We start from the raw sequence: 56,561 nt of genomic DNA, 5'->3' as shown, positions 1-56,561 counted from the left end.
CTGTCGGTCGCTGCCGCCGCGCTCGGCAACGCCCGCGGAGCCATCGACGACCTGACTGCACTGGCAGGGGACAAGAACGCCCGTGGATCGAGCCGCGGCCTGGCCGAGCGGTCCGCCGCACAGATCGCCGTGGCCCAGGCGGAAGCATCCCTGCGGGCCGCCCGCCTGCTGTACTACCAAGCGGTCGAGGACGCCTGGCAGGCTGCGCAGTCGCGCGAACCGGTGCCGCAGCACCTGCGGGTCGGACTGCGTCTGGCCGGGACGCACGCGGCACGCGTCGCCACGGAGGTGACCGACGCGATGTACGAACTTGGCGGCGGCGCGGCCGTCTACGAGACCTCCCCCCTCCAACGCCGGTTCCGAGACGCACACACCATGACGGCACACATCCAGCTGAAGCCGAGCATGTACAAGGCCGCGGGGGCCTACCTGCTCGGGCAGCCGGTACCGGACCAGGACCTGTGACGCGCCCAGCGGTGCACCGCACCGGAGGCCGGCTCCTCACCGCCCTTGCACGGCCCACAGCGACGAGGTGACCGCTCCCCGGAGGGTCTTGGCGTGGAGGGATTCCATGCCGAGGTGGAGGGCGGTGGCGCAGTGGGCGTAGGCGGCCTCGATGGGGAGGTAGTAGACGAGGTTGAAGTACTCGTGCGCGGCGCGCAGGCGTGCGTAGTCGTAGCCGGTGGCGCGAAGCCAGACGGTCCCCGCGTGGTGGTAGTAGAGGCTGAAGGCGACCATGCGGTCGTCCGCGTACGCGGCGAGGACGGTGCCGGTGTCGGCCATGCCGGCGGCCTGGTCGCGCAGCAGGCCGGCCATGGCGGCCGGGTCCGCCGAGTGGCCGTGGCGTTCCTGGAGTTGGGCGAGCAGCGCCCCGGCGGTGCCGGCGCACTCGGAGAGGCGGAGGGTGCGCAGTTCGTACCCGGCTTCGGCGAAGGCGCGGCGTTCGCGGCGGATGCTGACGCGTCGCTTGGACGGCAGACCGGCGAGATAGTCGTCGAAGGTGCTGCCGGGCAGCGGGATACGGGCGTCCTGCGACAGCCGTACGGGCCGGGTGCCGCAGGCCGCCGCGAGTTCGGCGGCCTCCGTGTCGGTGACGTAGAGCCACCACGGCTGTGCGGCCCGGGCGGAGGCGAGGGATCCGGCCGCGGTGACGAGGTGACTCAGTGCCTCGCGGCGGCGGGCGGGGGCGAGGCGGGGGTGGAGGAGAGGGGCGTTGAGGTAGCCGCGGCGGGCTCCCGCGAGCAGGGTCCTGGCCGGGGTGCGGCCGGGGACGATCTCGTGCACGCGGTAGAGGGAGTTGGGCTCGGTGTCCACCACGTACAGCGGTACGGCGGCGATGAGGTGGCCGCCGTCGTGGACCACGGCGTAGTGCACCTCAGCGGTGGGGTCCTGCTGCTGGGCGGCGAGCCACTGGTGGGAGAGGTACAGGCCGGCAGGGGAGGCGAGGGCGTCCCACTCGGCGGCGGGGATGTCCAGGATGTCGTCGACGAGGGTGAGGATCACGGCGCAGGCTCCTCCGGGCCGTAGGTGTCGGGGCGGGCAGGTGCTGCGAGGGCGCGGGTCAGGAGGGCTGCCGTCAGGCTGAGGACCGCCAGGAGCAGCCAAGGGAGAAGGGGTTCCCGGCCCAGGAGTGAGGTGAGGACGACGGGTGCCGCCGCGCCGCCGACGGACCAGGAGAGTTGGAAGGCGGCCTGGTGACGGCCGCCTGCCTGGGCGGGGGCCAGGGTGACGGAGAGTTCGTTCAGCGCGGGGGAGTTGAGGATCTCCGAAAGGGTGAAGAGCAGCATGGCCGTCACCAGGAGGGTGGCCGCGATCCAGGTCGGCGCGCGATGCCAGGCCAGGGGAGCGGCGAACAGGGCGAAGGAGAAGGCCGCGACGAGGAAGCCGGCCGCGATCGCTCGCTGCGGGCGATGACGGGCCGAGCGGCGGGTGAGGGCCGGAGTGAGAGTGGCGACCGCGGCCGTGTTGACGACCAGGAGGGCGCCGGGGAGCCAGGTGCCCGCGCGCAGGATGTCGGTGACGTATACGGCGAGCAGGACCGGAGGCACCATCTGCGCGAGGACGAACGCGAGGTTGGCCGCGACCAGTAGAAGGTAGCGGCCGTCGCGGAGAACGGACGCCCAGCTCGACCGCCGGACCGGCGTGGCGGCGTCCTTCGGTGGGCCGGGTACATCCGGTGGGCTGGGACTTCTGGCGGGTTTCCAGGTACTTCTGGCGGGTTTCCAGGTGAGGAACAGCACCGCCGCGCACAGGAACGTGCCCGCGTTCGCGGCGATGAAGACGTGCAGGCTTCCGGGGCCGAACAGGGCCAGCGCCACGGCGGACACAGCGGCTCCCGCGCCGATGCCGACGTTGCGCAGGGAGGAGATGAACCCGAACCACAGGCGTTCCTCACCGGGCGCGGCGGCCAGCGGCACCAGCATGCGGGCGGCCGTCCAGTACAGATTGATCCCGGCCTGTACGACGAGGTAGGCGAGGCTGATCTGCCACGCGGAGCGGATCACGAGGAACAGGGTGAACCCCGCGGCGCAGACGAGGTTCGCGGTGGCCACGACCGCTTTCGGTCCGTGGCGGTCCAGCAGGATCGCGCCGAGCGCGGGGGCGGGCAGCGCGAGGAGGTTTCCGAGGGTGAGCGCCGCACCGATGTCGGCGAGGGGGAGGCGGGTGGTGTGGGCGAGGTAGACGACGGTGAAGGCGAACAGGAGCCCGGTGCCGAGGCTGTCCACCGCGTGCGCGGCGACGAAGCGGCCGGCTCCGGTGAGGTCGGGCAGACCGGCCCTGGTGCGCAGGTCGCGGGGAGGGGCGGGGGCCTGCCGGGCACCGTGCCGGTCGCTGCCCGGCAGACCTCGGACGATGCGACGGCGTGTCGACCGTCGGCCGGCGGGGAGGCTCACCGGTCCGTGGGGGTCAGGAGGCGGCGGATCTTGTCGAGCATGGAGGGTGCCATGAAGCCGGTCTGCGCGCTCAGTTCGGTCAGGTCCTTCACCGCGCGCCGCTCGTCGCCCGGTTCCACGGTGAAGGTGAGGATCCCTCCGTGGTCGTGGCCGTCGATGACCAGGTCGTGGCAGGTGACGAGGTCGATGCGGCTGCGGAGTTCGGTGAGCAAGCCGGGGGTGGGGTTGGCGGTGAGGCACTCGATCGCGAAGCGTTCGGCGGGGGCTTCGGTCCGGGTCGGCCAGGTGCCGGCGAGGATGTCGAGGAGCGCGGCGAAGGTGTTGAGTCCGCCGGCGGCGATGGACAGGGTGGTGGCGCCGCCGATACGGGGGTTGATCTCCAGGACGTGGTAGACGCCGTCGGCGTGGATCATGTCGACGTTGACGGACCCCTCGACGCCGAGCGCCGCGCACAGCCGGACCAGGCGCTGCGCGGTGGCCCGGAAGTCGTCGCGCGGGGCCGGGGAGACGTGACGCAGGTCGTCGAAGGTGAACCTGGGAGGGCCTCCGGCGGTGCCCGTCCAGATGAGCGGCTGGACGGTGTAGTGGCCGCCGGCACCGACGATGTCGACGGAGCAGAGCCGTCCGGCGACGCACTTCTCCAGGACGGCATGTGCCGCGGGCGGGTCGGCCAGGTAGGCGTTCAGGGCGTCCGGGTCCGGGATGAAGCGGATGCCCATGCTGGTGGAGTCCCACAGCGGCTTGGCCAGGAGGGGGAAGCCGATGTCCCGGGCGGCGAGACGGACGGCGTCGGGGTAGGCCGGGACGGGCAGCGCACGGTCGTTGAGGAGGTCGCTGTCGACCAGGACGGCGGGCGGGGTGGTCAGGCCGTGTGCGGTCAGGGCGCGCTTGGTCTCCCACTTGTCGCACAGGACGCGGGTGGCGGCGAGGGGAGTCATGATCGTGCGGATGCCGAGTGCTTCGAGCCTGGTCTTGACGACGGCGTCGCGCAGGGCGTTCTCGTCCGGCAGGGAGATGGACACGGCGGCGTCGGCTCCCCACGCGCGCACGCGGTCCACGAACTCGTCGGGGGTCGCGGCCGGGTCGAGCCGCTCGCTCGTCCCCGGGAAGAGATCGGGTCCGCAGTCGTCACGATGGGTGTGGAACAGGCGGGCCTGCGCTCCGAGTTCGGCCAGGGCGGGGGAGATGCCGTGGATGTAGGGGTCGGCCCGCCTGATGTCCGCGGACCTGAGGAAGGCGATGCGCTGCATGTCAGCTCACCTCGATGCGGGTGTGGGCGAGTACGCGGTCGGCGTCGGCGTTGACCTGGGCGGGTGTGGGGGCGGTCAGCAGCAGATGGCCGACGCGGGCGGAGTTGTCGCGGGCACTGCCCACCAGGTCGCCGGGTGCGCTGGAGATGTGCCGGTCGACGAGACCGGCGTGTGCGCCACGCACGGTCACCCCTTGGAAGGTGCCGGCACGCGGCGGGGTGAGGAACCGGATCGCGCACGCTCCCTCCCGCGGGGCGGGGACGTCCGGCTTCTCGTCGAGGACGGCCTGCAGATAGGCGCGGGCTTCGTCGATGCCCGAGGCACGGCGCACGACCTCCACGAGATGGTCTCCGGGCAGACGGGCACCCACCTCGATGACGACGGGGCCCGCCTCGGGCGACACCTTGAGTTCGGTGTGGGCGACGCCGTTGCGGATGCCGAGTGCCCCCAGGGCCAGTTCGGTGGCCGCGCGCAGGTCGTGAAGGTCGGCGGGCGGCAGAGCGGCGGGACAGGTGTGACCGATCTCGGCCCGGTGAGCGCCCTCGGTGGTGTGCTTCTCGACCAAGGGCAGATGGAAGCAGTCGCCGCGCCGGACCACCGTGTCGAGGCTGAACTCCGGCCCGGAGACGTACTCCTGGATGACGACACGCGGGTCCATGCGCAGTCCGTGCGGGGCGGCGATCGGCCAGGACCGGGCATGTCGTACGGCCGCGTCGAGGTCCGCCGGGCCTTCGACCACGCTGACGCCCCAGGAGCCGCCCTGCTCGGCCGGTTTGACGACCACCGGGAACTTGATGCCGGCGCGGTCGAGGGCACGCGCCGCCTGCTCCGGGTCGTGGACGACGACCGTGCGCGGCGCCGGGACCCCGCCTGCGGAGAAGGCCTTGGCCATCTCCGCCTTGTTGCGGCATGCCCGGGCGCGTTGCGGGTCGTTGCCGGGCAGGCCCAGGCGGCGGGCGAGGTGGGCGACGAGTGGGGTGAAGAACTCCCAGCAGCCGGCCACCGCGTCGATCCCGGTGGCCTCGGCGAAGGCGGCCATGTCCGTCAACGCCCGGTCGGGATCGGTGAGATCGGTGAACACCGTGCCGTGGATCTGCTCGCGCAGGGCGGCCGGGTAGCTCTCGTAGACGTCCTCGTGCGTGGCGACGAAGACGTGCGCCCCGAGCCGGCGGGCGGCATCCAGCACGTAGGGGCCCGAGTTTGCGAGTGCTTCGATCAGCAGGATCTTCTTCACGCAGCGCAGTAGACCGCACCCGCCGGGACGGGGCCATGAACGTAACCACCAGACCAGGGCGGCGATTCGGCGATCAGGCTTGTAGGAAGCTCCAATCACCGGCCGCGGCCGGGATCGTAGGGGCATGGCCTTTGCGGAAGCGACCGCTCCGGTGAAGTTCGGGTCATCGCACAGCAGGTGGTGCCCGGAACAGTGCGAGGTTTCGTGGGTATCGGGCCTGGGGTCCTGGCACCGGTCGCGGATTGACTCTCGGACGACCCAACCGGCACAAGAGTTTCGAGAGGGGAACCATCGCGTGACCGGCCACCACGCCGCACAGCTGATCGAGTACATCCGGCAGGGCGTCATCCCGCCGTACAACTACTCCTACCCGTCACGGTCCACCTACCGTCCGCTGGACGGCCGTTGGACCATCGAGGACGCCTGGAACCAGGACCTGGACATCCACCAGGTGCCCGAGCTCAACCTGTATCTGCACGTGCCGTTCTGCCGCTACAAGTGCGGCTTCTGCAACCTGTACACCGTCATCAGCGAGGACGGGGACGTCTACACGGCCTACGTGGACGCGCTGTGCACCCAGTTGCGCGATCACGCCGACATCATCCGGGCCCGGAGGCTGCGCACCGTCTACATCGGCGGCGGCACCCCGAGCCTGCTGTCCCTGCGCCACTTCGAGCAGCTGTTCAGCACGCTGGACGAGGTGTATCCCAACTGGCGCTCGACCGTGGAGGAAGTGGCGATCGAGGCCACACCGGACTCGATCGTCAACGAACCCACCACCCTCGAGGGCCTGTTGGGCTTCGGCCTGACCCGGGCCAACATCGGGATCCAGTCGCTCGTGCCGAAGGAGATCCGCGAGGCAGGGCGCGGCCAGGCGGGCGAACACGTCATCCGCAAGGCCATCGAGATCGTGCAGGACATGGGCCTGCCGGATCTGTCGACCGACCTCATCATGGGCTTCGCCGGCCAGACCGACGAGACCTGGCGCACGTCCGTCGACGAACTCGCCGCACTCGGCCCGTCCACGATCAGCACCTACTTCCTGACCGTGCGCCCGGACGCCTGGTTCTCCCGGACCGGCGCCTACCAGTACGCCCAGTCCCCGAACCTGTACGAGCGCTACGACTACGCCCGCCAGGTCTTCACCGACCACGGCTACGTCCAGGAGGGCTCCGTCCGCTACAAGAAGCTCGGCCGCGGCGGATACAGGCAGAAGGTGCTCACCTTCCACGGTGTGCCGCTGCTCGGACTCGGCGTCGGCGCCCGCTCCTACACCGGCGTCCTCGACTACATGGTGGGCTCCGTCAAACCGTCGATGGCCGAGGTCGCCGACTACATCAGCAAGGCGAACGCCCACCAACTGCAGCCCGTCAGCGGCTTCGTCCTCGACCCCGAGGAGATCATCCGCAAGCGTCTCGTCCTGGACACCTTCGACCTGGACCTCGCCGAGCTGGACCGCTTCGGCTACCAGGACAAGGCCCATCTGTTCGAGCCGATCCTGAACGCCGCAGAGGAGACCGGACTCCTGCGCCGCCTCGGCCGCCGGGTCCAGCTCACCGCGACCGGGTTCAAGTACCGCGACATCCTGTCCTGGATGTTCTTCTCCGACACCGTCGTGCGTCTCGACCGCGAGTACTACGAGGCCCTGCATGCCGGGAACCGGCGCGCCCGCAAGCACATGGGCACACCGATCGGCATCTCCGGCATCCGCACCGCGCGAGCGTCCTCGTGACCGACCTGCTCATCGCGGCGGGTGGCGGCGGTGACCCGATCGGTACCGCCCTCGTCCACGCGGGCCGTCGCGCCGCAGCCGACGCCGTCGTACTCACCTACGGCTGGGAGCGCCCGAGCGTGGATCCCCTGCCCGGCCCCCTCGCCGGACACGACTTCACCGGCCTCGAACACGGCACCCTGCCGGTGCCGGTCATCACCACCGACACGCAGCCGGTCGCGCCCCGTGGCTCCACCCTGCCCCGGCTCGCCGGTCACCTGCCGGCGAAGCTCGCGCTGCTCGACCCCCACAAGGGCGTCGAAGACCTCGCCGGTCAGATCGAGCGCACCGCCCACGCCCTCGGCACCGACCACATCAGCGTGGTGGACATGGGCGGCGACATCCTGGCCCACGGCGACGAACCCACGCTCGCCAGCCCCCTGCTCGACGCGCTCGTCCTCGCGGCCTGCCATCTGGCGAACGTCGACACCACCGTCCACGTCGCCGGGCCGGGCCTGGACGGGGAGATACCCGAGACCACGCTGCTGCCCCGCCTCACCGGCAACGGCGCCGCTCTCGGTCCGGCCCTCCCACCCTGGACGGCGGACGTCCTGCGCTGGCATCCCTCGGAAGCCAGCACCCTGCTCGCCGCAGCCGTCACCGGGCTGCGCGGCCCCTGCCTCACCAGATCCGGACCACTCCCACTCACCGACCACAGCAGCCGGGTCTGGAACCTGCCCCTCGCCAAGGCCCTGGACCACAACCCCCTGGCCCAGGGCCTGGCGGAATCCTGCCCCGACTCCCTGGCGGGCGCGCGGGACATCAGCCTCAAGCTGTACGGCTTCGACGAGGTCGAGCGCGAACACCGCCAGTCCCGACGACGCCCCACCACACGCGCCCGCATCGACGCCGCCACCTTCCTCGACGAACTCGACACCTGGCTCCACGCCCAACGCGCCACCAACCACACCACCCACTACGCGACCGTACGCTGCGTCGTGGAATCCCTGGGCTACGACTGGAGGTTGACCGAGCAGGTGCGCGCTGCGCTGGCCCGACACCGCCCCGAAGTGGACGCGTTCCCACTGGTGGCGCTGGCAGACTGACGGATCTGCAGGGGGAACGGGGACGGTGCCTGAGAAGAGGGCCGCCCCGCCCGGCCGCCATGCACCACTGACGCCCCCGGCCCTGGCCTGCGGCGGCCCTGAGGACCAGCACCGTAGAAACCTCTGGCTCGAGTGGTAGGCCTACGGACACCGGTCCAAGAGCCCCACCTGGGACATACGCTCACGAGCGCGACCTCTGGTCGGATCGATGAGGGTGTTTTCGGCCCCGTCACGCCGGATACGCATGCGTCTGCGTAGCCTTCACCGTCGCCCACACCGTAGCCCCGGCGCGCAGGTCGAGTTCGGCCGCGGCGATTGTGGTGAGGTCGGCGGTCAGGGGGAGGTCGCCGGTGAGGGCGACGCGGATCTGGTCGCTGTGGGTCTCCATGCCGGCGACCTCGCAGCGCCAGAGGTTGCGGGCGCTGGCGCCGGTGGGCCGGGCGCGATGGACGGTGACCGCGCTCGGCGGGAAGGCGACGAAGACCGGACCGGTGAGGTCCTCCTCGGTCGTGATCCCGGCGCCCCCGTCGAGCCGGACGGTGTGCCCTTCGGCCTCACCCCGGTAGAGGTTCAGCCCGACCAGGTGCGCGATGTAGTCCGTGCGCGGATGGCGCGCGATGTGCGCCGGGGTGCCCTCCTGGACGATGTGACCGTCCTCGATGACGACCAGGTGGTCGGCCAGGACCATCGCGTCGAGTGGATCGTGCGTGACAAGGACCGCGACCGCCTCGAAGTCGGCCAGGTGGCGGCGGAGTTGGGCGCGGATGTCGAGGCGGGTGCGGGCGTCGAGGGCCGCGAGGGGTTCGTCGAGGAGCAGCAGCCGGGGGTTGGTGGCCAGGGCGCGGGCGAGGGCGACTCGCTGGGCCTGGCCGCCGGACAGCCGGCGGGGCTTGGCCCCGGCGTGGGCGGCGAGGCCCATGCGCTCCAGCCATACGGCGGCCTGGGCGCGGGCCTGTGCCTTCGTGGCACCGTGGCAGCGCGGCCCGAAGGCCACGTTGTCGAGCGCGGTGAGGTGAGGGAAGAGCAGGTAGTCCTGGAAGACGACACCGACAGGCCGGGACTCGGGCGGCGTACGGTCCAACTGCGCGCCGTCCAGGCGGAGATGGCCGCCGGAGAGCGGGACGAGACCGGCGAGGGCACGCAGTGCGGTCGTCTTGCCCGCGCCGTTGGGTCCGAGGAGGGCGACCACGTCCCCGGGCGCCGCGGTGAGCGCGACATCGAGCCGGAAGGAGCCACGCTCGACCACGAGCCGCGAGTCGAGCCCGTCACCGGTAGGCGTGGCGAGGTCGACGGCGTTCTTCTCGGTGTGGGTCATGAGGCGGTCATCCGGTGTCGGTCATGAGGCGGTCATCCAGCGGTCGCGCAATCCTGCCAGTACGGCGATCGACACGGCGAGCAGGACCAGGCTGAGGGCGATCGCCGATTCGGGGTCGTTCTGGAGGGCGAGGTACACGGCGAGGGGCATGGTCTGGGTACGGCCCGGGAAATTGCCGGCGAAGGTGATGGTCGCCCCGAACTCGCCGAGCGCCCGCGCCCACGCCAGGACGGCCCCGGCAGCGATGCCTGGCGCGATCAGCGGCAGCGTGACCCGGCGGAACGCGGTGAAGCGGGACGCACCGAGCGTCGTGGCCGCCTCCTCGTAGCGCGGGTCGGCGGCCCGCAGGGTGCCCTCCACACTGATCACGAGGAACGGCATCGCCACGAAGGCCTCGGCGACCACGACCCCCGCCGTGGTGAACGGCAGGGTGATCCCGAACCACGCGTCCAACGACTTCCCGACGACCCCGTTGCGGCCGAGCGCCATCAGCAGCGCCACACCGCCCACCACGGGCGGCAGCACGAGCGGCAGGGTGACCAGGGCCCGTACGAGACCACGCCCCGGGAACTCGACCCGGGCCAGCAGCCAGGCCAGCGGCACCCCCAGCACCAGGCACACCGCGGTCGCCGCCGTCGCGCACACGAGGGACAACCGGAGCGCCTGCCACACCTCGGAGCTGGTCAGCAGATCCGGCATGCTGCGCCACGGGGCCCTGATCAGCAGGGCGACGAGCGGCAGGACCAGGAACGCCAGGGCGAGCAGCGCGGGCAGCAGGAGGGGCAGCGGGGCGCCCCCGCGGACGCCCCTGGGGGCGCGGCGGGGCCGCGGACCACCGGTCAGGGTGTCCGCGGCCTCGGCCCGGTCCTTGAGGGGAGCATTCACGGCTTGAGGAAACCGGCCTCGTTGAGGACCTTCTGGCCCGCGTCGGACTGTACGAATGCGATGAACGCCTTGGCCGCCTCGGCGTTGGGGGCGTTCTTGAGAAGGGCGATCGGATAGTCGTTGATGGCGTCGGCCGACTCGGGGAAGTCCACGCCCTCGACCTTGTCACCCGCGGCCTTCACGTCGGTCTTGTAGACGACGGCCGCGTCGGCCTCCTTCAGCACCACCTTGTTGAGAGCCGCCTTGACGTCCTCCTCGTAGGAGACCGGGGTCAGCTTCAGCTTGCTGGCGTCCAGGGCCTTCTGGGCGGCGGCGCCGCAGGGCACCGTCTTGTCGCACAACACGACCTTGAGGTCCTTGTTCGTGAGGGCCTTCAGAGAGGAGACCTTGTCCGGGTTGCCGGGCAGGGTGGCGATCTCCAGCTGGTTGCGGACGAAGGTGGCCGGCGCGGTGGCGTTGTCCTTCTTGTCCGTCACGATCTTCATCGTCTTCGGGCTGGCGGAGGCGAAGACGTCGGCCGGGGCGCCGCCGGTGATCTGCGCGGCCAGGGTGTCGCTGCCGCCGAAGCTGAAGGTGACGTGCGTACCCGGGTGGGCCTTCTCGAACTGTTTGCCCAGGGTCGTGAAGCTCTCCTTGAGCGAGGCCGCCGCGAACACGGTCACCGTGCCCGACAGCTTCGGCGACGACGCCGACGAGGCGGAGGAGCCGGACTTCGTGGAGCCGGAGTCCGAATCGGAGGAGGAGCAGGCGCTCAGAGTCAGCAACGCGACGGCACCCACACCGGTCACCTGCAGCATCCGGCGGGTCCGGCGCGCTGAACGGGTCATCACAGATCCACTCCCTCAAGGTCCTGACGCATGTGCTGATGATACTTCCGCAGATGCGAGGTGAAAGTCATCTGTCACATCGCATGAGCCGCATCATGTGCCTATGAGCATGGCATGTGCGTTCGTACGGGGCCGAGCGCACGGTCACCGGGCCTGCGACCGAGTTGTTCGGGTGCGCGCGCAGATTTCTCGAACTTGAGGCGCCAATCCAACTCTTTGTGACGAAAGGGCATTTCGTGCGCGTTTCGCCGCTGTTGGTGTCGACAGGATGTGGCCGGGCTGCTGCCGCCGCGTCGGACCGTGACGTGCGGTGTGCTCTCTCATCGTTCTGTACTTTTTCAAGCAAGGGATTTGTGACCTTGAACAGCTTTGTCTCGCGCCCGTCGGTCTCCGCTCGTGGATGGGCCGCCTTGCTTGTGGTCGGCGTTCTCGCCGCCGCACCGGCCGCAGTGGGGACTGCGGCTTCCGCCCGCACCGGCGACCTCGACAAGGGCAGCGCCGACGCGGCCGTCCTGCGGACCAGCCTGGATGTCGCCCGCCTCGACGGGCTCGGACCGCTGCCGCTGCGCACCACGCTCAACGAGGTCCACGCGCCCGCGACGGCCGAGAAGAAGGCGCTCGACGTCAGGCTCGACGCCGTCGAGGGCGGTAAGCCGGTCAGCGTGCTCCGGGCGGATGTCGCCACGGCCAGGGCCGAGGTCGCGCACCACACGGCCAAGGCGCACACGCACCTCGTCCACGCCCGCGTCCACGTCCCGGGCGTGCCGCTGCTCGCCCTGGTGGAGGTCGAGGAGGTGACCTCCACCGCGGTCTGCAAGGCCGGCGAGAAGCCCTTCGCCACGTCGGCGATCCCCGGCCCGGTCACCGTGCTGGGCAAGCGGATCCCGCTCGCGGTCAACGCCACCCGGACCGTGGAGGCACCCGGAGTCGGCACGGTGCAGCTCGCCCTGTCCCGCACGGAGACGACCAGCCACAGCGCCGCCGCGACCGCGCTTGAACTGCACGTTTCCGTCGACCCGTTGAAGCTGGGCGTCGCGGCCGTCGAGGGAACGGTCACGCTGGCCGACGCGCACTGCACCACTGCGGCAGCAGGCGCGTCTCCTGCCGCGGAGCCGTCCGCCGCGGCAGGACCGGTCGGCAACGACGCCCACCCGCAGTCGGCCGCCGAGGACAGCGAGGCCGATCTCGCGGAGACCGGCAGCACCACGCTCACGCCGTACCTCGCGGGCGCTGCCGCCGTCTTCGTCCTCGCCGGAGGAGGCAGCCTGGCGCTGGCCCGCGCCCGCAGCAACAGGCGGCAGTGAGCCGCAGCCGGCAGCCACGCCGGGTTCGACACTGAAGGACGGGCAGTGGTGCTCCGCCGAGAGGGCGGCACCACTGCCCTTCGGTTTACCTGGTTTTGTCATGTCCCTGGACAGGGTCGGACTACTCGTGCTGTCATGCCAACTGCCGTTCCTTACAACGTTGTACAAGGCGAACGCAGAAGCCTCCGCCCTCGGTGAACGCCTTAGAGGACAACGTTGTCCAAGCCTGCAACCGGATCGTGCCCCACCTCACGACAGGAGAAGCGGTATGCCCCTCGCCCGACGCCACTTCTTGCAGACCGGATGCCTCGCCGTCGGCTCCCTCGCGATCGGCGCCGCACTCCCGGCCGCCCCGGCTGCCGCCGCGACAAACGGCCTCGCTGCCGACGCCCTCACCCGGCTGCCTCCCGGCAGCATCACCCCGCGTGGCTGGCTGGCCGGTCAACTGCGCCTGCAACTCGCCGGACTGTGCGGCCGCTACGCCGAGCGCTCACACTTCCTCGACGCCACGACCAGCGGCTGGGTGAGCCCCGACCGCGACGGCTGGGAGGAACTCCCTTACTGGCTGCGGGGATACGTCCCCCTCGCCATCGCCACCAACGACGCCGGCGCCCTCGACCAGGCCCGCCGCTGGATCGACGCGATCCTCGCCACGCAGATGGACGACGGCTTCTTCGGCCCCCGGGCCCTGCGTACCTCACTGAACGGCGGCCCCGACTTCTGGCCCTTCCTGCCACTGGTCCAGGCGCTGCGCACATACGAGGAATACACGGGGGATCAGCGCATCGTGCCCTTCCTCGTCCGGTTCCTCCGCTTCATGAACGCCCAGGGGCGCGGCGCGTTCGACACGAGCTGGGTGGCGCTGCGCTGGGGTGACGGCATGGACATCGCCGTGTGGTTGTACCGCCGCACGGGCGAGGCGTTCCTGCTCGACCTCGTCGACAAGATGCACGCGTGGGGCGCCGACTGGACCGGGCCCCTGCCGACTCCGCACAACGTCAACATCGCCCAGGGCTTCCGCGAACCGGCGCAGTACGCCCTGCGCACCGGCTCCGCCGACCTGACCCGCGCCACCTACCGGACGTACGACCAAGTCCTGGGCGGCTACGGCCAGTTCCCTGGGGGCGGGATCGCCGGTGACGAGAACATCAGACCCGGCTTCGGCGACCCGCGGCAGGGGTTCGAGACCTGCGGCATCGTCGAGTTCATGGCCAGCCACGAACTGCTGACCCGGATCACCGGCGACCCCGTATGGGCGGACCGCTGCGAGGACCTGGCGTTCAACATGCTGCCCGCCTCCCTCGATCCCGACGGCAAGGGCGTGCACTACATCACCAGCGCCAACAGCGTGGACCTCGACAACGTCCGCAAGACCCAGGGCCAGTTCCAGAACGGCTTCGCCATGCAGTCGTACCAGCCGGGCGTCGACCAGTACCGCTGCTGCCCCCACAACTACGGCATGGGCTGGCCCTACTTCAGCGAGGAGTTGTGGCTGGCCACCCCGGACGGCGGGCTCGCCGCGGCGATGTACGCACCGAATCGTGTCCGCGCCACCGTCGCCGGCGGCACGACCATCACCGTCACCGAGGACACCGACTACCCGTTCGACGAGACCGTCACCCTGACCCTGTCCACGCCGCAACCGGTCGCATTTCCCTTGCTGTTGCGAGTGCCGGGCTGGTGCACGGGCCCGCGGCTCCGCGTCAACGGGCAGCCGGTCGCGGCACAGGACGGACCCGCGTTCGTACGGGTGGAGCGGACCTGGAAGGACGGCGACCGCGTCACCCTCACCCTTCCGCAACGCACCACCGTCCGCACCTGGTCCGGCAACCACGACGCGGTCAGCGTGGCCCACGGCCCGCTGACATACGCGTTGCGCATCGGCGAGCAGTACGTCCGCTACGCGGGCGACGACACCTTCCCCGAGTACGAGGTCCACGCCACCACGCCGTGGAACTACGGCCTGGTACCCGACACGACACCCGAACTCCACCGGGCGGGCGGCCCCGTCGCCGCCAATCCGTTCACCCACGACACCACCCCGCTCACGCTCACCGCGCAGGCGCGCCGCGTCCCGGAGTGGATCGCCGACGACGAACACGTGGTCGCCCCGCTCCAGCAGAGCCCGGCGCGGGCCACAGGGGCCGTGGAACATGTCACGCTCGTCCCGATGGGCGCGGCCCGGCTGCGGATCACCTCGTTCCCGACGGCGTCCCCGAACGGCAGGACCTGGGTGCCGGAGCCGCCGTACCGGCGCATCCTCAACAAGCACAGCGGGAAGGTGCTGGCCGTCGACGGGATGTCCACGGCGAACAGCGCCAGGGTCGTGCAGTTCGACAACACCGGGACGGGGGACCATGCGTGGCAGCTGATCGGCAAGGGCGACGGCTGGTTCCTGGTGCGCAACGGGCAGAGCGGCAAGGTCCTGGGCGTCGACGGGATGTCGACCGAGAACAGCGCCCACGTCGTCCAGTACGAGGACAACGGCACCGACGACCACCTGTGGACCCTCGTCGACAAGGGCGACGGCTGGTTCCTGGTCCGCAACCGGCACAGCGGGAAGGTCCTGGGGGTCGACGGCATGTCGACCCAGAACAGCGCACAGGTGGTGCAGTTCGACGACAACGGGACCGACGACCACCTGTGGCGCCTGGCGTGAGCGGGGACCTGTTACTTCGGAGCCCGGTTGCTCAAGTCCACTGCGTTCGGGCTTAGTTGAAGGGCGATCGCTGCTGTTCCCAGCGCGGGCACCTCGACTGATACGGCACCTTCCGGGAGCACCGTCAGCTCGCTCGGTGCGAGGCCGAGGAAGGTGGTCCGGTAGGCGCGAGTGAAGCGGAACGGGGTGCTCACACGGCAGCTCACCGGCGTCTCGGCGGTGGACTGCAGGCGGATCACCACTGTCCCTTCGTCCGGCACGGTCAGACCGACGAGGCGGACGCGCGGATCGTCCACGGTCAGGAACTGCGTCTGCGCAGGCGGTTCCTGACCGGCCTCGGCGCGAGCGCGCACCGCGATGAGCGGGTGGCTGGTGACGGCCGCCGTGCGCATGGCCAGTTGCTCGCCCGCGCCCGTCCCGGTCGCCGGTCCTTCCTCGGGTGCCGGTCCTTCCCCGGCGCCGGCGAAGCCGATGCTGTAGCGGAAGGTGTGGTCGAAGGCCTGCTGGGAGGGGAAGTTCGTGTCCCAGATGTTGTTGTGCACCCAGGAGAAGACGGTGGCCGGCTCCTCCTGCGGGAGTGACTGGGGGTAGGGGACGTAGGGGATCGCGATCCCGCCGTGCTGGACGAGGGGGACGTCGGCCGTGGCGAGCGCTGCGTGATGGTGGCGGTCGCTGAGGCTGATCCAGCGCCGAATCGCCCGCATGTGGGGGGCGGAGCCGGGGACCGTCTCACGTCCGGTGCCGGTGACGCCTCCTGTGGCCTCCATGCGTACGGCCGGGTCGTCCAGGGCGAAGGGGAAGGCGAAGAAGGCGCTCTCCTTGGTGAGGGTGGCGCTCTTGTCGATGCGGTTCTCCACGTCGATGCGGGCTGCGTCGTGCGGCAGGTGCACGCGTACGCGAAGGCGCTGTGTGCCGGCCGGGGCGCACTCGTAGATCAGGGTGTTGCCGGTGGCGTCGGCGGCGCGGTCGACGAGTGCCGCGGGCGGTGCCGTCCGGCGTGAGGCGAGCAGATGCATCGAGTCGTCGGCGACGGTCTTGCTGGACTGGTGGTTGAAGCCACCGGCCGTCGCGTACTCGTCGTACACATAGCCGTTGAAGCCGATGACGGCGTCCTGCCGGACGAGTTCGCGCCCGGTGTGCTTGTCGACGACGGAGCCGATGCAGGCGTTGCGCAGGTCGACCGTGACCCGCAGGTGGTCGTTCTCCAGGACGGTCGGATCGGTCCACAGCTGCGAGGTGTTGTCGTCCTGTGTGGCGGCGCCGGGGACGACGTCCAGGCGTACGGTCCCGCAGGCCGGCACGTCCGTGACCGGCACGAGGAGGAACCGGCCCGCCGCCCGGTGGCGGTCGTTGCTCTGGGCCTCCTCCGTGAAGGGCAGCGGCGTGTTCGAGCGAGCGTCGAGCACCTGGACCGGATCGCCGAGTGCGACCGTGCTCTCCGGCAGGAAGAGCCGGGCCGTCTCCGTGCGCGGCCAGCTGCAGGTGTTGACGACGTGGAAGCTGGCCAGTGCGTCGGCGCCGGGCGCGAAGGCCTCGCCGAGCAGCGCGGCGGCGGAGTCCAGGAGGGTCTCCGCCTCGTCGTGGGCGCGCAGGGCCTGGGAGTACTTCCAGTGCCACTGCTTCTCGCCCGACCCGTGGCCGTGGTCGCCGTGCGTCCAGGGATCGCCGGCGCCCCAGGTGTGTTCGTTGAACAGCGAGGCCGCACGGTAGACGGCCGGGGCGGCCTCGGTGACGGTCGCGCTGCCGGGTACGCCCATGAGGTGGGCGTACCCGGCCACGGTCTGCGCCTCGGCGAGGGCCGCCTGGCCGCGCCGTGTGGCCGCGAGCGGGACGGCTCCGGCGCCCACTCCGTCGACCCACCAGTCGCTCCAGTCGCCCCGGTGTGTCTCCAGCCGGTCGCCGACGCGCTTCTCGGCGTCCTCGAAGAAGTCCTGGTTGCGGGAGGCGCGCAGCTGGGGGAAGGCCCACTCCTCGTTCCAGCGGCGCACGGTGTCGGAGATGATCCGGCGCGGCGGGCCGTTGTCGGCGAACTTGCCCAGCACCCGCAGGTGCAGTACGTCCCACGGATAGGGGTCGGCGGTACCGGGGAGGTCGAGGGCGGGGAAGCCGGGGATGCCACGGCCTTCGTGCGGGTAGGGGAAGGCGGCCAGCGCACTGAGGTAGGCGGGCAGAAGGTCGTCGACGCGGTCGAAGGACTCGTCGAAACCGAGGATCGAGCCCTCCATGTACGCCAGTCCGTGCGGGGTGTCGGTGCGCCAGACCAGGACGCTGTTGCCGCTGGGAGCCTGCCAGCGGAAGAGCCGTGGCAGATGTGCTCCGCCGACGTGGTGCGGTACGGCGCGTCCGGCCCAGTTGTGCGCCACGGAGAGATAGCGGATGCCGTGGTCGGCCAGGACGTCCGGCAGGCCCACGACCTGGCCGGGCACGTCGGTCTGCATGGCCGTGGTGATGTCGATGCCGTGTCGTCGGCGCAGGTCCAGTACCGGGCGGATCAGCTCGTGGAGTTCGTCGGTGGAGCATGTCTCGGTGTGGAGGTTGAAGGGCATCGCCGTGAGTTCGATGCGGCCTTCGCGCACCCGGTCCAGAAAGCGCTCGATCTGGCGGTCCGGGCGGTTGGCCCGCCAGTCCTGGAAGGAGTGGAACCCCTCGACGGCCCAGCGGAAGCGGGCGGGGTCGGGCCAGTCGTCGGTGTCGTGGCACAGTTCGAGCAGGGAGTCGAGGTAGGCGCGGTGCTCGGCCATCACCCGCCCCTGGGGGTCGGTGTAGCCGATGTCGAGGTGGGAGTGCTGGACGAGGTGGAGCGCCCAGTGACGCTGCGGGCGTGCCTCGAAGTCGAGCCGGGTGCCTTGTTCCAGGTCCGGCAGTTCGATGAGCAGACGCGTCGGTGCGTCCACCTCCGGAACCAGGATGCGGGTGTCCGCCCCGGGGCCGGGAAGCAGTTCGTGGGGGACTGGTGTGCCCCCGCTCGTGGTGACCCGGACCCGGGTGATGCGCGGCAGGGCGTCGTGCGGGCGCGGGCCGGGGCGGCGCAGCCGCAGCCGGATGGACTGCAGCAGCCCGCCCTTGCCGTCACGGCGCAGCAGCGGCTCGCCCGACAGCTGCACTTGCATGTCGCCGATGCCTGCGCTGGTGGTGACGACCCGGTCGCGCAGGATGTCGCGCGCGATGTCGGAGTCCCACCAGGAGGGCCGGGTCAGTGGTGCCTTGGACATGGTGCGTGGGTGTCCTTCGGGTTGAGGGTGGTGTCGCGCGGCCGGGACGCGGTGTCACGAGCGGAGGCGGTGAACTCGTCGGCCGGGGTCAGTTGTCGGCGGCCAGGGTGGCGAAGATCTGGACCATCGCGGACTGTTCCAGGGTCTCGGCCGGTACGTTCGGGTCGTAGTCGCCGCCGCCGGACGGCTGGAAGTGGAACAGTCCGGTCGCGGCATCCCGGTTGGCGGCGTACGTGCTGTCCGCGTAGGCGCTCACAGCCTTGCGGTAGGCGGGGTCGGGCCGCACGGCGTCCAGGTCGAGCAGGTCCTTGAAGTAGAAGGCGTTGAAGATGGCCGGCTGATCGTGCAGACGGGTTCCCTGCGTCCAGTACGCCAGGGAGGCGCGGGCGTCCTCGACGGCCTTGTGCAGATAGTCGGCGTTGCCGGTGCCGCGGTACAGGGCGGTTGCCGTGCCGATCATGGCGCCCGAGTTGTAGGTCCACAGCGTCGGGTTGGTGCTGCCGTCGTCGCCGCGGTCGTTGCTGTACAGACCCGGTGCCTGGCGCATGCACGAGTACACCCAGCCGTACCACTGCTCGGCCTTGGCGAGATAGGCCGGGTTGTGGGTGTGTTCGTAGAGCCGGGCGGCCAACTGGGCGGAGAGCGCGGTGACGTTGGTGGCGCGGATGGTGTTGTTGGTCGAGTCGAACCAGTCCATTCCGCCGGGGCAGGCCTTGGTGGTGTCGCTGTCCCAGGCGCGGGTGACGATGGGGATGATCTGCTCGGCCCGCGCCAGGTAGGTGCGGTCGCCCGTGCTGTCGTACTGGTCGAGTTCGCTCAGTCCGACCACGGCGTTGTCGTCGTAGTAGATGTCGCCGCCCGAGCCCAGGGGAGCGGGCAGGTAGGACTCGTAGCCGGGCCGGGTGCCGGGGGTGAAGTACAGCTCGATGGTGTCGAAACGCTCGGTCGCGTCCGTGCGGTAGGTGGGGCCGCTGCCCGGGAGTTCCTGCATGTCCACCGTGGCCGCGGCGGCCTCGCGCATCGGCCACAGGTAGGAGTGCTCGGGGTCGTTCGCCTGCCGGGGTGTGCGCTCCAGGTACAGGCCGTGCTGGTCCTTGCCCTGGTAGAGGTGGGCCTGCAGGGCGTTGTAGGCGTCGGTGGCGCGGCCGGCCCACGCCGCGGGGGAGACGGGGTGGGGGCGTGCGGGCTGGGCGTGTGCGGGGACGGCACTCCAGAGCAGGCCCGCACAGGCGGCGGTCACGGTCGTACGACGAAGCAGCGATCTCAGCATGGTTGCCCTTCGTGGCGAGGAGGAGGCGTGCACGGATCAGCGGTGGATCTTGAGGCTGCTGATGAAGAAGCGCTGGGCGGAGAAGAACAGCACCAGGGTCGGCAGGGAGACGAGGAGGGCTCCGGCGAGGACGATCGGTGGCCCGACATTGGTGTAGTTGCCCTGCAGATCGGCGAGCGCGGCCATGATGGGCCGGATGTTGCGGCTCGTGGTGAGCGTGATGCCGAACATCAGGTCGTTCCAGACGGCCACGAACTGGAAGACGAAGACGGCGATCATGGCGGACCGGGACAGCGGGACATGGATCTGCCAGAACAGCCGCCACCAGGAGGCACCGTCCATCCGCGCCGCTTCCACGACCTCCCGCGGCAGCGTGAGGGCGTAGTTGCGCATGACGAAGAACGCGAACGGCACCGCGATGGCCGTGTAGATCAGTACGAGTCCGATCTGGGTGTCGTACAGGGAGGTCTTCGCGTACGACAGGAACAGCGGCCGGATGAAGACCTGCAGGGGCAGCAGTGTGCCCGAGTAGATCAGCCAGAACCACAGCGCCTGGCGCTTGACGGGCATGACGATGGTGGCGAACGCGGCACCGGAGGCCAGCACGACGGCGGCCAGCGCGCTGACGACGGCGTACAGGAGGCTGTTGCCCAGCGCGGGCCCGAGCTGGGCCTTGTCCCAGGCCTGGGACATGTTGTCGAACAGCCCGAAGCTGCTGGGCAGCCAGTGCGGCGCGCCGTTGTAACTCGCGGCCGGCACCAGGGCGTTGACCACCAGGAGCCAGGTCGGGACCAGCCACAGCAGGGCGAGCACGACGACGGTGCCGTTGCGCAGAACTCGGCTTACGGACATGGGTCACTCGCCTTTCACGTCGAGCTGACGGCGCAGGTAGAGCCAGGAAGCCGCCAGCACGATCACGGTGAGGACGACCGCGATCGCCGCTCCCGCGCCGGGCCGCAGTTCCAGGAAGGTCTCGTTGTACATGGACACCGCGAGGGTCTCCGTGGCCCGTCCCGGCCCTCCTTGGGTGAGCACCCAGATCAGGTCGAACGACTTGAGGCCGTTGACGAGGCTCATGCCGATCACGATGATCGACACCGGCCTGAGCTGGGGCAGCACGATGTGGCGGAACTGCTGCCAGCTCCCCGCGCCGTCCAGGGCGCCGGCCTCGACGGTCTCCGGCGGGATGGACTGCAGGCCGACGAGGAAGAGGATGACGGCGACACCGGTGGCCTGCCAGGCGTTGGCGAGGATCATCACGATCGTGTTGCCGGGCCAGGTCAGCAGCCATCCCTGGGCGAGCGAGTCCAGGTGCAGGTTGGTCAGGACCTGGTTGACGGCGCCGTCGGTGGTGAGCATGAAGTTCCACACCACGGCCACGGCCGAGCCCGAGAGCGCGTAGGGAAGCACCACGCACAGCCGCGCCAGGCGCGACCAGCGGGTGGTGTTGGACAGGATGGCGATGGCCAGCCCGAGCACGAAGGGGAGCACGACGGTGCCCACCACCCACATCAGGGTGTTCTGGATGGAGCGGGCCAGCGCCGGGTCGGAGGCGAACAGCGAGTAGTTGTCGAACCAGCTGAACGGCGTGGTCCTGCTGTCGCTGAAGAAGCTGCGGTAGATCGTCCACACGAACGGGGCGAGCAGGAAGGCGGCGACCAGGAGCACCGCCGGGGTCATGAACGCTCCGGCCGTCAGGCGTTCACGCCTCTTGCGCCAGGTGTGCGGCACCGGCGGACGCTGTGCACCGCCGGAAGGAGCCGCCGGGAGTCCGTCACTGGTGGTGGGCGTCTGCCGCTCGGTCGAGAAAGTGCTCATGCCTCGTCACGCCTCCAAGCCGCCCATTCGTCCTGTGCACGCTCCTGCATCCGGCGGAGCGTGGTGGCCGGCGACGTCTGTCCGGCCATGAAGCCGCCCAGGTCGTCGGTGTTGCCCTGGATGAGACTGGGTGGGCTGGCTTCCCAGTACCTGATCAGCGGGATCCGGTGCTCGCGGGCGATGTCCTGCTGCAGCCGCGCCACGACCGGGTTGCCCGAGCGCACCGTGGGATTGGCCGAGCTGTCCTGGAGGAAGTCGCTCCACACGCGCTGCACGGGCGGGGCGAGCCAGGAGCCGACGTTGGCCATGGCCGCCGAGTGCGAGGAGGCCTCGGCGGGAACGGCGAAGACACCGGACTCGGTGATCACGCTCTTCGGGGTGGAGGAGTCCACCGTGGGCAGGATGAACGCGCCGTAGTCCACATCCGGCTTCATGCCGACGGCGCTCATGCCCTGCGACTGCCAGGTGCCGTGCAGGAACATGCCCACGCTGCCCGCCTTGACCGCGCCCGGGCCACGGTTCTGGTCGTAGTCGGGTGACGTCATCCAGCCCTTGCGCATGAAGTCGTGCCAGATGTCCATCGCCTTGCGTGCCGGGGCGTCGAGATAGGACGCCTGGCCGGCCACCAGCTTCTGGTAGAAGCGCGGATCGACCTTGGTGACGAGCTCCTGGAACCATTCGATGGCGGGCCAGCCGCCGACCTGGCTGGCGAGGAACGGCGTGATCTTGTTCCGCTTGAGCACCTCGGCGCAGTGCAGCAGTTCGGCCCAGGTCGTCGGGACGGTCAGTCCCAGTTTCCGGAACACCGGCTTGCTGTAGAACAGCACGTAGTACGACTCGTACAGCGGAATGCCGTAGACCTTCCCGTGGTACGACACCGTCTCGCGCGTCGCGTCGCGCACCCACCCCTTGGCCGCGTACGTCTGCCAGACGTGCGACAGGTCGGTGAGACCGCCCGCACGCGCCAGGCGCTTGAGCTGGTAGCCGGATGCCCACTTGACGAGGTCGGTGGCCTTCGAGGTCTGCAGCGTCATCTGGACGACCTGCTGGTACGAGGTCACCGACGGGTTCGACAGCGGCCGCAGCGCATAGCCGGTGATCTTCTTGAGTGCCTGTCCGGCCGAGCGGTAGCCCTCGTCCCAGGTGGCGTTGTCGTTGGAGATGCTCGTGGTCCCCGGCTGCGAGGACGTGCTGTCCCCGCGAGCGCAGCCCTCTACCGCGAGGGTGGCCGCGCCTGCGGTCATCCCGGCGAGAAAGCGACGCCGGGCGAGCGGCGCGGCTGCGCGGCGGGGCGTGCCCGATGCTGTCATTGATCACCTTCACCGAACGGGCCACCTGCATGGCCGGATGTGAGCCAGTGAGCAGACGCGAGGCCAGGGAAGTCGCCTGAACGCCGACTGCGTGTTGCCCGGAGGTTAACGACAACACTCCGGTCACATCAAGGGTTCGTCGCCATTTGAAGCGCGTACTGCTTCGCTTGTTGTGAATATGTGCAGCTCAAAGGTCTGATGGCCGTCAAAATCCGTCTCGTGTGGAGGGGTGGACTGCTTCAGCCAGCTGTTGTTATCGTTAACGCACTTGGTGAAACCCAGCGAGGAGAAGATGTGCCGTCCGCGTCTCGTTCGTACGATCCCCACCCCAGCTACGAGCCCGTGGACGGGCAGGTGGCCGCAGGCTGGCCGGCCGCGGTCGCGGGGCTGCCCTCCGGTCCGCTCGTGCTGGCGGTGGACGGTCCTGCCGCCCTGGACTGGAGCGCGCTGAGCGACGGTCTGTCGTCGGCCCTGCGTGCCGCGGGGCGTGAGGTCGAGCTGATGGACGTGCACCGCCACTACGCACCGGCAGCCGCCGACCGGATCGCCGCTCGGCCCGTCCCGGCCGACGACCCCTTCTTCACCCCCTTGTCCGAGGCGCAGGTCGCGGACCTCTTCGACTCCGTCCCCCGGCCCGAACAGCCCCTGAATGACGGCGTGTTGGTGGTGTTCGGCCCGGGCGCGGCACTGTGCGACCCGGATGTGCTGTGGTACGCGGACCTGCCGAAGCGGTACGCCGAGGCCGCCGTGGCGCACGGGCAGCTGCCGGTCGGTGTCAACCTGGGCCGCCCCGGCCAACCCGGCGCGCTGGTGCGGCTGTTCTACACCGACTGGCCCGTGCTGGACCGGCACCGGGACGCGCACGTGACGCGGGTCGAGCGGTGGATCGACATGCAGGACGCGGACGCACCCGCGTCACTGGACGGTGCCGCGCTGCGCAGCACCCTGGAACACCTGGCCCGCGGACCCGTGCGTACTCGCCCCTACTTCAACTCCACACCGTGGGGCGGTCAGTGGGCGGCGAGCGAACTCGGCTTCACCCCGCAGGCCGGCAACACCGCCCTCGGCTACGAACTGATCGCCCCCGAGGCGGGAGTCCTCGTCGGCGACAAGAGCGGCCCGCAGGTCGAGATCCCCTTCCAACTGCTCTGCGTGCTCCACCCGGTGGCCATGCTCGGCGAGGAGGTCCACCGCACCTTCGGCACCTCGTTCCCGATCCGGTTCGACTACCTCGACACGGTCGGGGGCGGCAATCTGTCCCTGCACTGCCACCCGCAGGAGCAGTACATGCGGGAGGTGTTCGGCTGGCCCTACACCCAGCACGAGACGTACTACGTCACCGCCAGCGAGCCCGGCGCCCAGGTCCTGCTCGGCCTCACCGAGCACGCCGACCTCGACGTCATGCGCCGCCAGGTGGAGGAAGCCATCACCGAGGGCACCCCGCTTCCCGTCGAGGACCACGTCCAGACCCACCCGGCCACCGTGGGCCAGCTGTTCATGATCCCCGCGGGCACCCCGCACGCCTCCGGAGCGGGCAACCTGGTGCTGGAGGTGAGCGCGACGCCGTATCTGTACTCCCTGCGCTTCTACGACTGGCTCCGCAAGGACGCCACCGGCGCCTCCCGGCCCTTGCCGTACGAACACGGCTTCGCCAACCTGGACACCGCACGACGGGGGGAGGACGTCACGAAGGACCTGATCCAGCAGCCGCGGACGCTGCGCGAGGGTGACGGCTGGCGCGAGGAGGTCATCGGCGCCCTGCCGGAGATGTTCTACGCGGTGCACCGCCTGGTCGTGGCCCCGGACGCCGGCATCGCCGACGACACCGCCGGCCGCTTCCACATCCTCAACGTCGCAGCGGGCGAGGGCGCCGTCATCGAGACCCGCGACGCGGGCAGTCACTTCCTGGCCTTCGCGGAGACCATCACCGTGCCCGCCGCGGCGGGCCCCTACCGCATCCGCGCCGTGGGCACCGAAGCCGTGTACATCGTCAAGGCCCTGGTGGTCGAGCCGTGACCAGTACCGTCGCCCGGCTCACCGGTGCGCCGATCCCCGTACTCGACATCGGCGGCACCCATGTCACCGCCGCCCTCGTCGACTTCGCGACCGGCCGCCCCGTACCGTCGTCGGTGCTGCGCAGACCCCTGGGCTCCGACGCCGCGGCCGCCGACATCCTCGACGCCATCGCTCTGGCCGCCCTGGAACTGCCCGCCGAGCACCGGCTCTCCTGGGGCGTGGCCATGCCGGGCCCCTTCGACTACGACACCGGGGTGGGCCGCTTCGCGGGCATCGGCAAGTTCGAGTCCCTGTCCGGCGTCGACGTCGGGGCGGGTCTGCGCCGCCGGTTGGCGCACCGGGCCGAGCGGCTGTGCTTCCTCAACGACGCCGACGCCTTCGCCATCGGCGAGTATCACGCCGGAGCCGCCGCGGGCCACGAGCGCGTGGTGTGCCTGACGCTGGGCACGGGCGTGGGCTCGTCGTTCCTGCGCGACGGCCGGCCCGTGCACGAGGGCCCCGAGGTGCCGCCCGGCGGTCATGTGCACCGGCTGACCGTGGACGACCGGCCGCTGGAGGACCTCGTCTCGCGCCGCGCCATCCGTGCCCGCTACGCCCGCAGCGCGGCCGTAGCGGATGATGCGGCGCTGCCCGACGTCCACCAGATCGCAGCATGGGCGACGAAGGGCGACCCGGCCGCTCAGGAGGCTTTCCGCTACGCTTTCGAAACCCTCGGCCAGGCCCTGGCCCCGTGGATCGACCGCTTCGAGGCCACCGCGGTGGTGATCGGTGGTTCCATGGCCCAGTCGTGGGACTTGATCCACCCTGCGCTCACCGCCGGGCTGGTTCGGACCGGCGGGACCACCGCGCGCGTACTGCCGGCCGGGCAGCCCGCGCAGGCACCGCTGATCGGAGCCGCCCACTGGGCACAGGACACGACGAGCGCGGCGCCTTGAGGGCTGATCAGGTCCGGGACGCCATGGCAGACGCAGGAAGGAGAAGGGGCATGACCGCTCGCCGAGGCGGCGGGCCGACCATGCACGACGTCGGGAGACTCGCGCAGGTCAGTGCCATGACGGTCTCGCGGGTGCTCAAGAACGACCCCGGGGTCTCCGAAGCCACCCGCGAGCGGGTCTTCGCCGCGGTCGACCGTCTCGGCTACCGCCGCAACGAGACCGCCCGCAGTCTGCGGCTGGGCGGCAGCGGGATGATCGGCCTCGTCGTCACCAACCTTGCCAACCCCTTCTATTCGCGTCTCGCGCTCGGCGTCCAGGAGGTTCTCACCGAGCACGGCTTCCGGATGATGCTCAGCAACACCGGCGAACAGACGGAGCGCGAGCCGGGTCTCGTCGACGGTCTGATCGACCACCGGGTCGAGGGGCTGATCGTCGTCCCCGCCGGCAGCCGGCAGCAGCACCTGGCCGACGCCATGCGTCATGTCCCCGTCGTGCTCGCCGCACGGCCACCGGCCGGACTCGACACCGACTGCGTCCTGGTCGAGGACTTCCACGGAGCCCGTGAGGCCACCGCCTGCCTCCTGGCGGAAGGGCACACCCGCATCGCCTTCCTCGGCAACCCGCCCGCGCTGTACACCGGCGCGGAACGCCTGCGCGGATTCTGGGCCGCACACGAGGAGAGCGGTGTCGAACCCGACAACACCCTGATCAGGCAAGGCCTCGTCGACGCCGCGACCGCCGAGCGGGCGGCCCTCGAACTCCTCGACCTGCCCGAAGGCCCCACCGCACTGTTCTGCACCAACAACCGCATCAGCCAGGGAGCGATCCGGGCCCTGTACAAGGCGGGGACCACTCTTCCCCTGGCGGGCTTCGACGACTTCGACCTCTCCGACATCCTCGGCCTCCCGCTGACGCTCGTCTCGTACGACGCCGACGAGATCGGCAGACAGGCCGCACGCCTGCTGATCGACCGCCTCGGCCACCGGGATGCGGAACCACCCGCCTCACGCCGCGTCACGGTCCCCACCCGCGTGATCCGGTACGGCCCGCACGGGCACCCCGGCGGACGCGCCTTCGGCAGCACACCGCCACCCACCGCGTAACGACCTCTGGAACAGGCGCCGTTGACGCACCACCGGTCCTGCGGGTGAGGGCCCGGCGGGTTCCCGCCCTGCACGGTCCGCAGAAAGGCTGACGATGCAGTTCCCCACCAGCGTCAAGGACCATCCCGTCGTCGAGCAGGCGGTCCGGCGCCTCGACGACCTCGGCGACCCCCGCTACGGCCGGATGCTGGTGCGCCGCCTGGACGACACCCTGGCCCGCACCATCAACCCCATGCCCGACGGCACCGCGTTCGTGGTGACCGGTGACATCCCCGCCATGTGGCTGCGTGACTCCACGACCCAGATGACGCCGTATCTGGCGCTCATGCGCGACGCCACCGCTCTGCAGGACCTCGTAGCGGCCGTACTGGCACGCCAGTTCCAGCAGATCGAGCACAATCCGTACGCCAACGCCTTCAACGCCGAACCCTCCGGCCGGGCGCACGATCCGGACGACCTGTGCGGCGACCCCTGGGTGTGGGAGCAGAAGTACGAGGTCGACTCCCTCGCCTTCCCCCTCCTTCTGGCCCACCGCTTCTGGCGGGCCACCGGGCGGACCGATCACCTCGCCCGAGCCGCGCACGTCGCCCGCATCGTCATCGGGGTCTGGCGCACGGAACAGGACCACGAATCCCGCTCGTCGTACCGCTTCGTCCGCGCCACCGGACCGCAGAGCGACACGCTGCCGAACGCGGGCAGGGGCACACCCGTCGCCCGGACCGGCATGACCTGGAGCGGGTTCAGGCCGAGCGACGACGCCTGCGTCTACGGCTACAACGTGCCCGCCAACCTGAGCGCCGCAGCCGCACTGGACGGCGTGGCCGACATCGCACACCACCTCGCGGACACGGCACTTGCCGACGACGCCGTCCGACTGGCGGCCGAACTGCGCGAGGCCGTCCTCGCCCACGGAACGGTCCGGCACCCCGACTTCGGCTCGATCTACGCGTACGAAGTGGACGGGCGCGGCAACGCGCTCCTCATGGACGACGCCAACATGCCCAGCCTGCTGTCGCTGCCCCTCGTCGCCGACATCGCGGCGACCGACCCGCTGTATCTCGCGACGCGCAGGTTCGTCCTCTCCCGGGCCAACCCGACCTGGTATCGCGGAACCGCCGCCGAGGGAGTCGGCAGCCCCCACACGCCCGAGAACCACATCTGGCCGATCGCCATCGCCGTGCAGGGCCTGACCAGCAACACCGCCGCGGACAGGCTCAAGGCCCTGACGACGCTGATCGACACCGATGCCGGAACCGGAGCGATGCACGAGTCCTTCCACAAGGACGACCCATACCGCTTCACCCGCCCCTGGTTCTCCTGGGCCAACGCGATGTACGCCGAACTGGCCCTGGACGTCGTTGAGTTGGGCACCCGCTTCTTGTGGAGTGCGGGCGACGGAGGCTGATCGGCCGGCGGGTGGCGGCGTGGCGATCCGCCGGAAGGGTCCTCAGGGGCGGAAGCCGTCGATGGCGAGTTCCAGCAGGCGTTGGGCCTGCGCGGCGCCTTCGGGGGTGTCGGGGGTACGCCACAGACAGCTCAACAGCATGATCACGTCGACCGGGTCGATCCCGGGGCGTACCTCGCCGGCGCGTTCGCAGGCGTCGAGGAGCTGACCGACGGCGGCGGTGACGGGGGGCCACGAGGCGCTGACGGCCTCTTGCGCGGCGGCGGAGTGGAGCGCGTCGCCGAGGCCGTGCTTGATGCGGACGTAAGAGGCGAGCGTGGTGAACCACTGCCGCAGCGCGTCGAGCGGGGCGTGGGCCGCGAGGACGTCCGGTACGGAGGCGACGAGACGTTTCACGTCGTGCTGATGGACCTCCAGGAGCAGCGCCTCACGGGTGGGGAAGTGCCGGTAGAGCGTGCCGGGGCCGACGCCCGCGCGCTTGGCGATCGAGTTGAGGGAGGCGTTCGGGGACTCGGCGAGCGCGTCATGGGCGACCTGGAGGATCGCCTCCCGGTTCTTCAGCGCGTCGGAGCGCTGCGGGGCGGCGTCGGTCATGGGCCCTCCTGATGGGCGTGCGGTCGTCCGATTGCGAACCGGAGAACTCTCCGTTACTGTCGACCAGGTCAGACGGAGAGTTCTCCGTTTGCTCTCGTTCCCCATTCTAGGAGCAGTTTCTCCGTGCGTTACATCAAGCTCGGCCGCACCGGCCTCGACATCTCCCCGCTCGCCATCGGCGCCATGACCTACGGCGAGCCCGACCGCGGCCACCCCGTCTGGTCCTTGGACGAGGAGTCCAGCCGTCCCCTGATCAAGCACGCCCTCGAAGCGGGCATCAACTTCTTCGACACCGCCAACCTGTACTCCTACGGCTCCAGCGAGGAGATCCTCGGCCGGGCGCTGAAGGACTTCGCGCACCGCGACGACGTCGTCATCACCACCAAGATCCGCCATGCCATGCGCCCCGGCAGCCCCAACGGCGGCGGCCTGTCCCGCAAGGCGATCATGAGCGAGGTCGAGCACAGCCTGCGCCGTCTGGGCACCGACCATGTCGACGTTCTCATGATCCACCGCCTCGACAGCGAGACGCCGCTGGAGGAGACGCTGGAGGCCCTGCACGACGTGGTGAAGGCCGGAAAGGCCCGCTACCTCGGCGCCTCCTCCATGCACGCCTGGCAGTTTGCGAAGGTGCTGCACCTCCAGGAACGCCACGGCTGGGCGCGTTTCGTCACCCTGCAGGACCACTACAACCTGCTCGCCCGCGAAGAGGAACGCGAAATGCTCCCGCTCTGCGCCGACGAAGGCGTGGCCACCATGATCTGGAGCCCGCTGGCCCGCGGCCGCCTCGCCCGCCCCTACGGCGAAACAGGCAGCGGCGACCGCTCCGCGACCGACGGCGCCTACGCCGACACCCTCTACACCAGCACCGACAGCGACCGGCAGATCATCGACGCGGTCGGCGCCGTCGCCGACGCCCGCGGTGTCACCCGCGCCCAGGTCGCCCTCGCCTGGCTGCGCCGCAACCCCGTCGTCGCGGCCCCCGTCGTCGGCGCCCGCACGATCCAGCAGATCGACGACGCCGTGGCCTCCCTCGACATCGACCTCACCGACGACGAGGCCCGCCACATGGAGGCCCCCTACACCCCCCGCCACGACTTCCAGGGCGTCTCCGACGCGGCGGAACTGGAGCGGATCAAGGCGACCATCCCCGGCTACGCGAACGTCTGAGCCCGGACATGACGTCGAGCGCGACCATCCACAACTGTCAAGGAGAACAAGGATCATGTCTGAAGTGCTGGTGACGGGCGGGTCGGGGTACATCGGCAGCTGGTGCATCCTGGCGCTGCTGAACGCGGGCCACTCGGTACGCACAACGGTCCGCAATCCGTCCCGTGAGCCGGAACTGCGGGCGATGCTCCAACACGGCGGAGCCGCACATGACGCGCCCCTGCGCGTCCTGACCGCCGATCTCACCAGGGACGCCGGCTGGGCGGATGCGGTGCAGGGGTGCGACGCCGTTCTGCACGTCGCGTCACCGACCCTGACGAGCGCCCCGCGATCGGACGACGAGATGGTCACCCCGGCCCGTGACGGCGTGCTGCGGGTCCTGCGCGCGGCCCGGGACGCGGGCGTACGACGTGTGGTCCTCACCTCGGCGATCGGCGCCATCGCCTACGGCCACCCCGACCGGGACAGACCGTTCACCGAGGACGACTGGACGAATGTCGACGCCGGCATCGAGCCGTACCAGAAGTCCAAGACGCTCGCGGAGCGCGCCGCCTGGGACTTCATCGAGACGCAGGGCGGTGGGCTGGAGCTCGCCGCCGTGAACCCCACCGGCGTCCTCGGCCCGGTACTGGGGCCCGACTACTCCCCGTCCCTCGGCCTCATCAAGCGCATGCTGGACGGTTCGGTACCGGCGTCCCTGAAGTTCGCCACCGGCTACGTGGACGTGAGAGACGTGGCCGACCTGCACCTGCGGGCCATGACCGACCCGGCGGCCGCGGGGGAACGGTTCATCGCGGCATCCGGCCGGAGTCTGTGGGTCCGCGAAGTCGCCGCGATCCTCCACGAACGTCTCGGAGAACGCGCCGACGGCGTACCGAGCAGGGAGATGCCCGTCTGGGCGGCCCGCGGCCTCTCTCTGGTCAACCCCGACCTGCGCACCCTGCGCACGATCCTCGGCAAGAACCTCGACGCCACCTCCGAGAAGGCCCAGCGGCTCCTCGGCTGGAAACCGCGCCCCATCGAGGACACCATCGCCGAGACCGCCGAAAGCCTCCTCGCTCTCGACGACACCCGGGCGGCCTGACCCTCCGGCCGCTGCTGAAGCGCATTCACATAACAAGCGTTATGTCTTGAGGTACTGTGGTCGCATGACGTATCCAGACACAGAGCAGAACGCGGATCGCGAGACCACGGACGAACGTCTCGTCCGCCACTTGGTCGCCGAGATGTACGCGACCGTCTCGGGCCCGGCGGGCCCCCGCGACTGGGCGAGGGACCGCGAAGTGCTGCACCCCGATTGCCGCCTCATGCGCGTCAGGCGCACCGAATCCGGCCCGCCACAGGTGGAAGTGCTGACCCTGGACGGCTTCATCGAGGCGGTCACTCCCCTGCTCGACTCCACCGACCTGTACGAGATCGAGACCAGCAGCGAGGTCCGGCTCTTCGGCGCCGTCGGCCACGTATGGAGCACGTACGACGGCAAGAGCTCCCCGGACGACGCCGAACCGAACTTCCGCGGCGTGAACTCGATCCAGGTCGCCCGCGACCCTGACGGCCGGTGGTGGATCCGCAGCATGCTGTGGGACAACGAGTACGCCTGAGGGACTGGATGGAGCGACTGGAGAAGGATCTGTCATGACGACCGCTCTGATCATCGGCGACGTTCAACGAGGCATCACGCGCAACTACCCGTTCGCCAAGCAGGTCGTGCCGCCGCTCACCGACCTGCTTCCGCGTGCTCGTGCCGCCGGTGTCTTGGTGGTGTTCGTACGCTTCGCCTTCCGGGGCAACGGCGCCGACCTGCCTGCCGGCATCCCCCTGTACCGGTCCTTCTTCGACGCCGGAGACGGCTTCCACGAGGGAACACCTGGTACCGAGATCGATCTCCCGGTCGCCGACGAGGACGTGGTGGTGTTGAAGCGCCGCGCCAGCGCGTTCGCGGGCACGGACCTGGACCTCGTACTCCGGGCCCGCGGCGTCACCGGCCTCGCGATCGCCGGAGTGGCGACCAGCGCGATGGTCGCCGCCACCTGTTACGACGCGGCGGATCGCGGCTACCGACTGACGGTCCTGCGTGACGGGTGCGGCGACGGCGATCCGGCCACGCACGACTTCTTCATGGACAACGTCTTCCCCAGCCGGGGCATCGAGGTGGTGCCCTGCGCAGAGTGGCCCGGAGAGGAGGCGTGAACCCGGTCCACATGCGCGACCAGGGCCGCTTGACCTTGACGTAAGTGGAAAGCTTCTACGTTCGGTCCATGGAGATCGACGAGCAGGAAACTGCGGCACAGACAATGCGGGCACTGATCCAGCACTCGCACCGGGGTCCGAAGGACCTGGCCCTGGCCACCGATCGGCCGCGTCCCACTCCGGCGCCCGGCGAGTATCTGATCCGTGTGGGCGCCGCCGGCGTCAACTTCGCGGACGTGATGCAGACGCACGGAACGTACGGGGGTGGGCCGCAAGCGCCCTATGCGGCCGGCTTCGAAGCCGCCGGAGAAATCCTGCAGGTCGGCGTGGAAGTCGAGCACCCGTTGCCCGTCGGAAGCCATGTCGTCGGCATCGGCCCCGCTGCTTTCGCGCAGTACATGACGATGCCGGCGGCGGGCGTCCTCCCCGTCCCTTCCGGCTGGAGCGACGCCGAGGCTCTCGGCATGGTGCTGAACTGGGCGACCGCCCTCGCGGCACTCAAGCCGCTGGGTGAGATCAAGAAAGGCGAGGTGGTGCTCGTTCATGCCGCGGCCGGGGGAGTGGGCCAGGCCGCCGTCCGCCTCGCCCGTCACTACGGCGCGCGCGTCATCGCAACCGCGTCACCGGGCAAGCACGACAGCGTCAGGGCGCTCGGAGCAGAGGCGGTCCTGGACAGCCGACGGCCCGATCTGGCCACGGCCATCATGGCCCTGACCGGCGGCGTCGACGTGGTCCTGGAGTCGGTCGGACAGACCACGTTCGAGGCCAGCCTGTCGGTCGCCAAACCCTTCACCGGACGCGTCGTCGTCTTCGGTGCCGCCTCCGGCGATGCCGTCCTCAGCACGCACGACCTGGTCTTCAACCACCAGGTCCAGGTCAAGGGCCTGCACATCGGTGCGCTGGCAGCCGCAGCGCCCTACCTGTATCGGTCGTTGCTCCTCGACATCGAGACGCTCATCGCCCAAGGCGTGTACCCGCCCGGAACGCCTCACGTACACGCGCTGTCGGAGGCCCCAGAGGTGCTGCGCCAACTCGAAGCAGGCCTGACCCACGGCAAGCACGCACTCGACCCTTGGCGCTAGCCACACCTCGGCACCGGCCATCCTCAAAGTCGTCCCGAGGCCCCGCCCGGCGACAAGCTACAACTCACACCACTCACCCAGAGGGCCGACCGCCCACGTCCGAGTGAAGTCGTGCAGCAGCTCCCACGCCCGATCGACGTCCAGCACGAAGTCACCCGTGAACGCGGCGAGCTCATCCATGATCGGAACTTCGACGTCGACACTCGAGGACACCGTGCCGTCTCCTCTGTGCAGCGACATCCGCTCGGAATCACTCATCAGATGGACGACCGCATGATCACCTCGAAAGCCCAGACTCAGCACAGGAAACTCTCCGGTCGGCGACCGAACCTCGACGTAGCCCTGACCAAGAGACCGCAGGTCATTGAAGCGGTCCGACAGACCCTCCACCGTTGAACACCGCTCAACCGGATGGAACAGCCCCGACTCCGGTGACGTCGCCGCCCACACCACGCTCATCCAGCCCCTGCCCACAAGTCATCGCTCACGGTCCAGACCCCGACGTTCCCATGCAGCCGAGTACTCCGATCCCGCCCACACCAGCGGCAAACCCGCCGACGCCGCCGGCCGCCACTTCATCATGCTCCGCGACGGTGCCATGGCAGCCGGCTGCCTCTTCGACCCGAAGCTGATCAGCGACACCTTCCTCCACGGCGTCGAAGGCATCCTCAAGGCCCGCACCATCCCGGAACTCACCTCGAACACCACCCCGGCGACTCAAGCCTGACCTCAATTCGCGCTCTTGGCTCGCAGGGCAGCACCCGTTAGGGTCCGACCGACAACGTTGCCAGGCCGGGGTACGGACTTGCGCTCGTGCTGTGCCCCACTCCTGTGGAGGGATCACATGCCGGGTCCGTACGCGAAGAACGGTTTCCCCGCCCGAGGATTAGCGCGCGTAGTGTGCGCTGCCGCAGTGGCATTCGCCGCTGCGGCGCCCGCGTCCACCGCCTGGGCACAGACCCCGCTGGAGCCACGCCCCGCGGCCGTTGCCGCCGCCGGGCTCGAACACGTCGCGATGGGCAGCTCCTTCGCAGCCGGTCCAGGCATTCCGCCGACGCAACCGGGCAGCGGCGCCGCAGCATGCGCCCGATCGGCCAACAACTACCCCAGCATCGTGGCCCGCGACACCGGCGCCAATCTGACGGACGTCTCGTGCAGCGGCGCGACCACCGCCAACCTGCTGACGGCCAGTCAGAACGGTCAACCGCCGCAGGTGCAGGCCGTGAACGCGTCGACGCGCGTGGTCACGGTCACCATCGGCGGCAACGACGTGAACTACCTCGGCAGCATCAACACCTACTCCTGCCAGACCAGCGGCGGCGCCAACTGCGGCAATGTGGACCAGGGTGCGATCAACGACACCTTCCCGTCGCTGGCCGGGCGTATCGAGAACGTCGTGAACGCCATACACAGCGCGGCACCTCAGGCGCACGTCTACCTGGTCAACTACTTCACCATCCTGCCGGACTCAGGAGTGTGCACCGACGTCCCGCTCACCGGCGACCAGGCCGCATTCGAGCGCAGCATCGCCTCGCGCCTGGCAGACGCCACCGCCACCGCGGCCGCCGCCACAGGAGCGGACCTGGTCGACCTGGCCGCCGCCAGCCACGGACACGATGCCTGTGCGGCGGATCCTTGGGTGGAGACCTATCGCCCGGCTGCGGGCCGCTCCACATACCACCCCAACGAGGCGGGAATGCGTGCGGCGGCGTCACTCGTGGAATCCGCCCTCAAGGCCGCGGGCCAACTCCGCACCGCGGCCTTCCAATCGGGCATCACGGGCAAGTGCATCGACGTGCAGAACGGGGACACGGCCAACGGCACACATGTGCAGCTCTACGGCTGCAACGGCACAGACGCACAACGGTGGACGTACGCGCCCGACGCGGGTGGCGCCGTACGGGCGTTGGGCGGCTGCCTCGACGTCAGCGGCGGCGGTACGGCGAACGGAGCCAAGGTCCAACTCTGGCAGTGCAACGGCTCCGGCGCGCAGCGCTGGGTGACGGGCCCCAACTCGTCCCTGATCAACCCGCAGTCGGGGCGCTGCCTCGATGACCCGGGCAGATCCACAACCGACGGGACGCAACTGCAGATCTACGACTGCAACGGCACGGTCGCACAGGAGTGGACGCCGACTGCGTGACGGGTAGCCCGCGTGGGCTCGCCAATACGGTGGTCTTGCATTTCGATGGTCGAGGACGATCCGGGCGACGCCGTGTTCGCTGCTCACGCGCAGGGTCGCGTAGGCATCGTCGGTCATAAAGTTCTCCATGCACGGCCAGTTTTCCGGGCGGACTGCCCCAGTCGGCCGACTCTCGACCAGATTGCGGACAAGTGGTCGATGATGGTGATGACGCTGCTGGAACGGCACACGTGGTTCAATGAGTTGACGCAACGGCATGATCCGGCGCACGGTGCTGGCGACCTCTCCCGTCGGCGTCGAGTACTCGCTCACACCCCTCGGCGAGTCCCTGCGCGAACCCTTCGGGCATCTTTATGCCTGGACCGTCGAGCACAGCGCAGAGATCCAGAGCTGCCAGCGGGCGTACGACACCAGGGTGGGCGCGCAATCGAGGCCCCGGGGGCTTATTGGGTCCGCGACCTCCGGTACTCCTCGACCACCAGGTCGGTCAGCTCGGCGACCGATGTCTCCGACGTGCGCTTGTCGAAGGTGATCTCGCCGTGCTGCAGCAGGTTGACCCGGTCGCAGACCTCGAAGACCTGGGCGTAGTTGTGGGCGATGATGATGACGGACACCTCCCCGCGGGTCTTGAGGTCGTTGACGAGGTCGAGGATGAGTGCGGCTTCCTTGGCGCCCATCGCGGCCAGGGGCTCGTCGAGCAGGAGGACCCTGGCCTCGGAGTAGACCGAGCGGGCCACGGCGATCGCCTGGCGCTGGCCACCGGACAGCTTGGAGACCTCGACGTCGACCGACGGAATGCTCACCCCCATCTCGTCCAGGTGTTCCTGGGCGATCCTGCGCATCGCGCGGTTGTTCAGCAGCCGGGTGGGGCGGATTTTCTCCCGGTTCAGGAACATGTTGTGATAGACCGTCAGTTCGTTCACCAGGGCCAGGTCCTGGTACACCGCGTCGATGCCGAGCGAGCGGGCATGGTCGACCGACTTGAGCGTCACCTCCTCGCCGTTCAGGAGGATTCGGCCGGCGTCGGGTTGATGAAACCCACAGAGGATCTTCAACAGGGTTGACTTGCCGGCGCCGTTGTCACCGACCAGGGCGAGCACCTCACCCTTGTTCAGATGCAGGTTCACATCCCGCAGCGCCGTGACCGCGCCGTAGCCCTTGGCCATGTGCTCCACGGCGAGCGCCGGTGCCGGTGTCCCTGCCTGTGCCGGAGTGGAAGTCGGTCCGGTCGTCCCGTTCATCGGCGGCCTGTCCTTCGCAGTCTGGCGAGGTACACGTTGAGCACCATGGAGAGGATGATCGCCGCACCGAGGATGATGTTGAACGGGTTGGCGTTGATGCCGATGAGGTTGAACCCGTTGCGCAACTCCGCGAGGACGAGCGCGCCGAGCAGCGCGCCGACGACCGTCCCCGAGCCGCCCGCCAGCGCCGTACCACCGATGACGGCGGCGGAGACGGCGGTGAACATCGGGGAGGCGCCGTCCGCACCCGCGGAGGTCGGGTCGATCGAGTCGACGCGGAAGGCCTCGAGGATGCCGGCGAAGGCCCCGAGGGCGCTGGTGACCATGAAGTTGCCGCACTTGATACGGCCGGTCCTGATGCCGGCCTCGCTCGCGCCGAGCGGGTTGCCGCCCGTGGCGATCGTGTACAGGCCCCAGCGGGAGCGGGTGAGCACCACGTGGAAGTAGGCGACGATGATCAGGCACCAGATCAGTTCCGACCAGTCCGCCTGCCCGAACCAGCCACGCACGCCCTGCGCCGCCTCGGGGATCTGTGCCGGGTACGCGTGCGACGTGGTCAGCATGATGCCGAGGATGAGGAAGAGCATGCCGAGCGTGGCGACGAACGACGGCACCTTGAGCACGACCACCACGAAGCCGTTGACGAGCCCGATGACGGCGCCGGCCAGTACCGAGCCGATGATGGCCACGACCGGGTAGGTGCCGTAGTAGTCGATCATGTAGTGCATCAGGAACGGCGACAGCGCGAACACGGCGCCCACCGACAGATCGATCTCCCCGCTGACCAGCAGCAGCACCATTCCGGCCGCGATGATCGCGTACGGCGCCGTCTGCTGGGAGAGGTTGACCAGGTTGTCGCGGGCAAGGAAGTCGGAGTTGTTGGACCAGAAGTACAGCAACAGGGCCACCGCGACGATGAAGATGGTGGCCTCGCGGCGGATGACGAACGCCTCGAAGGCGAGGCGCAACGGGCCGTGCCGTCTCACCGACGGGGTGCCGGCCGTGGTGGTCTTCCCGCCGATCGCGTCCTGCACGGCCCGCTCGCTCATGCGTGAGCTATCGGGCCGGAGCGCTTGATCAGCTGCTGCTTGGTGCTGGAGCCCTCGTACCGCGTCTTGGTCTGCAGATAGGGATCGACGTTGTCCTTGGTCACGAAGAGCAGGCCGGTGTCGGTCACACTCGGGATCACCAGCCCACCGGACAGCTTGTACATCCACAGGTAGAGCACGCTCAAGAAGCCCTGCAGATAGGGCTGTTGGTCGATGGTGAAGTCAAGGTCGCCCGCATTGATCGCGGTGAGGGTGTTCGGGTTCAGGTCGAAGCCGCCCGCGACGACGTTCTGCTTCTTCAGGCCGTACTTCTTCACGACCTTGCCGACACTCTCCGTCGAGCCCGCGTCGACCGCGAACAGACCCTTGAGGTTCTTGTGTCCGCTGACGTAGGCGTCGATGGTCGACAGCTCCTTGGGCAGCTCCGCGCCGCTGGCGACCGACTTGAAGTTGATCGACTTGCCGGATGCCTTGATCGCGTCCGTGGCCCCGTCGATGCGCGGCTGGATGTTGAGCGCGCCCGGGGTGGCGATGAAGCCGACCGCGTCCCCGCCCGAAGGCATCAAGGAGGCGATACGGCGGCCCAGTTCGACCCCCGACTGGTACAGGTCCTGCCCGACGTAACAGAGCCGGCTCGTCCCCGGATCGCCCCTCGCCCCGTCCGCGTTGTAGGACAGCGTCGGAATCCCGGCGTCCAGAGCTTTGTCGACGGGTGACTTGAAGGCGTTCTTGTCGACGACCGCCACCGCGATGCCGTCGGCCTTCGCGGAGACCGCCGAGCTCATGGCGCTGACCATCTCCGGCACGCTGGAATCCTTCGAGCCGGTCCACTGGTACGAGGCGTTCAGCAGCGCGCAGGCGTCCGCCGCGCCGTACTGCGTCGGCGTGAAGAACGGGTTGGTCGTGACGTGGTTGACGAACACGAACCTCCATTTCGGCGTCTCCGGGAAGTCGCCGACACCGCCGCCCGATGAGTTGTCGTCGCTCTTGTTGTCGGCCGAACAGGCGGACAGCAACGCCGCCGCCGCGGCCGAGGCGCTCAGCATTCCGGCGCCGCTCAGCAGTCGCCGCCTGGCCAGCCCGTTCAGGCTGAGCGTGTCGACGGCCTCTTCCACCTGCGGATCGATCTTCTTCATGATCACTCCGGCCCGCTCGACCCACGCTGCCCGGTATTTCGAACGGCGTTCGGCTCATTTGGTGGGGCTGAAAGTAGAACTGGCCTGAAAGGTCGTCAAGGCCCCGAGTCGGCTACGGTTTCATCAACATTTGTACCGGGATTGTCTGCCCTGGGCCGCCTTGCCCTGTCCTGCCCGCCCCGCAGCGCACTGCAGCGCATCGCACCGCATCGCACCGCATCGCATCGCACCGCCGTGCCGCGTCGGCGCGTGCGTCGTCGTCGGTCAGGGGCCGCCCTTGATCAGTCAGGGGCCGGCCTTGGCCTCGGGGTAGTGCCGGCGGAGCACGGAAAGTCCGATCGCCGCCCGCCGCACACGCTCGCGCGCGGTCGCCACCGCCACATCGGCAAGGTGCGCTCCGGAGGGATACAGCGACGGCGCGTTCCGTACCGTGAACTTGAGGTGGACAGGAGCCGCCACACGTACCAGGGCCGGGATCTCGTAGTACCGGACCACGCCGCCGAATTCGTCGGAGCCCTCCACATAGACGTCGAGAGGCGCGTCGACCGCGTGCCGGATCGCCGCCATCTGGGCGAGGGTGAGATCGATCGGCAGATTGATCGTGGTGACCCCGAGGTCCTCAAGGACCCGTGCGGCCGCGGGATTGGCCGTGGGCATCGATATCGACGCCTTGATCTCCAGATCCGGCGGCAGATCACCGGACCGCCGCATGCGGCCGAGAACCCACAGCTGGCCGATGTCGGCCACGAGCACGCTGCGCACGCCGAGTTCGCAGCCCCGGATGACGTCCTCGACTCCGTACGCGAGCTGATCGGCTCCGCGCAGCACCGCCGCCGCACCGCCACCCGCGGCGGACGCGGCCTGGACGCCGATGTCCCAGCCGCCGCGGGGGCCCACGAAGAGGCAGACCTCCACGTCGTGTTCGCGGCCGAGCGCCACCATCTGCTCGATCTCCGAGTTGGTGAGGAGCATCATGCCGCTGCCCTGGCTGATGCGATGTATCCGGATACCGTGCCGTCCGGCCTCCTCCATCACCGCTTCGAACGGGCCCGGACCTTCGACTGACGGGATCTCCACTCGGTACTGCCCGCCGTCCGGGAATCGCTTTGCCGAGTCGGGCAGTTCCCCGAGGTCCCGCTCCGGCAGCCCGAGCGCGGACAGCGACCGCCGTGACCTTTCCATCCCGTCCATCGGGACCTTCTTCCGATCGATATGTCGAACTTTGTTCGACATCGCTGCGCTTGGACGGTAGGCAGCCGCGGTTGGTCCGTCAACGGGCGGCGAAGGTATCCGCTGGGCGGGGCTCCGGGGGCGTCATGTCTGGCGCTCGGGTGCTCGGGAGCTTCGGTGGCGAGAGGTGGGGCGGGTCATGGTGTCGGTTGGTGGTGCTGCTTCACCAGCACGGCACGGGTGTACAGCAGGTGGAAACCGTGTCGCTGCACGTTCTGTTGTGACTTGGAACCCGGTTGGGTGGTCACTACGGCGATGTCGCAACCGGCGGCCGCGGCGTCGGTGAGACGGGTCGAGAGCAGGGCCGTCTGTACGCCGTGGCGGCGGTGCGCGGGGGCGGTCGCCGCTCCGGTGAGCTGGGCGACACCGTCCGCTGTGCGCAGACTGCCGCCGCCGGCCGCGCTGCCGTCGCGCAGGGCGATGTAGTGCACCACACCGGCCGCGGCGAAGTCCCGCTCGGCATGGGCCAGCACATCCCGCGGGAAGTCCTCGTGCGTGGGGACGCCTTGGGTGTCGGGATGGGCGAAGCCGTCGGCCACCACGTCCAGCCACGCGTCGAGCTCGTCGTCGCGGCACACGCGCACATCGATCCCTGAGGGAGTCGCTGATGCGTGCGCGCCGTCGAGTGCGCGTCCGAGCACGTCTCGAACGAGGTCAGCCGGTATCCGCGTCCGGTCAGCAGAGCGCCGATCCCGGGGTCGGCCAGTGCCGAGACCTCCGCCTGTGCTGGAGCACCGCGCTCGGCGAAGGCCCGCTCGATGTCGTCGAGCACGGACGCGTCGGGCACGCCGTCGAATCCGAGCCCGGCGACCTTGTTGAAGGGCGAGCCGTCCTCGGCGAACGTGGCCGTTCCACCGGCCACCGGCACCACGAATCCGCCGTTGTCCGCACGCCGCCGACAGGCGGCTTCTGTCGCCGCGGCCATCAGCTGAGCCTCGACGCGTTCGATGCGGTGCGCCAGGGCTACATCACAGAAGAGCGGCGACCGGGGCGACTGGGGCGGCCGGGGCGGCCGGGTCATGTGCGCCTGCATCCTGTCCTGGCTCATGGTCCGAGGCTAGCCGCCGCCTCCGGCGCCCGAGCGGCGAATTTCTCACGGTCCCGGGAGCGGACGCGACATACGCCGGGTGGGTGTGGTGCAGGACGACGTGTTCGGTCGTGGGTACGCGGCCGTGGGCGCTCCCACGCCCGCCGCCCCGGGAACGGGGTGTTGATCCGCCAGTTCCCGGGGGCGGCGTGGGGGAGACCTATGCCGTGGGGGAGACCTATGCCGCGGTGCGGCCGGCGTCGGCGGCGATGGTGGCGCCGGTGAGGTAGGCGGAGCGCTCCGTGGCCAGGAAGAGGATCACCTCCGCGATCTCGCGCGGGGTGGCGAGCCGCCCGAGGATGGTGGTCTTGGCGAACTGCTCGGCGCCTTCCTCGCCCACCGTGCCGAGCACCATGTCGGTGCGGGTGGGACCGGGGGCGACGGTGTTCACGCGAACCCCGGCCGGGCTGAACTCGACCGCCCAGGTGCGGGTCAGCGATTCCAGCGCCGCCTTCGTCGCGCTGTAGAGGGAGAGCCCCGGCACGCCGATCCGGGCCGCCATGGTGCTGACGTTGACGATGCTGCCGGCACCCTTGGCGATCATGGCGGGGGCCAGCGCCGCGGTGAGGAAGTACGGCGCGCGGATGTTGGCCGCGAGCGCGGTGTCGAAGGTGTCGACGTCCTGGTCGACGGTCGGTGCGCCGGGGAAGATCGCCGCGTTGTTGACCAGTACGTCCACGTCGCCCGCCGCCTCCGCGAGACGGCGCAGCGAGTCCAGGTCCGTGAGGTCGGCGGCGAGGAAGCGGGCCCGGCCCCCGGCGTCCGTGATGGAGCGCACGGTCGCCGCGCCGCGTCCTGCATCGCGGCCCGACACGATGACCTCGGCGCCCTCCGCGGCCAGCAGACGGGCCGTCTCGCTGCCGATGCCGCCGGTCCCGCCGGTGACGAGGGCGCGCTTGTTGCTGAGTTCCATGCTGGGTCCTTCCAGAGTTTTGACCCGTGGACTGGGTTGCGCGACCCACAATGCTCGCTGAAAAATGGGTTGTCCAATCCAAAATCTGCTAGCCTGGCGGCCATGGGAACCCGGACTGAGGCAGGGCGGCGGCCGGAGCGCAAGCTGACCCGCAAGGGGCAGGAGACACGCCGGCGGATCGTCGCGGCGGCCGCGCAGCTCATGTACGAGCGGGGCGTGACGGAGGCGACCCTTGAGGACGTGCGGGCCGCGGCCGGGGTCAGCAGCTCGCAGGTCTACCACTACTTCTCGGACAAGCAGGAACTGCTCCTGGCCGTGATCGAGTACCAGACGCAGTCGGTGCTGGACATGCAGGAGCCGCTGTTCGCCGAGCTGGACACGATGGAGGGTCTACGGCGCTGGCGGGACGCCCTGGTCGAGTACCAGCTGCGGCTGCAGTGCCGCGGCGGCTGCCCGATCGGCTCCCTGGGCAGCGAGGTGGCCGAGACGAACCCAGAGGCCCGGCTCGCTGCGGCCAGCGGATTCGTCCGCTGGGAGGCGGCCATCCGCTCCGGTCTGCAGGCCATGCATGACCGAGGCGAACTCGACGGCGACCCCGAAGAGCTCGCCCTCGCCACCTTGGCCGCGCTCCAGGGCGGTCTTCTGCTGACTCAACTACAGCGTGAGGTCAGGCCGTTGGAGGTGGCGTTGGACGCGATGCTCGCTCACATTGCGGCGCATACGACTCGGGGCTGAATGGTCGGTGTCCTGCGGGTGCGGGTGCGGGTGCGGGGCGTCGGCGATCGCGCGACGGGTGGCGGGACGGGACAGGGTGGGGTTGCGAGGCTGCGCTTCGCAGCAGTTCGCCTGGGCTACCCGAAATGACGGATCCGGGTCGCGGCTGCGGAGGCGTAGGGAGGCCAGCCGCTGCACGATCCGGTGGCGACGAACTCGGCTACGGCGGTGGCGAATTCGCGGCCCAGGGCGCGCTGGGCATCGCAGGCGTCGGCTCCGGCGAGGATGGGGCTGTCGGGGTAGGCGTCGAAGGTGTTGAAGAGGAAGGGCAGTTCGGCGCAGTGGGTGGCGCCCAGCGCGTACGGGTCGTCGGCGGAGCCGTAGTCGAACTGGTAGACGTAAGTGGTGTTGCCTTCGGCAGCATGATGGTCGGCAATCTCCAACGAGCCGTCGCGGAAGAGCCCTTCGGTCTGTACCGCGATGAAGATCTGCGCCGGTGTTGCCTGCGGGAGCCGGGCGGCGTGCCGCTCGTAGACGTCCTTGGCGGCCTGTGGGCCGAGTTGGGCGGTAAGCACCTGCACGGCGGTGTCCGGCGTGAGGTTCTGGATGCGCGGGTCGAAGGCGAAGAAGGCCGTAGTCTCGTCGCGTGTGGTGCCGATCAGCAGCGGCATGCCCTCCAAGTACCCCTCCGTGAGCGCCTGTTGCCGAGTGCGCGGCATGCCTGGGGCGCCGAGGACCGGGTACATCGGTGGGGCTGTGTTGCCCGGAGCGGCGAGCTGCGCCGCGAGTCGGCCGTAGGCGTCCACCAACTGCCCGGCGGGCAGGGCGCGCAGAGCCTTCCCGTAGTCGGTGCTGTCGGGGATGTCGAGCAGGCGCAGAAAGGCGGCAGCGTTCGCGGTGGCCTGATGTTGGTCCTGCGGGGCCAGGCCGAAGGGGCCGCTCTCCAGCAACACCTGGGTGATGGAGGCGTTCGTCGCGGGATCGAGGGCGAGCATCAGGGAGGAGTAGGCGCCGGCGGACTGCCCGCCGACTGTGACAGCGCGCGGATCTCCGCCGAAAGAGGCGATGTTGTCCCTGACCCAGCGCAGAACGGCAGCCTGGTCCTGGCAGCCGAGGTTGGCGGCACCGATCTCGGGCAGATAGAGGTAACCCAGCGGCCCCACACGGTAGTTGGCAGTTACGACCACGATGTCGCCCAGAGCGGCGAGGCGGGCGCCGTCGTACCAGTCCCAGCCACCGGAGCCGCTGGTGAAACCGCCACCGTGCCACCAGACGAGGACCGGGCGGACCACGCCGTCCTGCAATGCGGAGCGAGGAGTGAAGACATTGACGGTCAGGCTGCCGTCCTCGTTCCAGTCCGGTACCCGCCGACCCTGCACCCTCTCCAGCCGCGATGCCGCCTGCGGCACGGACGGGCCGGCCTGCGCCGCATCCCGCACGTCCGTCCACCCGGGGTGCGGCCGCGCCGGCGCGAACCGCAGCTCACGTACGGGTGATGCGGCGTACGGGATGCCGCGGAAGGAGAACGCCTCGCCCTCCGCGATTCCCCTGACCTTGCCCCGATCAGTGTCGACAACCCTGCGCTCGATGCCGGTCACCGTGCTCACCTGCTCTTTCCGGACTCAGTTGCCCTGAGACATTTCTAGAGTGAGGGGAGGTTCTGGGCCAGCAAGGACGTGTGGCCTTCCGGTGCGTCTGGTCTTGCGGTGTTGACGCGGCCGTGCCGCTGGACGGGCCGGGTCGTTGTAGGGGTGACACGCGTGCATGTGTCGGCGGCCCGACCTGCTTGTCCGCCCGGCGACGGGCCGGGCCGCACGCCTCGCCGGTGGGGCCAGGTGATGAAAGCGGTTCCGGGGCGTCAGGTCTACGACGCCCCGGAACCGCTGCCACACGGCCGCGGCTGGAAGCTCATGGGCGACCTCGATGGGCAACGATGGGCAGGGCGATGACCCCGAGCCGTCAAAGCCCCGATGGATGGCTGGAAAGCCAGTCAGCATGCCTGTCCCGGGTCCGATCACGTTCCTCTGACGTGGTCAGGAAGACGTCGGCGCCGCCGTCGTACGGGTGGTAGATGCGACGCAACTGAGTGTCGGTGACGAGGACTCCGCCCACCTTGTCGTCAGCGACGTCACGAAGCAGCTCGTCGAGACAGCCATATCGCCAGGGCCGGCGGGCGGCGAAGAGGTGGCAGTAGGTGCTCTGCCAGTAGTCGACGTCAGGTTGGCACGGCGGAACATCGGCTTCAGTTGTCCAGACCGGCGTGCTCACGTACACGTCTCCACCGGCGAACAACCACGATGCCCGGCGCTCATCGCACAAGAGGAACGATCTCTTGATGCCCGGGATCACACTGCGATGTGCGGTAGGGCGAAAGGTGCTCCGTCTGCTGCCTCAGTAGTGTGACTTCGCATGACCGACACCGACACCGACACCGACACGGGCACCGACGCCGAGATCGAGATCACCGCGGACCTGGTTCGCGACCTGCTGCAGGAGCAACATCCAGACCTTGCCGGGCTTGCCATTCGTGAGGTGGCGGGTGGTTGGGGCAACCAAATGTGGCGTCTCGGGGACGAGTTGGCCGTGCGGATGCAGCGTATGGACGCCACGCCGGAGCTCCAGTTGAAGGAGCGGCGGTGGCTTCCTGTGCTGGCCCCGCGCCTGCCGCTCCCGGTGCCGACTCCGGTGCGGTACGGCGAGCCGTCGGAACGCTTCCCCAAGCACTGGACCGTCATGACATGGGTCCCCGGCGAACCGCTGGACCACGGCTCGATCAGCCGCGGCACCCATGCGGCCGACACGCTGGCGCACTTCGTACGGGCCCTCCACGTGGAGGCTCCCGCCGAGGCACCGATCGCGCAGGACCGTGGCGCGCATCCCCGGCACTGCACGGAAGGCTTTGAGAACTTCTTGCGCTCCGTTGCCCTCGACGATGTCGCCGTCGACGTCCGGGCCGTCTGGGACGACGCCGTTGCAGCCGACGCCTGGGAGGGCCCGCCGGTCTGGGTGCACGGCGACCTCCATCCAGCGAACGTCGTCGTCTCTGACGGAACGCTCTCCGGCATCGTCGACTTCGGCGACATGTTCGCCGGCGATCCGGCGTGGGACCTCGCCGCCGCATGGGTGCTATTGCCCGCGGGCACGGCCTCCGGGTTCTTCGACACGTACGCGTATGCAGACGAAGCAACTGTCCGGCGTGCCCGCGGGCTGGCCGCCATGAAGAGCCTGTTCCTGATGCTCATGGGACAGAACGGAGATCGGGGTCTTCCCGGCGGCAAATCGCACTGGGGGCCTGTGGGTTGGGCGGCGCTTGATCGAGTCCTGAAGGGTGTGTAGAGGCAGGGTCTTTGGCCGGCGCATATTGCGTGCCTTGTTGAGTCGACGAGTCCCCGTCGAAGCGGGAGGGTCAGACGACGGCTACTGCGTCGATCTCGACGAGGAAACCTGGGCCCAGGCCGGCTACGACATGGACGGTGATGGCCGGCGGCGGGTCATCCCGGTTCCACACCTCCTGGAAGGCAGCCACACCCTCGTCGAACGAGTGGCCGTCCACCACAGCGATGGTCCAGTGGACGATGTTCGCCAGGCTGGCCCCCTCGCTCTCCAGGATGGTCGCGAGGTTGCGAAACGCCTGCCTGGCCTGCTCGCCGACTGTGGGGCCGACGACCTTGCCCTCGGCGTCGACGCCGTTCTGCCCTCCGATGTAGATCGTCTTCGCGGGCTGTTCGACCACGACGGCCTGGCTGAAGGCCGGGCTGCGATGCAGCCCGTCGGGATTGATGTGCCGCACACTCATGTCATGCCCCTCGGCGAATGAAACCGGCAATAAGGGTTACGAAGGAAACCGGAGACCACTCATAGCGGTTGCCTGCGGACGAGCGCAACTGCACTTGAAGAGGCCGCCCTCGAGATGAGGTTGTCGAGCCCGCGCGAGAAATCTGTTTGGCGGGCCGCACCGACCCCTGCTACGTTTCCGGTGGCCGTGCGAGTGATGGAGGAGGTGGTACCCGTGAACGTATCGACATGGGTGCTCTCCTCTGGAGTCACGGTCGGGCGATAGGTCGTCGTCCGGGAGCGCCGTTCAGTGCACTCCCGAAAGGCACGACCATGCACTTCACTTCAGAGCAGCGTCTCGACGACGGTGTCCTTGAGCGCGGATTCACCCTCGGTGAGATCCCCGGCATCCTGTGGACTCCCGCATCAGCATCAGCATCCGCATCCGTATCGGCGTCCGCTTCTGCATCGGCGTCCGCGCCGGTCCCGTTGATCCTGCTCGGCCACCCGACACTCGGGCTGCGCAAGATGTACCCCCGGCTCGTGGGCCGGGCCCGGCAAGCCGCGGCGGACGGCTTCGCCACTGCCACCATCGAGCTGCCGGGATGCGGCGAGCGACCCCGATGGGAAGCAGCCGAGCAGGCCCGTGCCGACCTTCGTCGAGCGAAGCAGGCCGGCGAGCCGATCAGCGACGAGCTCATCGACGCCCTTATCCTCCCCCTCGTGGACAGGGCAGTCCCGGAATGGCAGGCCGCCCTGGACGCTCTGCTTGAACTGCCCGAGATCGGTGGCCCGGTCGGGTACTCGGGAGGAGTGATCTCCATCGGCATCCGGCTGGCGGTGGTCGAGCCGCGTATCACGGCCGCCGGTCTGTTCGCCGGGAGCTTCGTGCCGCGCGCCATGTTCGAGGAGGCACGCCGGGTCACCATTCCGCTGCACGTTCTGCTGCAGTGGGACGACGAGGGAAACGATCGGCAGGCGGCCTTGGATCTGTTCGACGCCTTCGGGTCGAAGGAGAAGTCCCTGCACGCGAATATGGGCGGGCATACGGGTGTCCCGCAGCACGCGGGGGAGGACGCGGCCGGGTTCTTCACTCGGCATCTGAAGTGAGGCCGGGCCGCCGGGACGGCAATCCGCGCTGACCTGGGGAACGGCGCTGCCCAAAGCGCTCACCGGATCAAGGCAGCGGCACACCCTTCGGCTTCGGGCCGGGTGTGCCGCCTGCCGCTGTAACTGGTACGGGAGTTGGGCACCGGATGCCGGACGCGGTCCGACCTCTTACGGGTGACTCTGCTGACTCTGCCGTTCGTCGGCCGTGAGACCCCGTAGCGTCCACAGCCCGTAGAGGGCCAACAGGGGTTTGACGAGGGTCCATTCGCCAGGGCGGTAGTCGTCGGCGCGCACAAGCTTTTCGGCAAGGTCAGGGCGCTGTCGGCGCAAATAGGCGCGGGCCTTGAGTGCGTGAGCCGGCTGGGAGGCGATCTTGATGCGGTCGACATCCTCAAGCAGTGGGATGACGTTCGTGATGTTCTCCCACGTCGTCGTGCTCTGGTCTTCGAGGAGCACTGTGCCGTCGAACTCAAGCACCGACTTCGCGTAGTCAGCCATCAACTGGGCTTCCGTAGCCCCGTTTCCGGTCGTACCACCGCTGAAAATCACGCGTGTGCCGTGCGCACCGTCGGCAGCGGCGGAGCGAATGCCGGCGCGAACTCGCCAGCGGTTGATGGCGTTCGCCCTGGCTTGGGGATTCCTGTAGCCCAGCACGACCACCGCGTCGGTCGCGCCCCTGCTGTTCCCCACGAGCGTGTGAGACCAACGCCAGTTCAACCACTCGCCCCAGGCCAGCGCCATGGCTCCGGCTATCACCAGTCGTGTCCTTCGCCGCATGCGCCAGACTTTAGGGCACCTCGTTGCTGGGCAGCGAAGAGAGCAGCCGAGTTGAGGTTGCTTCAGCTGGGCCCGCACGTGGGAGCGATGGGCGGCCTGGCCCAACCGGTGGCGGCGACTACCTCCCGAGCGATGTAAACGACGAGCCGTCCGTCCGTCACCACTCGCAGGGTCTCCGCGGAGCCCGCTGATCCAGGAGCCGCATTTTGCGGGCACTGCCTTCGCCTTCGCACCCGAAAAATCCGGCGACGTCGACAGGCATCCTCGGAATACTGATCACTCATGGATGAGGTCAAGGTCGTCGTAGCCCATTCCGAGCGCGCGACTCTACGCGTCGGCGACGTGTTCCTGAAGGTGGATGCCGATCAGACGCGTATCGATGTAGAGGTCGAGGCGATGGCTTTGGCGCCGGTGCCGACCCCGGAGGTCCTGTGGCGCAAACCGCCCGTGCTCGCGCTTTCCGCGGTTCCGGGCGAGGCACTGGGGCGGCTGGGCGAGCCGTCGGCCGCGTCGCCGGCGGCGTGGGCCGCGGCGGGTGCGGCCATCCGGAAGCTGCATGGCGCGCCGTTGCCACCCCGGCGCGGGCGGGCCGGGGCGAGCCGTGACGAGTTGGCGGCGGAGTTGGACGGCGAGTGCGAGCGGCTCGTGGCGAACGGAGTCCTGCCCGCTGACCTGGTCACCCGGAACCGTCAGGTCGCCGAGGCCGTCTTCCGGCCGTGGACCCCGGGTGTTCACGCACGGCGACCTGCAGATCACGCACGTGTTCGTCGACGGCGACGACGAGATCACGGGCATCATCGACTGGTCCGAGGCGGGGCAGGGGGATGCCCTGTTCGATCTCGCCATCCTGACGCTCGGACACGAGGAGCACCTCGACGACGTCATCGCCGGGTACGGCACCGATGTCGACCGCGACGTGATCCGCGCGTGGTGGTCGCTGCGCAGCCTGATGGCCATTCGCTGGCTGGCCGAGCACGGCTTCGACCCGTTCGCCCCGGGCTGTGAGGTGGACGTGCTGCGAGCGCGCATGTGACGTCGCGCAGGCGCTTGCTTGTGCTGGTGCGGTTCCAGAACCGGAGGCAGGGAAGTGGACGTCTCCTAAGCGATCAAGTGAGGGATCGAGATTGAGGAGACTGCGCAGTGCGGATCTACATCAGTGCGGACATGGAAGGCGTCACGGGACTCGTCGACGCTGAGGATGTCCAGCCCGGGGGCAGGGACTACGAGCGTGGACGGCTGATGATGGCGGAGGACGTCAACGCAGCCGTACGTGGTGCCGTAGCGGCCGGCGCCACCGACATCACCGTCAACGATGCGCACGGACCGATGCGCAATATCCTGCCGGAGTCGCTGCATCCGGCAGCTCGCCTCATCCGCGGTAAACCCAAACACATGGGCATGCTCGAAGGGCTCACCCCCGAGCACGACGCCATGATCTGCGTCGGCTACCACTCCCGTGCCGGCGCGCTCGGCGTGTTGAGCCACAGCTTCATGGGCCATGAGATCGAGGACATGTGGCTGGACGGCCGGCCCGTCGGTGAGATCGGCCTGGCGCATGCGACCGCGGCCGCCATCGGTGTTGCCTTGACGGTCCTCACTGGCGACGACTGTGCCTGCACAGAGATGACGGATTGGGACGCCTCGGTGAGTACGGTGGCCGTGAAGTACGCGCGGAACCGTTTCGCAGCTGAACTGCGGCCTGCGGAAGAAGCACGTACGGCCATCGAGAAGGCGGTCGCGGCCAGCCTTTCTGCGCCACCTAAGCCTTCAATGGCCGCCGCTACGGCCCCCGCCACCCTTGCGGTCCGCTGGCAGTCGGCTTCCGTGGCCTCGACACTCCTGGGAATTCCGGGAGTTACCGCGGCGGACTCACGGACCGTTCAGGCACGAGGAACTCTGCCTGACCTCTATCGACAGTTCGGGGTGTGGATGCGGGTGGCAGCATCCCTGACGAACCAGCCACCGTACTGCTGACCGTGACGGCACTCACGAGGCGGCGTCTCGGGGCGAGTTGACCGTGCGTACGCCGCGGCCGAAGAACCTGCTGCGCCTTGAGTGCACGTATGGGCCAACCCGACGACTGGAGGCCGAAGTGGCATGGTGCGAACGCGTGGTGGTCCGAGACGGTGTCCGGCTTGTGTGCCGGGACTGGGGCCGGTCAGGAGAGCAGCCCATCGTGTTCCTGCACGGCCTGGCCGGTCACGCCGGTGAATGGGACGTGCTGGCACGGATGTTGAGCTGCAGGTATCGGGTCGTCGCGGTCGACCAGCGCGGGCATGGAGCCAGTGAGCGCCTGCCGCGAGATGTTTCTCGTGCCGCCTACGTTGCCGACGTCATCGCTGTTGTCGATCAACTGGCGTTGCAGCGGCCGGTGTTGGTTGGCCAGTCGCTGGGAGGACACACGGCCATGCTGGCCGCTGCCGCGCATCCCGGTCTCGTCCGTGCGCTTGCGCTCGTCGAGGCGGGCCCTGGCGGTCCTGATCCAAATCCACATGGCCCTGTCGACATCGGCAGATGGCTCGACTCATGGCCGACGCACTTTCCTTCGCGCGAAGCCGCAGTCGCATTCCTCGGCGGCGGACCGGTGGGTGAAGGCTGGGCGGCCGGGCTGGAAGAACGTGACGGCAGATTGGGGCCCCGCTTCAACAGGGATGTGATGGTCAGGTCCCTGGCGGAGAACGCCCAGCGTTCCTTCTTGCGCGAATGGACACAGGTTGATTGCCCCACCCTGGTGGTCCTCGCCCAGTCCAGCTTCATCCCTGCACAAGAGGTTGACGAAATGCTTCGGCTGCGACCTTCCACCACGTCCATGAGTATCCCTGCCACTGGCCACGATCTGCACCTGGAACAGCCCGCGGTCCTGCACGCGGCACTCTTGGACTTCCTCGAAGGCCTCGCTTGAACGCTGGAGAGCCTGGAGACGTGTGACCATGCTGGTCGAGACGGGCGACAGCCCAGTCGACGCCCAGAACACCAGGTATTCCGCACGCCTTGGGAGAGGGATGGAGCCCGGACAGCACGAAGAGACGCCCGGACAGGATGAAGAGTTCACCAATGCCGCGGAGCTACGGTCGCGGCTGCGACACGTCTACTGGATCGGCGGCGGGAGTGGGGCAGGCAAGTCGACAATCGCCCGCCGACTCGCCGACCTCAACGGTTGGCATCTTTGCGCGACCGACGATCTGATGCAGGAGCACGCTGAGCGGACCACGCCGGAGGAGGCCCCTTTCCTGCACAGGTTCATCGCCATGGACATGGATGAGCGATGGGTGAACCGATCTCCGGAAACCATGCTGGAGACATTCCATTGGTTCCGAGGCGAGGGCTTCGGTTTGATCGTCGAGGACCTTCTCCGGCTGCCACAGTCACCGCATGTCATCGTCGAGGGCTTCCGACAGGCCGCGTTCCAGAGTCGGGCTATTCCAGGGGAGGGGTTCGTATGGAAGACCAGCGATCCAGAAAAGGCAGGCCGCAATATTGCCGAACGCGACCACTTGTTCACAATGCGCATTGAAAAGGAGGCTGAGTACCTCCGCCTGCGCACCCTTCAGGTCGACACAACGCTGTCCGAGGACGATCTCGTGGAGCAGGTGACCATGGCGTTCGGAATCTGAGTATCGGCTTGCGCAGGGAACTGCCCGAAGCATGGCACAACGCACGAAGCAGAACTCGTGCTGTGCGGCCGAGATCCACGCAAGCCGGGAGCCACGTGGGGGTTCCCTGCCGGGGGAGGCTTGGAAGACAGTCGACGGTCAATGCTTCGACCAGCACGAGGAGTACCGGCTCGCCCGCATCACCTCGGCCAAGGCCTGCGCGATGGACATCAACACGGTCGAGGCCCGCTACGGACATCACTGGTGGACGATCGAGGAACTGGCCACCACGTCGGAACCGACCCGTCCCAAGAGGTTGGCCCTGCTGTTGGCCGATGCGCCAGATTGCTTGTGCCCGTCCCGGCCGAGCAACCTGGCGTGATCGCTCCTCATGGACTCAGGCGGCTGGGGTACTCATGCGGTCGAGTTGACTGCTGATCGGGTGATCAAGCGGTTTCCGCTCGAGGATGGTGGACGCGCTGAAAGAGAGTGGCGCGCGCTGACCCTGTTGGCCATGTATGCGCCTGGCCTGGCTCCTGATCCTGAGACGGCGGACCTTGCGGACGAGGGACGGGTCGTGGTGATGTCGCGCATTGCCGGAAACCCCCTCCGGGGGCGTCCTCTGCGAGATGAGCAGGTCAAAGCCCTTGCCGAAGCGGTGAACAAGCTGCACGCGGTACTGCCCGTCGACGTACTCGACCGTGTTCCTGTGCGGCCCGGGCTGCAGGGCGATCTGACGGTTCAGCTCAGGCAGTGGGCCGGGACTGTTCGCCCTCGGGTCGATACGGCCGTGGGGCGAGCCATGGACTGCGGGCTGCGGTGGCTGACGCGGTCGGGTCTGGACAGCGGCGAAGTATTGGAGGTTCCGCCGGTTTTCGGGCCGGGGGACGGCAACCTGGCCAATTACCTCTGGGACGGCTCCAGGGTCAGAGTGGTCGACTTCGAGGACTCGGGTCGCAGTGATCGCGCCTTCGAACTTGCGAAGATCACGGAGCACGTGGGCAGTTGGGTGGAGTACCCACTCGATGTCCCCTCGTTTCTGGGTCACTTCGATCTGACCGCAGCTGAGACGGCGAGACTACGGGACTGCCGTCGGCTTCTCGCCCTGGTCTGGTTGTTTCTCCTGGCCCTCGATCACAGGAATGTCAGAAATCCGCCCGGCACCACGGCACGTCAGGCTGACAGGTTGATGAGCTTGCTCGGCTGACGCTGGCCGCCGGCAGAGCATCAGGAGCTCGACGCCGAAAAGCCGTGGCCCGCGAACCCGGCGGCGCATACGGTCACCTCCATGGTTGACGCACTCTTCGGACATCCGCGCCTCGCCGCCATCTACGACGCGCTTGATTCGGATCGCAGTGATCTCGATGCGTATCTCGCGATGGCGGAGGAGTTCGGTGTGGGGTCCGCGCTGGATATCGGGTGCGGTACGGGTGTGTTCGCGTTGTTGCTCGCCGAGCGCGGGGTCTATGTCACCGGGATCGATCCCGCACGGGCGTCCGTTGATGTCGCGCGCGGCAAGCCTGGCGGGGAGAAGGTGCGTTGGCTCGATGGGGACGCCGGTGATCTGCCGCCCCTGCAGGTCGACTTGGTGACGATGACCGGGAACGCCGCTCAGGCGATCAGCGAGCCGCAGGCGTGGCGCACGACGTTGCGTGGAGCTTACGCGGCGCTGCGGCCGGGTGGTCGGCTTGTCTTCGAGACGCGTGATCCGGCGCGGCGCGTGTGGGAGGAATGGGCACGGTGGACGCGTGAGTCGACGTATCGCGTGACGGACGTCCCAGGCGTCGACCGCGTCGAGACCTGGAGCGAGCTGACGGACGTGAGCCTGCCGCTGGTGAGTTTCCGGGGCACGTATGTCTTCGCGGCGGACGGGGTCGTCCTCACCTCGGAATCGACGCTGCGCTTCCGCGAACGTACGGAAATCGAGCGGGACTTGCACGAGTACGGCTTCGTCGTCGAGGACGTGCGCGACGCACCTGATCGGCCTGGCAGGGAGTTGGTGTTCGTGGCGCGGCGCGACGCCGCATAGCCCGTCACTTCAGGAATGGTTCAGGAAGCCTGCACCACGCGTCGTCCGACGCAGCGGACGTACGCGGTGCGGTTCAGGCCGGAATGGCCGGCAGATCGAGGTCGCCCTTGCGGAGCCGGTAGACCTGCAGGGTGAGGCCGTAGTACTTCTGCGTCTCCCCGACCCATTCCATGCCTACGCGCCGCGCGGTCGCGATACCCCTTGTGTTGCGGGGACGTACGACGGCGAACACCTCGTCGACGCCCTGCGTGAACGTGTAGTGGGCGACTGCGTGCCCGGCCTCGGCGGCCAGCCCCCGGCCCCAGTACGCCGGCGCCAGCTGCCAGCCGATCTCCAGGTCGACGCCGTCCGGCGGCAGTGGCAGTACGGCGGCTCCGCCGATCAGCTCGCCGCTGTCCGCCAGTTCGACGGCCCAGCGGCCGGCGGGTGCTTCCAGGGCGGAGCACTGGTCGATCCACTGTTTGAGGACCGCCGTCATCGCGGATTCGTCGGCCACGGACTCCATCGCGGGCGCCAGCCACCGGGAAACCTCGCTCTGGCCGTACACGTCGAGCGCTGCGGGCGCGTCCTGCAACGACCATGGCCGCAGGACGAGCCGGTTCGTGCGGATGCGCGTTCCGTCGACGGTCACGTGGTGATGTTCGGGCTTGGCCATGTACGCGATCTCCGGCTTCCGGTTCGGCTTCCGGCGGGCACCGCGGCGCCTGCTGCGGCACCTGCGCCCGCCCGTGTCCTGGGGCGGGAAACGACGGGTGGTCCTGTCTCAGCCCATTGAACACCCGAGTCGTGTGGCCAGGGCATCCTTCCGATGGCGGTGCGATGTCCGCGGCGCCTCCGACGTGACCGTCGCGACGCGCGGTCGACACGCCGTCGATGTGCGTAGATGTACGCAGCCGGCTCGGCGAGTGGATCGCGAAGATCCGCTTGCCCTCACCTCGTGCCCACGTCCGCGGCACGACTTCGCCGACCTGGCCGGAAGCCCCCGGGCGCCAATGACCGACAGCACGAAGAATACGCGCCGAACCGGCGCTACACCGGCGACGCCGCGTAGATGCCGCGTCCACTACGGGACGCTTGGATGACGGGACCCGGGCCCCGACGGCAGCGTGGCGCGAAGGAGCGAGAAGACGAGGAAGACGAGACAGCAGGGAGACGCCCATGACGGCAGCAGACGATGCTTCGGCCGCGAGCGATCCGGCAGACTTCAACCCGTTGAGCTCCGAGGAGGAGTACGACGAGGACGAGTTCGGCGAGGACATCCTCGACGAGGGGTACTCGCCTCCGGAAAGGCCCCTCGGCGTGTCCGAGTGGGGCCTGACCGCACGAGAGGCGGCCTCCCACGAGGACCTGGCCCATCGACTCACGCGCGAGGTCCCCGAATTGAGCGCCCAAGATGAAGGCGACGGACTGGGCGACGCCGTCGACACCGACGGGGAACTCCTCGACGACCAGGTCGGCGACGAGCGCGCAGGCCGCCTCGTCGGCGGGGATGCGGACGGCGACGTAGGCTTCGACGACTACACGGCCCAGGACGCCGGCATCGACGGCGGCGCGGCATCGGCGGAAGAGGCAGCCGTACACGTCGTTCCGGAGCGCGACATCGAGCTCACATGACACCGGTGCACGAGTGACCATGCATCCCCTACGTCTGCTGCTGCACGGGGCCCGGTCGGCTACTAGCATGCGGAGGAGCCGGTCCGGGCCATGCACGAAGCCATCGACATGAGGCTCGGCGCCCGACAACAACAGGTCGTCACTCGACCGACGCGAAGGCACCTGGCCGGACCGACACGGCCCCTGCACACACCCTGCATCGACGACTTACACCCTGCACCGACGACAGGTAAGACACCCGCACCTGGCGACGCCAACCCTCGACAGCCCCTCACGCACCGCCCCCAAGACATCCCCAACACACCCCCTGCCCACCTCCTGCACCGTTAAGGACACCCAGAAATGACGATCGTCTCTCGCGGTTTCCACGGGCGCAGAGCTGCCCCCGGCAAGAAGCTGCCGCCAGGCCAGTACGAGACCACCGGCTTTCCCGTGCTGTCGGCCAGCCCCACGCCGCGCGTGGCACGCGACACGTGGGAGCTGACCGTCACCACGGAGGTCGGGCAGCGCCACGTATGGGACTGGTCAGCGCTCACGGCACTGCCGTCGGACACCCCGACCGTGGACCTCCACTGCGTCACCAAGTGGTCCAAGTTCGGCACTCGCTGGCAAGGGGTGTCCCTGGACGTCCTGCTCGCCGATGTCGAGACCGCGGCCGACTACGCCCTCGTCTCCTCCTACGGCGGGTACACGACGAACCTCCCTCTGGAGGACCTCCTCGACGGCCAGGCGTGGATCATGTACGGGTACGACGGCGAGGACCTCGCTCCCGAGCACGGAGGCCCGGTCCGGCTGCTGGTCCCGCATCTGTATCTGTGGAAGTCCGCCAAGTGGGTCCGCGGCATCGAACTGCGCGATGAT

53 protein-coding genes and 1 pseudogene (1 of these 54 running past the window's edge) are annotated in these 56,561 nt (G+C 69.1%); 29 read left to right on the top strand and 25 right to left on the bottom strand.

The window, feature by feature from the left end; genetic code table 11:
- On the top strand, positions 1 to 465 hold the 3' portion of the coding sequence (locus tag MQN93_RS17665) for an acyl-CoA dehydrogenase family protein (protein ID WP_242710217.1). Its footprint begins 726 nt before the window's first position; the window shows 465 of its 1,191 coding nt (coding positions 727-1,191); the start codon falls outside the window, past its left edge; it ends in the stop codon at positions 463 to 465.
- A 36-nt stretch (positions 466 to 501) separates the two neighbouring features.
- On the opposite strand, the gene MQN93_RS17660 is transcribed toward MQN93_RS17665, so the two are convergent.
- Genes MQN93_RS17660 through MQN93_RS17645 form a run of 4 tightly spaced genes read right to left on the bottom strand, consistent with a single transcriptional unit; the run spans position 502 to position 5,378 of the window.
- A complete protein-coding gene (locus MQN93_RS17660) occupies positions 502 to 1,503 on the bottom strand; it encodes a GNAT family N-acetyltransferase (protein ID WP_242710216.1) in 1,002 nt (333 codons plus the stop codon).
- Complete coding sequence (locus MQN93_RS17655; protein ID WP_242710215.1) at positions 1,500 to 2,894, bottom strand: MFS transporter; 1,395 nt, start codon at positions 2,892 to 2,894, stop codon at positions 1,500 to 1,502. The genes MQN93_RS17660 and MQN93_RS17655 overlap by 4 nt, the downstream gene beginning before the upstream one ends.
- Positions 2,891 to 4,144, bottom strand: coding sequence for an ATP-grasp domain-containing protein (locus MQN93_RS17650; protein ID WP_242710214.1), 1,254 nt, complete (start codon positions 4,142 to 4,144; stop codon positions 2,891 to 2,893). The genes MQN93_RS17655 and MQN93_RS17650 overlap by 4 nt, the downstream gene beginning before the upstream one ends.
- 1 nt (position 4,145) lies before the next feature.
- Positions 4,146 to 5,378 (bottom strand): ATP-grasp domain-containing protein, encoded by a 1,233-nt coding sequence (locus MQN93_RS17645; protein WP_242710213.1) that lies wholly within the window; start codon positions 5,376 to 5,378, stop codon positions 4,146 to 4,148.
- Between the two features lie 295 nt (positions 5,379 to 5,673).
- Between MQN93_RS17645 and MQN93_RS17640 the strand changes: the two genes are divergently transcribed.
- Entirely contained in the window at positions 5,674 to 7,110 is a 1,437-nt protein-coding gene (locus tag MQN93_RS17640) for a coproporphyrinogen-III oxidase family protein (protein WP_242710212.1), read from the top strand.
- Positions 7,107 to 8,195, top strand: a complete 1,089-nt coding sequence (locus tag MQN93_RS17635; protein ID WP_242710211.1) for a DUF1152 domain-containing protein — start codon at positions 7,107 to 7,109, stop codon at positions 8,193 to 8,195. The genes MQN93_RS17640 and MQN93_RS17635 overlap by 4 nt, the downstream gene beginning before the upstream one ends.
- Before the next feature lie 229 nt (positions 8,196 to 8,424).
- On the opposite strand, the gene MQN93_RS17630 is transcribed toward MQN93_RS17635, so the two are convergent.
- From MQN93_RS17630 to modA, 3 genes are read right to left on the bottom strand one after another with little or no spacing between them, the layout of a single operon-like run.
- Complete coding sequence (locus MQN93_RS17630) at positions 8,425 to 9,510, bottom strand: ABC transporter ATP-binding protein (protein ID WP_242710210.1); 1,086 nt, start codon at positions 9,508 to 9,510, stop codon at positions 8,425 to 8,427.
- A gap of 21 nt (positions 9,511 to 9,531) precedes the next feature.
- Entirely contained in the window at positions 9,532 to 10,395 is an 864-nt protein-coding gene (modB, locus tag MQN93_RS17625) for a molybdate ABC transporter permease subunit (RefSeq protein WP_242710209.1), read from the bottom strand.
- Positions 10,392 to 11,222 carry a molybdate ABC transporter substrate-binding protein gene (gene modA / locus MQN93_RS17620; protein ID WP_016430260.1) on the bottom strand — a complete coding sequence of 277 codons (831 nt, stop codon included), beginning with the start codon at positions 11,220 to 11,222 and terminating at the stop codon, positions 10,392 to 10,394. The genes modB and modA overlap by 4 nt, the downstream gene beginning before the upstream one ends.
- 410 nt (positions 11,223 to 11,632) lie before the next feature.
- Here modA and MQN93_RS17615 point away from each other — a divergent pair, with 410 nt between their 5' ends.
- Both MQN93_RS17615 and MQN93_RS17610 read left to right on the top strand, forming a co-directional pair.
- Positions 11,633 to 12,526 carry an SCO1860 family LAETG-anchored protein gene (locus MQN93_RS17615; protein ID WP_106964232.1) on the top strand — a complete coding sequence of 298 codons (894 nt, stop codon included), beginning with the start codon at positions 11,633 to 11,635 and terminating at the stop codon, positions 12,524 to 12,526.
- A 268-nt stretch (positions 12,527 to 12,794) separates the two neighbouring features.
- Positions 12,795 to 15,185, top strand: a complete 2,391-nt coding sequence (locus MQN93_RS17610; protein WP_242710208.1) for a beta-L-arabinofuranosidase domain-containing protein — start codon at positions 12,795 to 12,797, stop codon at positions 15,183 to 15,185.
- Positions 15,186 to 15,196: 11 nt separating this feature from the next.
- Here the strand turns inward: MQN93_RS17610 and MQN93_RS17605 are convergent, their stop codons facing one another.
- The 5 genes from MQN93_RS17605 to MQN93_RS17585 all read right to left on the bottom strand — a co-directional run bounded on the left by MQN93_RS17605 (position 15,197) and on the right by MQN93_RS17585 (position 22,795).
- Positions 15,197 to 18,397, bottom strand: coding sequence for a glycoside hydrolase family 38 N-terminal domain-containing protein (locus MQN93_RS17605; RefSeq protein ID WP_242710207.1), 3,201 nt, complete (start codon positions 18,395 to 18,397; stop codon positions 15,197 to 15,199).
- Positions 18,398 to 18,485: 88 nt separating this feature from the next.
- Complete coding sequence (locus MQN93_RS17600) at positions 18,486 to 19,667, bottom strand: glycoside hydrolase family 76 protein (RefSeq protein WP_242710206.1); 1,182 nt, start codon at positions 19,665 to 19,667, stop codon at positions 18,486 to 18,488.
- 36 nt (positions 19,668 to 19,703) lie between these two features.
- Positions 19,704 to 20,519: a carbohydrate ABC transporter permease gene (locus tag MQN93_RS17595; RefSeq protein WP_016430255.1), complete on the bottom strand. Its 816-nt coding sequence runs from the start codon at positions 20,517 to 20,519 to the stop codon at positions 19,704 to 19,706.
- A gap of 3 nt (positions 20,520 to 20,522) precedes the next feature.
- The gene (locus MQN93_RS17590; protein WP_242710205.1) at positions 20,523 to 21,485 is read right to left on the bottom strand and encodes a carbohydrate ABC transporter permease; all 963 of its coding nucleotides are present in this window, start codon (positions 21,483 to 21,485) and stop codon (positions 20,523 to 20,525) included.
- Positions 21,482 to 22,795 carry an ABC transporter substrate-binding protein gene (locus tag MQN93_RS17585; protein WP_242710204.1) on the bottom strand — a complete coding sequence of 438 codons (1,314 nt, stop codon included), beginning with the start codon at positions 22,793 to 22,795 and terminating at the stop codon, positions 21,482 to 21,484. The genes MQN93_RS17590 and MQN93_RS17585 overlap by 4 nt, the downstream gene beginning before the upstream one ends.
- Before the next feature lie 294 nt (positions 22,796 to 23,089).
- Between MQN93_RS17585 and MQN93_RS17580 the strand changes: the two genes are divergently transcribed.
- From MQN93_RS17580 to MQN93_RS17565, 4 genes are all read left to right on the top strand, one after another.
- A complete protein-coding gene (locus MQN93_RS17580) occupies positions 23,090 to 24,811 on the top strand; it encodes a DUF8485 domain-containing protein (protein WP_242710203.1) in 1,722 nt (573 codons plus the stop codon).
- Entirely contained in the window at positions 24,808 to 25,746 is a 939-nt protein-coding gene (locus MQN93_RS17575; protein WP_242710202.1) for an ROK family protein, read from the top strand. The genes MQN93_RS17580 and MQN93_RS17575 overlap by 4 nt, the downstream gene beginning before the upstream one ends.
- Positions 25,747 to 25,796: 50 nt before the next feature.
- A complete protein-coding gene (locus MQN93_RS17570) occupies positions 25,797 to 26,849 on the top strand; it encodes a LacI family DNA-binding transcriptional regulator (RefSeq protein WP_242710201.1) in 1,053 nt (350 codons plus the stop codon).
- A 94-nt stretch (positions 26,850 to 26,943) separates the two neighbouring features.
- Complete coding sequence (locus tag MQN93_RS17565; RefSeq protein ID WP_242710200.1) at positions 26,944 to 28,254, top strand: glycoside hydrolase family 125 protein; 1,311 nt, start codon at positions 26,944 to 26,946, stop codon at positions 28,252 to 28,254.
- 42 nt (positions 28,255 to 28,296) lie between these two features.
- Here MQN93_RS17565 and MQN93_RS17560 read toward each other — a convergent pair whose 3' ends face one another.
- Positions 28,297 to 28,848, bottom strand: a complete 552-nt coding sequence (locus tag MQN93_RS17560) for a TetR/AcrR family transcriptional regulator (RefSeq protein ID WP_016430248.1) — start codon at positions 28,846 to 28,848, stop codon at positions 28,297 to 28,299.
- 123 nt (positions 28,849 to 28,971) lie between these two features.
- Here MQN93_RS17560 and MQN93_RS17555 point away from each other — a divergent pair, with 123 nt between their 5' ends.
- The 5 genes from MQN93_RS17555 to MQN93_RS17535 all read left to right on the top strand — a co-directional run bounded on the left by MQN93_RS17555 (position 28,972) and on the right by MQN93_RS17535 (position 33,290).
- On the top strand, positions 28,972 to 30,018 hold the full coding sequence (locus MQN93_RS17555) for an aldo/keto reductase (protein ID WP_242710199.1): 1,047 nt from the start codon (positions 28,972 to 28,974) through the stop codon (positions 30,016 to 30,018).
- 55 nt (positions 30,019 to 30,073) lie between these two features.
- Entirely contained in the window at positions 30,074 to 31,102 is a 1,029-nt protein-coding gene (locus tag MQN93_RS17550; RefSeq protein ID WP_242710198.1) for an SDR family oxidoreductase, read from the top strand.
- A gap of 64 nt (positions 31,103 to 31,166) precedes the next feature.
- Positions 31,167 to 31,619 (top strand): hypothetical protein, encoded by a 453-nt coding sequence (locus MQN93_RS17545; protein ID WP_242710197.1) that lies wholly within the window; start codon positions 31,167 to 31,169, stop codon positions 31,617 to 31,619.
- A 34-nt stretch (positions 31,620 to 31,653) separates the two neighbouring features.
- A complete protein-coding gene (locus MQN93_RS17540) occupies positions 31,654 to 32,208 on the top strand; it encodes a cysteine hydrolase family protein (protein ID WP_016430244.1) in 555 nt (184 codons plus the stop codon).
- Between the two features lie 68 nt (positions 32,209 to 32,276).
- Positions 32,277 to 33,290: a zinc-binding dehydrogenase gene (locus tag MQN93_RS17535; protein ID WP_242710196.1), complete on the top strand. Its 1,014-nt coding sequence runs from the start codon at positions 32,277 to 32,279 to the stop codon at positions 33,288 to 33,290.
- 57 nt (positions 33,291 to 33,347) lie between these two features.
- On the opposite strand, the gene MQN93_RS17530 is transcribed toward MQN93_RS17535, so the two are convergent.
- Positions 33,348 to 33,749, bottom strand: a complete 402-nt coding sequence (locus MQN93_RS17530) for a hypothetical protein (RefSeq protein ID WP_242710195.1) — start codon at positions 33,747 to 33,749, stop codon at positions 33,348 to 33,350.
- A 52-nt stretch (positions 33,750 to 33,801) separates the two neighbouring features.
- Between MQN93_RS17530 and MQN93_RS17525 the strand changes: the two are divergent.
- The 3 genes and pseudogenes from MQN93_RS17525 to MQN93_RS17515 form a co-directional block, all read left to right on the top strand.
- A pseudogene (locus MQN93_RS17525) lies at positions 33,802 to 34,017 on the top strand (TetR family transcriptional regulator); the annotation flags it as partial.
- A gap of 186 nt (positions 34,018 to 34,203) precedes the next feature.
- Positions 34,204 to 35,433 carry a ricin-type beta-trefoil lectin domain protein gene (locus MQN93_RS17520; protein ID WP_242710194.1) on the top strand — a complete coding sequence of 410 codons (1,230 nt, stop codon included), beginning with the start codon at positions 34,204 to 34,206 and terminating at the stop codon, positions 35,431 to 35,433.
- A 256-nt stretch (positions 35,434 to 35,689) separates the two neighbouring features.
- Positions 35,690 to 35,965 carry a winged helix-turn-helix transcriptional regulator gene (locus tag MQN93_RS17515; protein WP_242710193.1) on the top strand — a complete coding sequence of 92 codons (276 nt, stop codon included), beginning with the start codon at positions 35,690 to 35,692 and terminating at the stop codon, positions 35,963 to 35,965.
- Here the strand turns inward: MQN93_RS17515 and MQN93_RS17510 are convergent.
- From MQN93_RS17510 to MQN93_RS17485, 6 genes are all read right to left on the bottom strand, one after another.
- Entirely contained in the window at positions 35,877 to 36,674 is a 798-nt protein-coding gene (locus tag MQN93_RS17510) for an ATP-binding cassette domain-containing protein (protein ID WP_242710192.1), read from the bottom strand. The genes MQN93_RS17515 and MQN93_RS17510 overlap by 89 nt on opposite strands.
- On the bottom strand, positions 36,671 to 37,723 hold the full coding sequence (locus tag MQN93_RS17505; RefSeq protein ID WP_242710191.1) for an ABC transporter permease: 1,053 nt from the start codon (positions 37,721 to 37,723) through the stop codon (positions 36,671 to 36,673). Before MQN93_RS17505 ends, MQN93_RS17510 begins: the two co-directional genes overlap by 4 nt.
- Positions 37,720 to 38,859: a sugar ABC transporter substrate-binding protein gene (locus MQN93_RS17500; protein WP_016430236.1), complete on the bottom strand. Its 1,140-nt coding sequence runs from the start codon at positions 38,857 to 38,859 to the stop codon at positions 37,720 to 37,722. Before MQN93_RS17500 ends, MQN93_RS17505 begins: the two co-directional genes overlap by 4 nt.
- A 285-nt stretch (positions 38,860 to 39,144) precedes the next feature.
- Positions 39,145 to 40,050: a U32 family peptidase gene (locus MQN93_RS17495; RefSeq protein WP_242710190.1), complete on the bottom strand. Its 906-nt coding sequence runs from the start codon at positions 40,048 to 40,050 to the stop codon at positions 39,145 to 39,147.
- Positions 40,051 to 40,226: 176 nt separating this feature from the next.
- Positions 40,227 to 40,667, bottom strand: a complete 441-nt coding sequence (locus tag MQN93_RS17490; protein WP_242710189.1) for a GNAT family N-acetyltransferase — start codon at positions 40,665 to 40,667, stop codon at positions 40,227 to 40,229.
- A gap of 687 nt (positions 40,668 to 41,354) precedes the next feature.
- Entirely contained in the window at positions 41,355 to 42,089 is a 735-nt protein-coding gene (locus MQN93_RS17485) for an SDR family NAD(P)-dependent oxidoreductase (protein WP_016430233.1), read from the bottom strand.
- Positions 42,090 to 42,191: 102 nt separating this feature from the next.
- Here MQN93_RS17485 and MQN93_RS17480 point away from each other — a divergent pair, with 102 nt between their 5' ends.
- A complete protein-coding gene (locus MQN93_RS17480) occupies positions 42,192 to 42,824 on the top strand; it encodes a TetR/AcrR family transcriptional regulator (protein ID WP_242710188.1) in 633 nt (210 codons plus the stop codon).
- A gap of 116 nt (positions 42,825 to 42,940) precedes the next feature.
- Here MQN93_RS17480 and MQN93_RS17475 read toward each other — a convergent pair whose 3' ends face one another.
- Positions 42,941 to 44,410, bottom strand: a complete 1,470-nt coding sequence (locus MQN93_RS17475) for a carboxylesterase/lipase family protein (RefSeq protein WP_242710187.1) — start codon at positions 44,408 to 44,410, stop codon at positions 42,941 to 42,943.
- Between the two features lie 352 nt (positions 44,411 to 44,762).
- On the bottom strand, positions 44,763 to 45,071 hold the full coding sequence (locus MQN93_RS17470) for a DUF3885 domain-containing protein (protein ID WP_234024283.1): 309 nt from the start codon (positions 45,069 to 45,071) through the stop codon (positions 44,763 to 44,765).
- A gap of 141 nt (positions 45,072 to 45,212) precedes the next feature.
- Here MQN93_RS17470 and MQN93_RS17465 point away from each other — a divergent pair, with 141 nt between their 5' ends.
- Positions 45,213 to 46,139: an aminoglycoside phosphotransferase family protein gene (locus tag MQN93_RS17465; RefSeq protein ID WP_242710186.1), complete on the top strand. Its 927-nt coding sequence runs from the start codon at positions 45,213 to 45,215 to the stop codon at positions 46,137 to 46,139.
- 70 nt (positions 46,140 to 46,209) lie between these two features.
- Here MQN93_RS17465 and MQN93_RS17460 read toward each other — a convergent pair whose 3' ends face one another.
- The gene (locus MQN93_RS17460) at positions 46,210 to 46,599 is read right to left on the bottom strand and encodes a RidA family protein (RefSeq protein ID WP_242710185.1); all 390 of its coding nucleotides are present in this window, start codon (positions 46,597 to 46,599) and stop codon (positions 46,210 to 46,212) included.
- A gap of 311 nt (positions 46,600 to 46,910) precedes the next feature.
- Here MQN93_RS17460 and MQN93_RS17455 point away from each other — a divergent pair, with 311 nt between their 5' ends.
- Positions 46,911 to 47,687, top strand: a complete 777-nt coding sequence (locus tag MQN93_RS17455) for an alpha/beta hydrolase (RefSeq protein ID WP_242710510.1) — start codon at positions 46,911 to 46,913, stop codon at positions 47,685 to 47,687.
- Positions 47,688 to 47,855: 168 nt separating this feature from the next.
- Here the strand turns inward: MQN93_RS17455 and MQN93_RS17450 are convergent, their stop codons facing one another.
- Positions 47,856 to 48,464: a YdcF family protein gene (locus MQN93_RS17450; RefSeq protein WP_242710184.1), complete on the bottom strand. Its 609-nt coding sequence runs from the start codon at positions 48,462 to 48,464 to the stop codon at positions 47,856 to 47,858.
- Between the two features lie 556 nt (positions 48,465 to 49,020).
- On the opposite strand from MQN93_RS17450, the gene MQN93_RS44380 reads away from it, so the two are divergent.
- The 7 genes from MQN93_RS44380 to MQN93_RS17415 all read left to right on the top strand — a co-directional run bounded on the left by MQN93_RS44380 (position 49,021) and on the right by MQN93_RS17415 (position 54,086).
- Positions 49,021 to 49,497: an aminoglycoside phosphotransferase family protein gene (locus MQN93_RS44380; RefSeq protein ID WP_372504378.1), complete on the top strand. Its 477-nt coding sequence runs from the start codon at positions 49,021 to 49,023 to the stop codon at positions 49,495 to 49,497.
- Positions 49,498 to 49,604: 107 nt separating this feature from the next.
- Positions 49,605 to 50,438, top strand: a complete 834-nt coding sequence (locus MQN93_RS17440) for a M55 family metallopeptidase (protein ID WP_242710183.1) — start codon at positions 49,605 to 49,607, stop codon at positions 50,436 to 50,438.
- Positions 50,439 to 50,640: 202 nt separating this feature from the next.
- Positions 50,641 to 51,366, top strand: a complete 726-nt coding sequence (locus MQN93_RS17435; protein ID WP_372504377.1) for an alpha/beta hydrolase — start codon at positions 50,641 to 50,643, stop codon at positions 51,364 to 51,366.
- A 28-nt stretch (positions 51,367 to 51,394) separates the two neighbouring features.
- Positions 51,395 to 52,078, top strand: a complete 684-nt coding sequence (locus MQN93_RS17430) for a hypothetical protein (RefSeq protein WP_242710508.1) — start codon at positions 51,395 to 51,397, stop codon at positions 52,076 to 52,078.
- Between the two features lie 31 nt (positions 52,079 to 52,109).
- Positions 52,110 to 52,439, top strand: a complete 330-nt coding sequence (locus MQN93_RS17425) for an NUDIX hydrolase (RefSeq protein WP_242710182.1) — start codon at positions 52,110 to 52,112, stop codon at positions 52,437 to 52,439.
- A gap of 9 nt (positions 52,440 to 52,448) precedes the next feature.
- Positions 52,449 to 53,264 (top strand): phosphotransferase family protein, encoded by an 816-nt coding sequence (locus MQN93_RS17420; RefSeq protein WP_242710181.1) that lies wholly within the window; start codon positions 52,449 to 52,451, stop codon positions 53,262 to 53,264.
- An 81-nt stretch (positions 53,265 to 53,345) separates the two neighbouring features.
- On the top strand, positions 53,346 to 54,086 hold the full coding sequence (locus MQN93_RS17415) for a class I SAM-dependent methyltransferase (protein ID WP_242710180.1): 741 nt from the start codon (positions 53,346 to 53,348) through the stop codon (positions 54,084 to 54,086).
- Positions 54,087 to 54,159: 73 nt separating this feature from the next.
- On the opposite strand, the gene MQN93_RS17410 is transcribed toward MQN93_RS17415, so the two are convergent.
- A complete protein-coding gene (locus MQN93_RS17410) occupies positions 54,160 to 54,741 on the bottom strand; it encodes a GNAT family N-acetyltransferase (protein ID WP_242710179.1) in 582 nt (193 codons plus the stop codon).
- Positions 54,742 to 55,244: 503 nt separating this feature from the next.
- Here MQN93_RS17410 and MQN93_RS17405 point away from each other — a divergent pair.
- Both MQN93_RS17405 and MQN93_RS17400 read left to right on the top strand, forming a co-directional pair.
- On the top strand, positions 55,245 to 55,700 hold the full coding sequence (locus MQN93_RS17405; RefSeq protein ID WP_242710178.1) for a DUF5709 domain-containing protein: 456 nt from the start codon (positions 55,245 to 55,247) through the stop codon (positions 55,698 to 55,700).
- A gap of 342 nt (positions 55,701 to 56,042) precedes the next feature.
- On the top strand, positions 56,043 to 56,561 hold a 519-nt coding region (locus tag MQN93_RS17400), incomplete at its 3' end, for a molybdopterin-dependent oxidoreductase (protein ID WP_242710177.1).

The sequence above is a fragment of the Streptomyces spinosisporus genome, from assembly GCF_022698145.1.
GTDB classification, from domain to species: Bacteria; Actinomycetota; Actinomycetes; order Streptomycetales; family Streptomycetaceae; genus Streptomyces; species Streptomyces spinosisporus.
This window is presented reverse-complemented; position numbering and strand designations above follow the sequence as displayed.

What these genes read in the sequence shown, in the direction of transcription:
- MQN93_RS17630 (WP_242710210.1), bottom strand. Translation starts at nt 9,510, where the DNA reads ATGACCCACACCGAGAAGAACGCCGTCGACCTCGCCACGCCTACCGGT.
- MQN93_RS17450 (WP_242710184.1), bottom strand. Translation starts at nt 48,464, where the DNA reads ATGCGGCGAAGGACACGACTGGTGATAGCCGGAGCCATGGCGCTGGCC.
- MQN93_RS17565 (WP_242710200.1), top strand. Translation starts at nt 26,944, where the DNA reads ATGCAGTTCCCCACCAGCGTCAAGGACCATCCCGTCGTCGAGCAGGCG.
- MQN93_RS17465 (WP_242710186.1), top strand. Translation starts at nt 45,213, where the DNA reads ATGACCGACACCGACACCGACACCGACACGGGCACCGACGCCGAGATC.
- MQN93_RS17405 (WP_242710178.1), top strand. Translation starts at nt 55,245, where the DNA reads ATGACGGCAGCAGACGATGCTTCGGCCGCGAGCGATCCGGCAGACTTC.
- MQN93_RS17425 (WP_242710182.1), top strand. Translation starts at nt 52,110, where the DNA reads ATGGCACAACGCACGAAGCAGAACTCGTGCTGTGCGGCCGAGATCCAC.
- MQN93_RS17535 (WP_242710196.1), top strand. Translation starts at nt 32,277, where the DNA reads ATGGAGATCGACGAGCAGGAAACTGCGGCACAGACAATGCGGGCACTG.
- MQN93_RS17610 (WP_242710208.1), top strand. Translation starts at nt 12,795, where the DNA reads ATGCCCCTCGCCCGACGCCACTTCTTGCAGACCGGATGCCTCGCCGTC.
- MQN93_RS17550 (WP_242710198.1), top strand. Translation starts at nt 30,074, where the DNA reads ATGTCTGAAGTGCTGGTGACGGGCGGGTCGGGGTACATCGGCAGCTGG.
- MQN93_RS17605 (WP_242710207.1), bottom strand. Translation starts at nt 18,397, where the DNA reads ATGTCCAAGGCACCACTGACCCGGCCCTCCTGGTGGGACTCCGACATC.
- MQN93_RS17570 (WP_242710201.1), top strand. Translation starts at nt 25,797, where the DNA reads ATGACCGCTCGCCGAGGCGGCGGGCCGACCATGCACGACGTCGGGAGA.
- MQN93_RS17510 (WP_242710192.1), bottom strand. Translation starts at nt 36,674, where the DNA reads ATGAACGGGACGACCGGACCGACTTCCACTCCGGCACAGGCAGGGACA.
- MQN93_RS17595 (WP_016430255.1), bottom strand. Translation starts at nt 20,519, where the DNA reads ATGTCCGTAAGCCGAGTTCTGCGCAACGGCACCGTCGTCGTGCTCGCC.
- MQN93_RS17460 (WP_242710185.1), bottom strand. Translation starts at nt 46,599, where the DNA reads ATGAGTGTGCGGCACATCAATCCCGACGGGCTGCATCGCAGCCCGGCC.
- modA (WP_016430260.1), bottom strand. Translation starts at nt 11,222, where the DNA reads ATGACCCGTTCAGCGCGCCGGACCCGCCGGATGCTGCAGGTGACCGGT.
- MQN93_RS17480 (WP_242710188.1), top strand. Translation starts at nt 42,192, where the DNA reads ATGGGAACCCGGACTGAGGCAGGGCGGCGGCCGGAGCGCAAGCTGACC.
- MQN93_RS17600 (WP_242710206.1), bottom strand. Translation starts at nt 19,667, where the DNA reads ATGCTGAGATCGCTGCTTCGTCGTACGACCGTGACCGCCGCCTGTGCG.
- MQN93_RS17455 (WP_242710510.1), top strand. Translation starts at nt 46,911, where the DNA reads ATGCACTTCACTTCAGAGCAGCGTCTCGACGACGGTGTCCTTGAGCGC.
- MQN93_RS17515 (WP_242710193.1), top strand. Translation starts at nt 35,690, where the DNA reads ATGATCCGGCGCACGGTGCTGGCGACCTCTCCCGTCGGCGTCGAGTAC.
- MQN93_RS17485 (WP_016430233.1), bottom strand. Translation starts at nt 42,089, where the DNA reads ATGGAACTCAGCAACAAGCGCGCCCTCGTCACCGGCGGGACCGGCGGC.
- MQN93_RS17505 (WP_242710191.1), bottom strand. Translation starts at nt 37,723, where the DNA reads ATGAGCGAGCGGGCCGTGCAGGACGCGATCGGCGGGAAGACCACCACG.
- MQN93_RS17420 (WP_242710181.1), top strand. Translation starts at nt 52,449, where the DNA reads ATGGACTCAGGCGGCTGGGGTACTCATGCGGTCGAGTTGACTGCTGAT.
- MQN93_RS17545 (WP_242710197.1), top strand. Translation starts at nt 31,167, where the DNA reads ATGACGTATCCAGACACAGAGCAGAACGCGGATCGCGAGACCACGGAC.
- MQN93_RS17410 (WP_242710179.1), bottom strand. Translation starts at nt 54,741, where the DNA reads ATGGCCAAGCCCGAACATCACCACGTGACCGTCGACGGAACGCGCATC.
- MQN93_RS17415 (WP_242710180.1), top strand. Translation starts at nt 53,346, where the DNA reads ATGGTTGACGCACTCTTCGGACATCCGCGCCTCGCCGCCATCTACGAC.
- MQN93_RS17650 (WP_242710214.1), bottom strand. Translation starts at nt 4,144, where the DNA reads ATGCAGCGCATCGCCTTCCTCAGGTCCGCGGACATCAGGCGGGCCGAC.
- MQN93_RS17585 (WP_242710204.1), bottom strand. Translation starts at nt 22,795, where the DNA reads ATGACAGCATCGGGCACGCCCCGCCGCGCAGCCGCGCCGCTCGCCCGG.
- MQN93_RS17590 (WP_242710205.1), bottom strand. Translation starts at nt 21,485, where the DNA reads ATGAGCACTTTCTCGACCGAGCGGCAGACGCCCACCACCAGTGACGGA.
- MQN93_RS17540 (WP_016430244.1), top strand. Translation starts at nt 31,654, where the DNA reads ATGACGACCGCTCTGATCATCGGCGACGTTCAACGAGGCATCACGCGC.
- MQN93_RS17495 (WP_242710190.1), bottom strand. Translation starts at nt 40,050, where the DNA reads ATGGACGGGATGGAAAGGTCACGGCGGTCGCTGTCCGCGCTCGGGCTG.
- MQN93_RS17530 (WP_242710195.1), bottom strand. Translation starts at nt 33,749, where the DNA reads ATGAGCGTGGTGTGGGCGGCGACGTCACCGGAGTCGGGGCTGTTCCAT.
- MQN93_RS17500 (WP_016430236.1), bottom strand. Translation starts at nt 38,859, where the DNA reads ATGAAGAAGATCGATCCGCAGGTGGAAGAGGCCGTCGACACGCTCAGC.
- MQN93_RS17430 (WP_242710508.1), top strand. Translation starts at nt 51,395, where the DNA reads ATGCTGGTCGAGACGGGCGACAGCCCAGTCGACGCCCAGAACACCAGG.
- MQN93_RS17560 (WP_016430248.1), bottom strand. Translation starts at nt 28,848, where the DNA reads ATGACCGACGCCGCCCCGCAGCGCTCCGACGCGCTGAAGAACCGGGAG.
- MQN93_RS44380 (WP_372504378.1), top strand. Translation starts at nt 49,021, where the DNA reads ATGGCGCGCCGTTGCCACCCCGGCGCGGGCGGGCCGGGGCGAGCCGTG.